Annotated in this window: 55 protein-coding genes (2 of these 55 running past the window's edge); 17 read left to right on the top strand and 38 right to left on the bottom strand. The window is 68.5% G+C overall.

Features of this window, described 5'->3' with window-relative positions; all coding sequences use genetic code 11:
- From pncB to V7778_RS07055, 17 genes are all read right to left on the bottom strand, one after another.
- Positions 1-1048, bottom strand: partial view of a nicotinate phosphoribosyltransferase gene (pncB, locus tag V7778_RS07135; RefSeq protein WP_335553208.1) — the 5' portion only. The gene continues 140 nt to the left of window position 1, outside the view; the window shows 1048 of its 1188 coding nt (coding positions 1-1048); it begins with the start codon at positions 1046-1048; the stop codon falls past the left edge of the window.
- Positions 1049-1061: 13 nt separating this feature from the next.
- Positions 1062-1577: an SET domain-containing protein gene (locus V7778_RS07130; protein WP_335553206.1), complete on the bottom strand. Its 516-nt coding sequence runs from the start codon at positions 1575-1577 to the stop codon at positions 1062-1064.
- 111 nt (positions 1578-1688) lie between these two features.
- On the bottom strand, positions 1689-3386 hold the full coding sequence (locus tag V7778_RS07125; protein WP_335553205.1) for an AMP-binding protein: 1698 nt from the start codon (positions 3384-3386) through the stop codon (positions 1689-1691).
- A 145-nt stretch (positions 3387-3531) separates the two neighbouring features.
- A complete protein-coding gene (locus V7778_RS07120) occupies positions 3532-5199 on the bottom strand; it encodes a 4Fe-4S binding protein (protein WP_335553203.1) in 1668 nt (555 codons plus the stop codon).
- Positions 5196-5723 (bottom strand): DUF3306 domain-containing protein, encoded by a 528-nt coding sequence (locus V7778_RS07115; protein WP_335553201.1) that lies wholly within the window; start codon positions 5721-5723, stop codon positions 5196-5198. The genes V7778_RS07120 and V7778_RS07115 overlap by 4 nt, the downstream gene beginning before the upstream one ends.
- 11 nt (positions 5724-5734) lie before the next feature.
- Complete coding sequence (locus V7778_RS07110; protein ID WP_335553199.1) at positions 5735-6175, bottom strand: DUF3305 domain-containing protein; 441 nt, start codon at positions 6173-6175, stop codon at positions 5735-5737.
- Between the two features lie 16 nt (positions 6176-6191).
- A complete protein-coding gene (locus V7778_RS07105; RefSeq protein WP_335553197.1) occupies positions 6192-6740 on the bottom strand; it encodes a hypothetical protein in 549 nt (182 codons plus the stop codon).
- Positions 6737-7177, bottom strand: a complete 441-nt coding sequence (locus V7778_RS07100; RefSeq protein ID WP_335553195.1) for a hypothetical protein — start codon at positions 7175-7177, stop codon at positions 6737-6739. The genes V7778_RS07105 and V7778_RS07100 overlap by 4 nt, the downstream gene beginning before the upstream one ends.
- 8 nt (positions 7178-7185) lie before the next feature.
- Positions 7186-8280, bottom strand: a complete 1095-nt coding sequence (locus tag V7778_RS07095) for a formate dehydrogenase subunit gamma (RefSeq protein ID WP_335553193.1) — start codon at positions 8278-8280, stop codon at positions 7186-7188.
- Positions 8281-8293: 13 nt separating this feature from the next.
- Positions 8294-8512 carry a hypothetical protein gene (locus tag V7778_RS07090; RefSeq protein WP_335553191.1) on the bottom strand — a complete coding sequence of 73 codons (219 nt, stop codon included), beginning with the start codon at positions 8510-8512 and terminating at the stop codon, positions 8294-8296.
- Entirely contained in the window at positions 8509-9192 is a 684-nt protein-coding gene (fdh3B, locus tag V7778_RS07085; RefSeq protein ID WP_335553190.1) for a formate dehydrogenase FDH3 subunit beta, read from the bottom strand. Before fdh3B ends, V7778_RS07090 begins: the two co-directional genes overlap by 4 nt.
- Before the next feature lie 31 nt (positions 9193-9223).
- On the bottom strand, positions 9224-12046 hold the full coding sequence (locus tag V7778_RS07080) for a formate dehydrogenase subunit alpha (RefSeq protein ID WP_335553188.1): 2823 nt from the start codon (positions 12044-12046) through the stop codon (positions 9224-9226).
- 34 nt (positions 12047-12080) lie between these two features.
- On the bottom strand, positions 12081-12347 hold the full coding sequence (locus tag V7778_RS07075) for a formate dehydrogenase (protein WP_335553186.1): 267 nt from the start codon (positions 12345-12347) through the stop codon (positions 12081-12083).
- Positions 12340-13008, bottom strand: coding sequence for a TorD/DmsD family molecular chaperone (locus V7778_RS07070; protein ID WP_335553183.1), 669 nt, complete (start codon positions 13006-13008; stop codon positions 12340-12342). Before V7778_RS07070 ends, V7778_RS07075 begins: the two co-directional genes overlap by 8 nt.
- Before the next feature lie 76 nt (positions 13009-13084).
- Positions 13085-13225, bottom strand: a complete 141-nt coding sequence (locus V7778_RS07065; RefSeq protein WP_335553181.1) for a DUF2474 domain-containing protein — start codon at positions 13223-13225, stop codon at positions 13085-13087.
- A complete protein-coding gene (gene cydB / locus V7778_RS07060) occupies positions 13225-14244 on the bottom strand; it encodes a cytochrome d ubiquinol oxidase subunit II (RefSeq protein WP_335553179.1) in 1020 nt (339 codons plus the stop codon). Before cydB ends, V7778_RS07065 begins: the two co-directional genes overlap by 1 nt.
- A gap of 4 nt (positions 14245-14248) precedes the next feature.
- Positions 14249-15697 (bottom strand): cytochrome ubiquinol oxidase subunit I, encoded by a 1449-nt coding sequence (locus V7778_RS07055; RefSeq protein ID WP_335553177.1) that lies wholly within the window; start codon positions 15695-15697, stop codon positions 14249-14251.
- Between the two features lie 204 nt (positions 15698-15901).
- On the opposite strand from V7778_RS07055, the gene fnr reads away from it, so the two are divergent.
- From fnr to V7778_RS07035, 4 genes are all read left to right on the top strand, one after another.
- Positions 15902-16675, top strand: coding sequence for a fumarate/nitrate reduction transcriptional regulator Fnr (fnr, locus tag V7778_RS07050; protein ID WP_335553175.1), 774 nt, complete (start codon positions 15902-15904; stop codon positions 16673-16675).
- Positions 16676-16678: 3 nt separating this feature from the next.
- Positions 16679-17443: a helix-turn-helix transcriptional regulator gene (locus V7778_RS07045; protein WP_335553173.1), complete on the top strand. Its 765-nt coding sequence runs from the start codon at positions 16679-16681 to the stop codon at positions 17441-17443.
- A 59-nt stretch (positions 17444-17502) separates the two neighbouring features.
- The gene (locus V7778_RS07040) at positions 17503-18429 is read left to right on the top strand and encodes a DMT family transporter (RefSeq protein ID WP_335553171.1); all 927 of its coding nucleotides are present in this window, start codon (positions 17503-17505) and stop codon (positions 18427-18429) included.
- A 268-nt stretch (positions 18430-18697) separates the two neighbouring features.
- The gene (locus V7778_RS07035; RefSeq protein WP_335553270.1) at positions 18698-19153 is read left to right on the top strand and encodes an MgtC/SapB family protein; all 456 of its coding nucleotides are present in this window, start codon (positions 18698-18700) and stop codon (positions 19151-19153) included.
- Here the strand turns inward: V7778_RS07035 and V7778_RS07030 are convergent.
- Positions 19150-20625 (bottom strand): alanine/glycine:cation symporter family protein, encoded by a 1476-nt coding sequence (locus V7778_RS07030; RefSeq protein WP_335553169.1) that lies wholly within the window; start codon positions 20623-20625, stop codon positions 19150-19152. The two genes, V7778_RS07035 and V7778_RS07030, sit on opposite strands and share 4 nt — an antisense overlap.
- 218 nt (positions 20626-20843) lie before the next feature.
- Here V7778_RS07030 and V7778_RS07025 point away from each other — a divergent pair, with 218 nt between their 5' ends.
- A complete protein-coding gene (locus V7778_RS07025) occupies positions 20844-21215 on the top strand; it encodes a hypothetical protein (protein ID WP_335553167.1) in 372 nt (123 codons plus the stop codon).
- Positions 21216-21270: 55 nt separating this feature from the next.
- Here the strand turns inward: V7778_RS07025 and V7778_RS07020 are convergent, their stop codons facing one another.
- A complete protein-coding gene (locus tag V7778_RS07020; RefSeq protein WP_335553165.1) occupies positions 21271-23097 on the bottom strand; it encodes a DUF885 domain-containing protein in 1827 nt (608 codons plus the stop codon).
- Positions 23098-23313: 216 nt separating this feature from the next.
- Between V7778_RS07020 and V7778_RS07015 the strand changes: the two genes are divergently transcribed.
- Positions 23314-24387 carry a S41 family peptidase gene (locus V7778_RS07015; RefSeq protein ID WP_335553163.1) on the top strand — a complete coding sequence of 358 codons (1074 nt, stop codon included), beginning with the start codon at positions 23314-23316 and terminating at the stop codon, positions 24385-24387.
- A 6-nt stretch (positions 24388-24393) separates the two neighbouring features.
- Here V7778_RS07015 and V7778_RS07010 read toward each other — a convergent pair whose 3' ends face one another.
- Genes V7778_RS07010 through ccoN form a run of 6 tightly spaced genes read right to left on the bottom strand, consistent with a single transcriptional unit; the run spans position 24394 to position 29516 of the window.
- Positions 24394-24918 (bottom strand): FixH family protein, encoded by a 525-nt coding sequence (locus V7778_RS07010; RefSeq protein ID WP_335553161.1) that lies wholly within the window; start codon positions 24916-24918, stop codon positions 24394-24396.
- A 13-nt stretch (positions 24919-24931) separates the two neighbouring features.
- Positions 24932-26305 carry a cytochrome c oxidase accessory protein CcoG gene (ccoG, locus tag V7778_RS07005; RefSeq protein ID WP_335553269.1) on the bottom strand — a complete coding sequence of 458 codons (1374 nt, stop codon included), beginning with the start codon at positions 26303-26305 and terminating at the stop codon, positions 24932-24934.
- Between the two features lie 14 nt (positions 26306-26319).
- Entirely contained in the window at positions 26320-27258 is a 939-nt protein-coding gene (ccoP, locus tag V7778_RS07000; RefSeq protein WP_335553159.1) for a cytochrome-c oxidase, cbb3-type subunit III, read from the bottom strand.
- Entirely contained in the window at positions 27251-27427 is a 177-nt protein-coding gene (locus V7778_RS06995; protein WP_335553157.1) for a cbb3-type cytochrome oxidase subunit 3, read from the bottom strand. Before V7778_RS06995 ends, ccoP begins: the two co-directional genes overlap by 8 nt.
- Before the next feature lies 1 nt (position 27428).
- Positions 27429-28043, bottom strand: a complete 615-nt coding sequence (ccoO, locus tag V7778_RS06990) for a cytochrome-c oxidase, cbb3-type subunit II (protein WP_335553154.1) — start codon at positions 28041-28043, stop codon at positions 27429-27431.
- A 15-nt stretch (positions 28044-28058) separates the two neighbouring features.
- Positions 28059-29516, bottom strand: coding sequence for a cytochrome-c oxidase, cbb3-type subunit I (ccoN, locus tag V7778_RS06985; RefSeq protein ID WP_335553152.1), 1458 nt, complete (start codon positions 29514-29516; stop codon positions 28059-28061).
- Between the two features lie 252 nt (positions 29517-29768).
- Here ccoN and V7778_RS06980 point away from each other — a divergent pair, with 252 nt between their 5' ends.
- Positions 29769-30167: a TraR/DksA family transcriptional regulator gene (locus V7778_RS06980; protein WP_335553150.1), complete on the top strand. Its 399-nt coding sequence runs from the start codon at positions 29769-29771 to the stop codon at positions 30165-30167.
- Positions 30168-30243: 76 nt separating this feature from the next.
- On the opposite strand, the gene ccoS is transcribed toward V7778_RS06980, so the two are convergent.
- The 5 genes from ccoS to V7778_RS06955 all read right to left on the bottom strand — a co-directional run bounded on the left by ccoS (position 30244) and on the right by V7778_RS06955 (position 36764).
- Positions 30244-30387: a cbb3-type cytochrome oxidase assembly protein CcoS gene (gene ccoS, locus V7778_RS06975; protein ID WP_335553148.1), complete on the bottom strand. Its 144-nt coding sequence runs from the start codon at positions 30385-30387 to the stop codon at positions 30244-30246.
- A 1-nt stretch (position 30388) separates the two neighbouring features.
- Positions 30389-32851: a heavy metal translocating P-type ATPase gene (locus V7778_RS06970; protein ID WP_335553146.1), complete on the bottom strand. Its 2463-nt coding sequence runs from the start codon at positions 32849-32851 to the stop codon at positions 30389-30391.
- Positions 32848-33612 carry a sulfite exporter TauE/SafE family protein gene (locus V7778_RS06965; protein ID WP_335553144.1) on the bottom strand — a complete coding sequence of 255 codons (765 nt, stop codon included), beginning with the start codon at positions 33610-33612 and terminating at the stop codon, positions 32848-32850. The genes V7778_RS06970 and V7778_RS06965 overlap by 4 nt, the downstream gene beginning before the upstream one ends.
- Before the next feature lie 8 nt (positions 33613-33620).
- Positions 33621-35069, bottom strand: a complete 1449-nt coding sequence (hemN, locus tag V7778_RS06960; RefSeq protein WP_335553142.1) for an oxygen-independent coproporphyrinogen III oxidase — start codon at positions 35067-35069, stop codon at positions 33621-33623.
- A gap of 63 nt (positions 35070-35132) precedes the next feature.
- The gene (locus V7778_RS06955; protein ID WP_335553139.1) at positions 35133-36764 is read right to left on the bottom strand and encodes a methyl-accepting chemotaxis protein; all 1632 of its coding nucleotides are present in this window, start codon (positions 36762-36764) and stop codon (positions 35133-35135) included.
- 165 nt (positions 36765-36929) lie between these two features.
- Between V7778_RS06955 and V7778_RS06950 the strand changes: the two genes are divergently transcribed.
- Together V7778_RS06950 and V7778_RS06945 are read left to right on the top strand one after the other, a co-directional pair.
- A complete protein-coding gene (locus tag V7778_RS06950) occupies positions 36930-38144 on the top strand; it encodes a metal-dependent hydrolase (protein WP_335553137.1) in 1215 nt (404 codons plus the stop codon).
- 91 nt (positions 38145-38235) lie between these two features.
- Positions 38236-38631 (top strand): MAPEG family protein, encoded by a 396-nt coding sequence (locus V7778_RS06945; RefSeq protein ID WP_335553135.1) that lies wholly within the window; start codon positions 38236-38238, stop codon positions 38629-38631.
- Here the strand turns inward: V7778_RS06945 and V7778_RS06940 are convergent.
- Positions 38621-39187, bottom strand: a complete 567-nt coding sequence (locus V7778_RS06940; RefSeq protein ID WP_335553133.1) for a YceI family protein — start codon at positions 39185-39187, stop codon at positions 38621-38623. The genes V7778_RS06945 and V7778_RS06940 overlap by 11 nt on opposite strands.
- Positions 39188-39312: 125 nt before the next feature.
- Positions 39313-40230: a LysR family transcriptional regulator gene (locus V7778_RS06935; protein ID WP_335553267.1), complete on the bottom strand. Its 918-nt coding sequence runs from the start codon at positions 40228-40230 to the stop codon at positions 39313-39315.
- 285 nt (positions 40231-40515) lie between these two features.
- Between V7778_RS06935 and V7778_RS06930 the strand changes: the two genes are divergently transcribed.
- Both V7778_RS06930 and V7778_RS06925 read left to right on the top strand, forming a co-directional pair.
- Positions 40516-43011, top strand: a complete 2496-nt coding sequence (locus V7778_RS06930) for a sensor domain-containing protein (RefSeq protein ID WP_335553132.1) — start codon at positions 40516-40518, stop codon at positions 43009-43011.
- 96 nt (positions 43012-43107) lie between these two features.
- The gene (locus tag V7778_RS06925) at positions 43108-43590 is read left to right on the top strand and encodes a MarR family winged helix-turn-helix transcriptional regulator (protein WP_335553130.1); all 483 of its coding nucleotides are present in this window, start codon (positions 43108-43110) and stop codon (positions 43588-43590) included.
- A 76-nt stretch (positions 43591-43666) separates the two neighbouring features.
- Here the strand turns inward: V7778_RS06925 and V7778_RS06920 are convergent, their stop codons facing one another.
- Positions 43667-45049 carry an aminotransferase-like domain-containing protein gene (locus tag V7778_RS06920; RefSeq protein ID WP_442920705.1) on the bottom strand — a complete coding sequence of 461 codons (1383 nt, stop codon included), beginning with the start codon at positions 45047-45049 and terminating at the stop codon, positions 43667-43669.
- Positions 45050-45203: 154 nt separating this feature from the next.
- On the opposite strand from V7778_RS06920, the gene V7778_RS06915 reads away from it, so the two are divergent.
- Positions 45204-45440 (top strand): hypothetical protein, encoded by a 237-nt coding sequence (locus tag V7778_RS06915; protein ID WP_335553126.1) that lies wholly within the window; start codon positions 45204-45206, stop codon positions 45438-45440.
- 73 nt (positions 45441-45513) lie between these two features.
- Here V7778_RS06915 and V7778_RS06910 read toward each other — a convergent pair whose 3' ends face one another.
- Positions 45514-46308, bottom strand: a complete 795-nt coding sequence (locus V7778_RS06910) for a ThuA domain-containing protein (RefSeq protein ID WP_335553124.1) — start codon at positions 46306-46308, stop codon at positions 45514-45516.
- A gap of 171 nt (positions 46309-46479) precedes the next feature.
- On the opposite strand from V7778_RS06910, the gene V7778_RS06905 reads away from it, so the two are divergent.
- The 4 genes from V7778_RS06905 to V7778_RS06890 all read left to right on the top strand — a co-directional run bounded on the left by V7778_RS06905 (position 46480) and on the right by V7778_RS06890 (position 50113).
- The gene (locus V7778_RS06905) at positions 46480-47316 is read left to right on the top strand and encodes a universal stress protein (RefSeq protein WP_335553122.1); all 837 of its coding nucleotides are present in this window, start codon (positions 46480-46482) and stop codon (positions 47314-47316) included.
- A 100-nt stretch (positions 47317-47416) separates the two neighbouring features.
- The gene (locus V7778_RS06900) at positions 47417-47893 is read left to right on the top strand and encodes a bacteriohemerythrin (RefSeq protein ID WP_335553120.1); all 477 of its coding nucleotides are present in this window, start codon (positions 47417-47419) and stop codon (positions 47891-47893) included.
- 78 nt (positions 47894-47971) lie between these two features.
- A complete protein-coding gene (locus tag V7778_RS06895) occupies positions 47972-48793 on the top strand; it encodes a metallophosphoesterase (RefSeq protein WP_335553118.1) in 822 nt (273 codons plus the stop codon).
- 141 nt (positions 48794-48934) lie between these two features.
- Positions 48935-50113 (top strand): GGDEF domain-containing protein, encoded by a 1179-nt coding sequence (locus tag V7778_RS06890; protein ID WP_335553116.1) that lies wholly within the window; start codon positions 48935-48937, stop codon positions 50111-50113.
- Positions 50114-50173: 60 nt separating this feature from the next.
- On the opposite strand, the gene phbB is transcribed toward V7778_RS06890, so the two are convergent.
- From phbB to V7778_RS06870, 4 genes are all read right to left on the bottom strand, one after another.
- Positions 50174-50896: an acetoacetyl-CoA reductase gene (gene phbB, locus V7778_RS06885; RefSeq protein ID WP_335553114.1), complete on the bottom strand. Its 723-nt coding sequence runs from the start codon at positions 50894-50896 to the stop codon at positions 50174-50176.
- 104 nt (positions 50897-51000) lie between these two features.
- Positions 51001-52104 (bottom strand): NAD(P)H-dependent flavin oxidoreductase, encoded by a 1104-nt coding sequence (locus V7778_RS06880; protein ID WP_335553112.1) that lies wholly within the window; start codon positions 52102-52104, stop codon positions 51001-51003.
- Positions 52105-52180: 76 nt separating this feature from the next.
- Complete coding sequence (locus tag V7778_RS06875; protein WP_335553110.1) at positions 52181-54394, bottom strand: hybrid sensor histidine kinase/response regulator; 2214 nt, start codon at positions 54392-54394, stop codon at positions 52181-52183.
- Between the two features lie 71 nt (positions 54395-54465).
- The gene (locus V7778_RS06870) at positions 54466-54951 is read right to left on the bottom strand and encodes a winged helix-turn-helix transcriptional regulator (protein ID WP_211518261.1); all 486 of its coding nucleotides are present in this window, start codon (positions 54949-54951) and stop codon (positions 54466-54468) included.
- A gap of 102 nt (positions 54952-55053) precedes the next feature.
- On the opposite strand from V7778_RS06870, the gene V7778_RS06865 reads away from it, so the two are divergent.
- On the top strand, positions 55054-55132 hold the beginning of the coding sequence (locus V7778_RS06865) for a D-amino acid dehydrogenase (protein ID WP_335553108.1). The gene runs 1214 nt beyond the window's last position; only the first 79 of its 1293 coding nucleotides appear in the window; its start codon is at positions 55054-55056; the stop codon falls past the right edge of the window.

Below are 55132 nucleotides of genomic sequence, written 5' to 3'. Positions count from 1 at the left end.
CCGGGTAAGGCGTGTCGTTGGTCAGCTTGGTGCCGATGCCGAAGCCCGTCATCACGCGGTCGGCGAAGTGCCGGTACAGGCTGAGGGCCTTGGGCACCGTCAGCGCGTCCGAAAACACCAGGCGCTTGGTGCGGGCGTCGATGCGCAGCCTGGCGTAGTGGGCCAGCGCCTTCTCGCCCCAGGCCACCGGGTCGCCCGAATCGTGGCGCAGGCCGTCGAACAGCTTGGCGAAATACAGGTCGAAGTCGCTCAGGAAAGCGTCCATCCCGACCACGTCGGTCAGGGCCGTGCCCAGGTCGCCCCGGTACTCCTGCACCCAGTCCTCCAGCGCCATCTTCTGGAAGTCGCGCAGGCGCACGCCGAAGGCCTGGTGGGCCTGCAGGTATTCGTGGGCCATGGTCCCGATCGGTACCAGGTTGTACTTGCGCGCCAGGTAGACGTTCGAGGTGCCCTTGAAGTACTGCGGCAACTCGCGCGCCAGGGTCGCCACCACTTCGTCGTGCCACTCGCCCGAAAAACGGCGGCGCACGCCGAAGTCGAAGAACTCGAAGGAGTTGGCGCGCGGGGCTTCCCGGCCGAAGGCGCGGAACTCATCGATCTTCTGCTGCAGCCGCACGCGCGCTTCGGCCAGTGCCACCGCGCGGTCGAAACGCCGGAAATACAGCTCGTTGACAATGTAGAGCACGAAGATCTCGAAGCCCATCACGTGTACGATCGGCCCGGCTGCGCGGATGCGCAGGTGCGGGCCGTCGGTCTCGACGGTGATGAACTTGCGCTGGAAACGGAACAGGGTCAGGAAATCGGCGAAGTCGCTCTTGATGAAGCGCAGCGAACGCAGGTACTCGACCTCTTCTTCCAGGAACATCATCGAGCACAGGTGATCGAGCTCGCGCTCCACTTCGTCCTTGAGTTCGGCCAGCGGATAGGCCGGCTCGTTGCGGCAGCGGAACTCGTACTCGCCATGCGCGCCGGGATGGCTGTGCAGCAGCGCCTGCCACATCGTGAACTTGTACAGGTCGGTCTCGAGCAGGCTGCGAACGACGGGCATGAAAGGACTCCGGTCAGGCGCTGGCGGTGTACTTGCTTCGGCCGCCGGTACGGCTGCGGCGCTTGGGCGCCAGCATGGTGCCGGTGCAGCCCGGCGTGCCGCAGCGGCAGGCGAACAGCTTCTTGAGCTTGGCCGTGTGCGGCTCGTCGTAGATCAGCGCGTAGTTGTAGTTCAGCTCCTCGCCCGCCTCGATGTCGCGCATGGCGTGGATGTAGACCCTGCCCTCGTCCTCGAAGGCTTCGCAGTTGGGCGTGCAGGCATGGTTGATCCAGCGCGCATCGTTGCCGCGCCGGCCGCCGTCGATCACGCGGCCGTCGGCCAGGCTGAAATAAAAGGTGTGGTTGACAGGCCCGCCCGCCTGCGCGGCGCGCTCGGTCGCGTCATCCCAGCTGATGCGCTGGCCACGGTATTCGATAATGCGTTCACCCGCGGCGATCGGCTTGAGGGCGAACACGCCGTTGCCGTGGACGGGGGACTTGCGGACTTCGTAGACCGGATCGGCCTTGGTGCTTCGCTTCGTGGTGGTCATCGATGGGCTGCCGGTGATGGTTGCGGCGCCCGCAGGCGCCGCTTTGGTATTGTCAAAACGATGACAGCATTATGATGCCAATCGTCCCGTGCGTGCCGCACGGCGCGTCAATCAGGCTCCGTTGCCGAAGTCTTCTTCGCGGTATTCGACGCCTTGCGCCTGCGCCTGTTCCTGCCCGGTGCCGCGGCCGGCTTCTTCCTTGCGCAGCTCGACGCGCCGGATCTTGCCCGAGATGGTCTTGGGCAGTTCGCGGAACTCGATGCGGCGGATGCGCTTGTACGGCGCCAGGCGCTCGCGCGTGAACGCGAACAGCGCGGCCGCCGCTTCCCGGCTCGGGGCCACGCCCTGGCGCAGGGTGACGAAGGCCTTGGGCACCGACAGGCGCAGCGGATCGGGACTGGGCACGATGGCCGCCTCCAGCACGCTGTCGTGCTCGATCAGCACGCTCTCCAGCTCGAAGGGACTGATGCGGTAGTCGGAGGACTTGAACACGTCGTCGTTGCGGCCCACGTAGAAATAGTAGCCGTCGGCGTCGACGCTCGCGGTGTCGCCCGTGTGGTAGTAGCCGGCGCGCATCACATCCGCGGTCTTGGCCTCGTCCCCCTCGTAGCACAGCATCAGGCCGATCGGGGCCGCGTCGAGGCGCACCGCGATCTCGCCCTCCTCGGCGGGCTGGTCGTCGATGTCGAGCAAGGCCACCTGGTAGCCCGGCAGCGGCCGCCCCATCGAACCCGGCTTGATCGGCTGCCCGGGCGAATTCCCGATCTGGCAGGTGGTCTCGGACTGGCCGAATCCGTCGCGGATGCGGATGCCCCAGGCGCGCTCGACCTGCTCGATGACTTCCGGGTTGAGCGGCTCGCCGGCGCCGACCAGTTCGCGCAGCGGCGGACGCCAGGCGCTCAGGTCTTCCTTGATCATCATGCGCCACACCGTCGGCGGTGCGCACAGCGAGGTCACGCCGCAGCGCACGATGGTGTCCAGCGCCGCCTTGGCCGAGAAACGCTCGTAGTTGTAGACGAAGACGGTGGCGCCCGCGTTCCAGGGCGCGAAGAAGCAGCTCCATGCATGCTTGGCCCAGCCGGGCGAGGAGATGTTCCAGTGGATGTCGCCCGGCTGCAGGCCGATCCAGTACATGGTGGACAGGTGGCCCACCGGATAGCTCTGGTGGCTGTGCAGCACCAGCTTGGGCTTGGCGGTGGTGCCGGAGGTGAAATACAGCAGCAGGGGGTCAAGGGCCCGCGTTTCGCCTTCGGGCGTGAACACGGAGAGCACGGCGCGGCTGTCGTCGAAGTCGCGCCAGCCTTCCAGGGCGCCGCCGACCGCGATGCGGGTGTAGTTGCCCTCCAGTCCTTCGAACTTGTGGGCTTCGGAAGCCTGGGCGATCACATGGCTGACCCGGCCGCGTTCCAGGCGGTCGGCCAGGTCGGCGCCGGAGACCAGCATGGTGGTCGGCACCAGCACCGCGCCGAGCTTGATTCCCGCCAGCATGATTTCCCACAGTTCGACCCGGTTCGGCAGCATCAGCAGCACGCGGTCGCCGCGCCGCACGCCGCACAGGCGCAGGTATTCGGCCACCTGGTTCGAGCGCGCGGCCATGTCGGCGAAGGAGACCTTCCGCTCGCTGCCGTCCTCCTCGACCACCCACAGGGCGGGCGTGTGATTGTCCTTCGCCTGATGATCGAAGAAGTCGAGCGCCCAGTTGAAGGTGTCGAGCTGGGGCCGCTGGTAGCCCTCATAGGCGGTCGCGTAGTCGCTACGGTGCTGCTGGAGGAAATCGCGCGCCTGCACAAAGCGCTGGGTTGGCGTCATGGTGTCTCCTGGTCGCTGTCACGGTGAACTGCAGGGCATGCCCGCGGGCTGCCCGGTCTTGACCATTTTGCCATTGTTTCGGTCCGCGTGCGAACCGGAGGGTCGGCTGCAGAGCCGGCTGCGCGCCCCGGCCAACCCTACGCTCTCAGTCGCGCTTGAGCACCGTCACCTTCATCTCGTCGCGTGGCTCCATCATGTCGATCACGCGGCAGTCGCCGCACATGCGCAAGCGGTCCAGCTTGCCGGCGAAGGCCGGGTGGGTGGCCAGGCGGCCGAGCATGTTCTCGACCATCTGCAGGGTGCCGAAGGGCTTGCTGCAGCGGATGCAGTGGAAAGGCTGGCTTTCGTTCAGCACGACGGCCTGCATGCGGGTCTCGCCGAAGCGCATCTGCGGCACCAGGGTGATGGCGTTTTCCGGGCAGGTGCTGGCGCACAGTCCGCACTGCACGCAGTTCTTCTCGATGAAGCGCAGCTGCGGCAAGCCTTGTCCGTCCTGCAGGGCCGCCGCCGGGCAGGCGCCGACACAGGACATGCACAGGCTGCAGGCCTGGCGGTCCACCGCCAGCGTGCCGAAGGGCGCACCTGGCGGGAGGGGCACCACTTCGGGCCGTTGCGGCGCGTGGCGCTGCAGGTGGTCGAGCGCATAGTCGAGGGTATTGCGCTTGTCGGCGGCCAGGTGGAACACGGCGGGCTCGCGCGGGACCTCGCCGCGCGGCGCGTGGCGCAGGGCCAGCGCCAGCTCGTCGGGGGCATCGACCCGCAGCAGCTGGAAGTGCGGGCCGGCATAACCCAGGCCGTCGATCACCGCCTGGGCCACCGCCATCTGCTGGCCGAGCGCGGCCACGTACTGGGGCGCGTGCTCGTCCGTCATCAGGACGGCCACGCCCGCCGCCCCATAGGCCAGCGCGGCCAGCCAGACGTCGATCCCGGCCGTCGCCGCATGGTGCAGGTTGAGCCCGAGTATGCGTCCCGGCGCTTCCGGGCCGAGCTCGGCGAGCATGGCTGCGCCGCGCCCGCCGTCGTGCAGCAGCAGCACCGGTTCCTCGCCGCCCGCCTCGCGGAAGGCGCGCAGGGCCGCCTGGATGCGCCTGCCGGTCAGCTGGGCCGGCGGATAGGCATAGGTGATCGCGCCGGTCGGACAGACCGTGGTGCAGGCGCCGCAGCCGGCGCACAGATAGGGGTTGACCTTGATGCCGTCGCCGTCGCCCGCGATCGCCTCGGCCGAGCAGATGTCGACGCAGGCATTGCAGCCCTGGCGGCCGTTTCGGCTGTGCGCGCACAGCCGCTCCTTGTAGTTGAAGTATCTGGGCTTCTCGAAGTCGCCCACCATGTCCAGCAGCGCTTCCGCCGCCGCGGCGCGCGCGGCCTCGTCCTCGCCCGGCGCGAAGTAGCCGTGCGGACGCTGGTGGGTGGGGATCAGGCGCGCCCGGCACAGGTCCAGCACCAGGTCGAACTTGTCCCGTCCCAGCGGCTGCCCCTCCGCCTGCCAGCGTGCTTCGAAGGCGCCGAGCCAGCCGGCCACGGCAACGGCGCGCGCCACATGCACCGGATAGGCCCGCGCGGCGCCCGGCACAGGCGCGTCGAGCAGGATGGCGGTCACGGGCAGAGCGGTGGCCAGGCGGTCGGCCCAGGGCAGCGCTTGGGCGGCCGGCCCGGCCACCAGCACCCTTCCGGCGGAGCGGTAGTCGACGGTGACCGCCGCCTCGAAGGCGGGAATGGCTTCCAGTGCCGCGCGCGCGGCCTGGCGCGCCAGGGCGTCGCGCCCATTGCGGACGGGGTCGGCGGGCGCCCCGTCGTTGAGTCGAATATTCATGCGTTCCCTTGTGGGTTCTCTTGTGGATTCCCTTGCGGCCGGTCTTCTTCTTGCTGCGTCACCACGTCCTGCGCCTCAGCCTCAGCCGCCGCCGCCGCGCCGGCGCCTTCCTCCGGCGCCTCGACGTCGAGCACGCGCTGCAATGCGCTGTCGGCGTGACGCAGTTCGGCCAGCATGTCCGCGGCCAGCGGCGAGGCGACGTTGTAATCGTCCATGTAGATGTCGAGGCCGTCCATCACCTTGAAATGCGGATCGGCGAACAGCTTCTTGAGCGCCAGGCGCTGCACGGCCTTGTCCACGCCCTGCGCCACGAAGCCGGAATAGTCGGAATCGAAGCTCAGCCCGGCAATGTCGTCCACGGTCGGCAAGGGCCGCAGCGCCTGGTCGCCCTCGTCGCTTGCTCCGTCGGCAGTGCGCGCAAGCGCCGGCGGCGCCGGAGCCGGCGCCGGTACCTCCTGCCGCGGCGCGTCGCCTCCGCTGGATTTGAGCCGCGCCCAGCGGCGCAGGAAACCTTCTTCCGCCATCGAATCGCCGCTCACCCGTGCTGGCGGCCCTTGCGCGGCCGCGGCGTGTAGTGCTTGCGCAGGTAGTCGGCCAGCCAGGCGTAGACCTCGGCCGGCATCGCAACGCCATCGGCGGATTCGCCGGAATCGAACATGCGCGTGCCTTCCATATAGCTGACCGAGGCGCGCACGGGGATGGCCTTGCCCTCTTCCATGCGCCACAGCACGAACACCTTGGATTCCGGCGCCATGCAGTTCTCGTAGTAGCCGTCGTTCTCGTCCGTGAACAGCTCGAGTTCCAGGCCGGAGACCAGGTAATAGTCGCGGTCCGGGCTTTCGCTCAGCACCTGCAGGCGCGGCAGGTTGCCGCGGTCCGGCACCACGCCCACCGCCGCCCAGGCGTCGTCGGCCCACTGGTGCCGCACCGCGCGCCGCTGCATGATGATGGCGACTGGCAAACTTCCCATTTTCATGACGAACCGGTCTCCATCATTTCTTGTTGGCCGTTTCCGGCGTGTTCTTCTTCTCGACAGCGGGCGCGGCGCCGGCCGGCACCGGCTTCGAGGGCGCCTTCTTGACGTCGGTGCTGGGCGCGGCGGTGCCCAGCTTTTCGCTCTTGACGGGAACGTTGGCGGCCTGCAGCGCCTGCGGGCTGCGCGGCGCGGCGCCAGTGGCAGGCGCGGCGCCGGGCGTACCGGGCGTGGCGGCCGAAGGCGCTCCCGCCGGCACGCCGGCCGCGGGCGGTGTCACGCCGGGGGTGGTCACACCGGGCGCGGCGGCCGGGGCGGCGATGGCGACGGGCGCATTCACCTTCCAGCCCTGCCCGGCCGCGCGCGAGCGCCAGCGTGCGCTCAGCGCGTCCATCGATGCAGTCAGCGCCGCCTTGTCCTTGGCCGCCTGGGCCTCCGCCTCGGCCTTCTTGGCCGCCGCGGCCTGCGCCTGAGCCGGGTTCGGCGGCGGCAAGGCCGCCCATGCGCCCTGGGGCAGCGCAAGGGCCGCCAGCAGCGCCATCCTGCTCACTGTCGTTGCTTTCATCATTTGCCCTCCAGCTTGCCCGGCGCCGCCGGACCCTGCGGCGCCACATTGCTGGCCGGCGCCGTCGGCTGATTCGCCGGCGCGGCCGGCTTGCCCATGTCGCCCGGCGGCAGCGTGGCGCCCGCCTGCCCGGCGCCGGTCGGCATGGTGGTGCCGTGCGAGGGTCCCTGTCCGCTTTCCTGCACCGTGCCGGCCGTGGCCGCGCCGCCCGTGGTGCCGCCGGAGCCGCCGGCGATGCCCGGCGTACCGCCCGCATAGGTGGCGTCGACCGTCGGCGGCTTGTTCTTTTCCAGGATCTCGCCGCTGGTGCCGCCGCCGGCCGTGACCTGGCCCGGGAATTTGGTCTGCTCGATACCCGCGGCCGCGCCGCGCGGTCGGTCGCAGCCCGCCGCCAGCAGCAGGGCCAGTGTTGCTCCGACCAGCGTCAATATGGTCTTCATGGGCGGCCTCAATGCGCTGGGCCGGGCCGCACGGGGCCAGGACGGGTCGGTGGTTCGTCGCCGGGCGAATAAGGGCCTGGCGCGTTGCCCGGCGCGGCGCCGGACTTGAGCTGCTCGTGCCAGATTCCATGGTGCATCCGGGCCCATTCCTCGTCCACGGTGCCATGGCGCATGGCTTCATAGGCGCCCGGCGTGCCCAGGGTGCCGATGTAGATGTGGCCCATGGCCGCGGCCATGTAGAGCGCGGCGCCGCCGATATGCAGGTAGTTGGCCACCTGCAGCACCCAGCGGGTCTGGCCGAAGGTGACGAAATCGAGCACCAGGCCGGTGACCGACATGAGCAGGCCCAGCAGGGTCACACCCAGCCAGAACCAGGCCTTCTCGCCGGCGTTGAAGAAGCCCGCCGGCACATGCTTGTGCGACACCATGCCGCCGCCCTCCTTGACCCATTGCCAATCTTCGCGCCGGAAGAAATTGCGGTGCACGAAGGCGAAGAACATCAGGATGGTGCACAGGATGAACAGCGGGCCGACGAAGTTGTGCAGGTACTTGGACACGATGGCCACCCAGGAAAACAGGGTGTGGCCCATCCAGGGCAGCATGATCTTCTTGCCGAACATGATGATGATGCCGGTGATCGCCAGGGCGATGAAGCTGAAGGCCGTAGCCCAGTGCACCTGGCGCTCCCAGCGTGTGAAGCGCTGGATGGTGCGCCCCGAGCGCGGGGCCTCGGGCATCGGCCCGACGGTCTTGTAGAACACGAAGATCAGGAGCGGCACCACCAGCAGGATGATGCCGGTGATGGTGGCCAGCGGGCCGTTGCGCAGGTGGCGCCAGGTGTTGCCGCCGCGCTGGACGATGACGTTGGCCTCGGTGGCGCCGTACTGGCCCAGGAAGTGGCGGTCCATGTGCACCCGCCCCGAGGACGCCTGGTTCAGGCCGGGCTCGGGCACGCGCGAATCGCCTTCGATCTGGAGCATGGTCTGTTCCTCGGCGTACGCGGGCTCGGCCCGCTCATTGGGCACCCCGGCCCAGCCGGCCGGCAGCGTCAAGGCGGCCACCAGGAGCAGCATGGCGCGCAGCAGCATCAGGTTCGCTCGCATGGATCGCTCCTCGTCAGGGGTTGGCGCGGTTGTACTCGTTCTGCTTGCTGTTGCGGTTTTCCATCGCCGCCCACCAGGCCAGGCGGTCGTTGTGGAAGCGCGTCTGGTAGGGCCGCGGGTCTTCCTTGCCGGCGTACTCGCCCTTGAGCCAGGCGGGATGCTGGTCGACCTCGAGGCAGCCGGCCAGCAGCAGCGGCAGCGCCGCGATGCACACGATGTTGAATCGCTTCATGTCGGGAACCTCCCTCCGCCATTCTGGAAATCGCCGGCTTTCTGGTTCTCGCGCGGCAGGTCGCCCTTGGCCTTGACCTCGCCGCCCCGCTTGGGCCGGCCGTAGGCGATCTTCCAGCCCCACAGCTCGGGGCCGTAGCCGCGGGTCTCGACGCGCTGGCGGTAGATGTCGGCGATGATGTTGGCCTCGCCGGCCAGCAGCGCCTTGGTGCCGCACATCTCGGCGCAGGCCGGCAGCTTGCCTTCGGCGATGCGGTTGCGGCCATATTTCTTGAACTCCGCTTCCGAGGTATCCGGTTCCGGGCCGCCGGCGCAGAAGGTGCACTTGTCCATCTTGCCGCGATGGTTGAACATCCCGGTCTCGGGAAACTGCGGCGCGCCGAAGGGGCAGGCGTAGTAGCAGTAGCCGCAGCCGATGCACTGGTCCTTGCTGTGCAGGACGATGCCGTCCTCGGTGTGGTAGATGCAGTTGGTCGGACACACCGCCAGGCAGGGGGCGTCGGTGCAGTGCATGCAGGCGACCGAGACCGAGCGCTCGCCCGGCACGCCGTCGTTGATGGTCACCACGCGCCGGCGGTTGATGCCCCAGGGCGTCTCGTGCTCGTTCTTGCAGGCGGTCACGCAGCCGTTGCAATCGATGCAGCGCTCCGTATCGCAAATGAACTTCATCCTCGCAGCCATGCCTGTCTCCTCCGCCAGTCGTTCGCTCGCTCTATGCCCGCACCACGCGGCATAGCGACACTTTGGTTTCCTGCATCATCGTCACGGCGTCGTAGCCATAGGTCCAGCCCGTGTTGCAGGCTTCGCCGCGCACGGTCGGGGCCCCGCCCTCGGGGTAGTGCCGTTCGAGATCGTCGCCCATCCACCAGCCGCCGAAGTGGAAGGGCATCCACACCAGGCCCACCGGCACCCGCTCGGTCACCATCGCCATCATCTTCAGGCGCGCACCGGTCGGGGTCTCGACCCAGACGTAGTCGCCGACCCGGGCCCCGATCTGGTCGGCGTCGCGCGGGTTGACCTCGACGAACATGTTCTGCTGGAGCTCGGCCAGCCAGGGGTTGGAACGGGTTTCGTCGCCCCCGCCCTCGTATTCGACCAGGCGGCCCGAGGTCATGATCAGGGGGAAATCCTTGGAGAAATCGACAGCCTGCACCGATTTATACAGGGTCGGCAGGCGCCAGAAGGCCGCCTTGTCGTCGTAGGTCGGGTACTTGGCCACCAGGTCGCGGCGCGGCGAGGCGAGCGGTTCGCGATGGACCGGCACCGGATCGGGGAAGTTCCACACGTTGGCGCGGGCGCGCGCATTGCCCCAGGGCGCGCAGCCGTGGGCGATGACGACGCGGATGATGCCGCCCGAATTGTCGGTCTTCCAGTTCTTGCCCTCGGCCATGGCCTGCTCGGCGGGGGTGAGCTCGTTCCACCAGCCCAGCTTTTTCAGGAACACGTGATCGAATTCCGGGTAGCCGGTGTCGAGCTGGCTGTCCTTGTTGGTCGAGCCATCCGCCGCCAGCAGGGTTTCGCCGTTGTGCTCCACGCCCCAGTTGGCGCGGAAGGGCATGCCGCCCTCGGCGACCGGCTTGCTGATGTCGTACAGGATGGGCGTACCCGGGTGCTTCATTTCCGGCGTGCCCCAGCACGGCCACGGCAGGCCGTAGTAGTCGCCCTTGCAGGGACCGGAGTCGGCGCGCATCGTGGTCGGGTTGAAGGTGTGCTTGTTCTCCATGTGGAGCTTGAGCCGCTCCGGCGAGCAGCCGGTGTAGCCGATGGTCCAGCAGGAGCGGTTGATCTCGCGCAGGATGTCCTCGATCACCGGCTCGTTATGCACCACCTTGATGTTCTTGCACAGCTGTTCGGCGAAGCCCAGCTTGCGCGCGAACAGGTACATGATCTCGTGGTCGGTCTTGCACTCGAACAGGGGCATGATGACCCGCTCGCGCCACTGGATCGAACGGTTCGAGGCGGTGCATGAACCCTGGGTTTCGAACTGGGTGGCGGCCGGCAGCAGGTAGACGCCATCGGTGCGGCCGTGCATGGCCGCCGTCATGCTCGGGTAGGGGTCGATCACGACCAGCATGTCGAGTTTTTGCATCGCCGCCTTCATGTCCGGCAGGCGGGTCTGGCTGTTGGGTGCGTGGCCCCAGTAAAACACGGCGCGCAGATTGCTCGGCTGGTCGATGAAGCGGTTCTGCTCGTTGACCGCGTCGAACCAGCGCGACACCGTGATGCCGGGCTTCTCCATCAGCTCCTTGGACGCGAAGCGCGACAGGATCCAGTTGTAGTCGACGCCCCAGACATTTGCGAAGTGCTTCCAGGAACCTTCGGCCAGGCCATAGTAGCCCGGCAGCGACTCGCCATTGGGGCCGACGTCGGTGGCGCCCTGCACGTTGTCGTGGCCGCGGTAGATGTTGGCGCCGCCGCCCGGCACGCCGATATTGCCCAGCGCCAGCTGCAGGATGCACAGCGCGCGCACATTGGCGGTGCCGACGTGGTGCTGGGTGATGCCCATGCACCAGACCACCGAGGACGGCCGGTTGGTCGCCAGCATCTCGGCCGCCATGCGCACCGCCGATTCCGGCACGCCCGTCACGTCCGACACTTTATCGGGCGTCCACTTGGCGACTTCCTTGCGCACGTCCTCCATGCCGTAGGTGCGCTCGCTGATGTATTTCTTGTCTTCCCAGCCGTTCTGGAAGATATGCCACAGCATGCCCCAGACCAGCGGAATGTCGGTGCCGGGACGCACCCGCACGTAGTGGTGGGCAAAGCGCGCCGTGCGGGTGAAGCGCGGGTCGATCACGATCATCTTCGCGCCCAGTTCCTTGGCGTGCAGGAAGTGCAGCATCGAGATCGGGTGGGCCTCGGCCGGGTTGGAGCCGATGAAGAGCACCGCCTTGCTGTGGTGCAAATCATTGAAGGAATTGGTCATCGCCCCGTAGCCGAAGGTCTGGGCCACGCCCGCGACCGTCGTCGAGTGGCAGATGCGCGCCTGGTGGTCGCAGTTGTTCGACCCCCACATCGAGACCCACTTGCGCAGCAGATAGGCCTGTTCGTTATTGTGCTTGGAGCTGCCGATCACCATCAGGGCGTCGGGGCCGGCGTGCTGGCGCAGTTGCAGCAGCTTGTCGCCGATCTCGTTGATCGCCTGGTCCCAGGAAATGCGCTGGTATTTCCCGCCCACCAGCTTCATCGGGTAGCGCAGGCGGTGCTCGCCGAAGGCGTGCTCGCGCACCGAGGCGCCCTTGGCGCAGTGGGCGCCCATGTTGATGGGCGAATCGAAGGCCGCTTCCTGGCGCACCCAGACGCCGTTGGCGACCACCGCGTCGACCGAGCAGCCCACCGAGCAGTGGCTGCAGACCGTGCGCTTGATCTCGGTCGGCACCGGGGCGTTGGGCACCGGATCGGCCGCCTCGGCCGCTTCGATCACGTTCAGCGGCAGGTGGCGGGCGAAGGCGCCGGCGCCGGCCGCGACACCCGCTCCCACCAGGAAACGCCTGCGCTTCAGGGCGCTGTCGCGCGTCGTCTTTACGAGGGACATGTGCTGGCTCCTCCTGTATCGCTCACGATATCGCTCACCAATAGGCGGCGGTCTGGTAGTAACGGCGGATGTGCTCGGTTTCGTGGTAGCCGCGCGCGGTCCGGGGCGCGGCGCCGGCGGCCGGGGCCTTGGCCGCGTCCGCCTGCGCGGAACCGGTCACGACCGCCAGGGCGCCCAGCGGCGCCGCCTTCAGGAAGCTGCGGCGGGTGGGGTCGGGCCCAGGCCCGCGAGGGTCCGGCGCCTGGCCGGAAGACGGGGGCGCGGGCAACGCCGCGCCGGTCGCTTCGAGTGCGTCAGTCATGGGTCTCCTCCCCTACCACGAAGGCCTCGGCTTCGATCGCGAGGAAGACTCCCGCCAGCCTTGCGATCAGCCGGTAGTAGTTGGCCCCCTCGGCGGCCGAGATGTCGGCCACGGCGCGCGCATACCAGGGCGCGAGGTGGGCCTCGAAAAAGCTTTTCTGCTCCGCCAGCGTGCGGCGTGGAATGCCCGGTGCGCCCGCCACCAGCAGGCGCATGGTCTCGCACAGGGCGCCCAGGTGGTCCTCGAACTCGCCCACGCCGCGCACCCGCGCCAGTCCCAGGCGCGCCAGGTCGGCGCGCAGGACGGCCAGCGGAGCGTCGTTGATGTAGCCGGACAGGTAGCGTGAACCGTAGGGATTGACCGGCGGCGTGCCGATGCTGATGAAGAGCTGGGCGAATTCGTCGGCGACCGCCTGCGGGTCCATCACGCCCGATGCCAAGGTCAATTGCTCCCAGGCTTGCTCCAAGGCCAGTTCGCCGCCCTGGGCCAGGATCGGGTCGGCATTGGCGAGCGCCTCCAGCAGCTCGGCGTCGGGCGGAGCCAAAAGCAGCCGCGACAGCAAGGCGTACAGGTCGGCGCGCGCCTGGTCTTCACCACTCAGGGGAGGCGCCAGCGTGACGCCGGCTGGTCGGTCGAGCGTGGGCGCGCTGGGCGTGGACACTGTGCAGCTCTCCTGTTAGCAAAGGTTCATGAGAAGTGTATTCCTCCCCAGCTGGAGAGCGCGCACGCTTGGCTCGTCAACGCATGCCGGCTGCCCGCATGACCAGGCGCAGCGCGAAGGCAACCAGCGCCAGGGTGGCCACGCCGCCCAGCCAGAGCGCCGCCGTCCAGGCCAGGCGGCGCATCCATTGGCGTTTGCCGGGCTTGAGGTGTTCCATCAGTGATAGCCCGCGTCGGCCTTGACCTTGCCCCGGAATACCCAGTACGACCAGGCCGTGTACATCAGGATGATGGGCAGGATGAACAGCGTGCCCACCAGCGCGAAGCCCTGGCTGCTCGGCGGCGAGGCCGCTTCCCAGATCGAGATGCTTGGCGGAACGATGTGGGGCCAGATGCTGATCGCCATGCCGCTGTAGCCCAGGAAGATCAGGGCCAGGGCCATCACGAAGGGCAGCCTGAACGGCTCCTTGCCGCGCCCGCGCCCCAGCGAACGCAGCAGCAGGAGCATGCAGGCCGCCACCAGGATCGGCACCGGCGCCAGGAACACGGTGTTCGGGAAGGTGAACCAGCGGTCGGCCACGGCCGGGTCGCGCAGCGGGGTCCAGATGCTGACCACCACGATGGCGCCCAGCAGCATCAGGGCGAAGGGACGCGCCACCTGCACCATGCGCGCATGCAGTTCGCCTTCGGTCTTCATGATCAGCCAGGTAGCCCCCAGCAGGGTATAGGCGATCATCACGCCCAGGCCGGCGACCAGGGGGAAAGGCGCGATCCAGTCGAGCGCCCCGCCGGCATAGCTGCGGCCAGAGACCGCGATGCCGTCCAGGAAGGCCCCGAGCGAGACGCCCTGGAAGAAGCTGGCGACGACCGAGCCGCCGATGAAGGCCTTGTCCCACAGGTGGCGCTCGTGCTCCTTGGCCTTGAAGCGGAACTCGAAGGCCACGCCGCGGAACACCAGGCCGATCAGCATGAAGACCAGAGGCAGGTAGAGGCCCGAGAGGATGATCGAATAGGCCACCGGGAAGGCCGCCAGCAGTCCTTCCCCGCCCAGCACCAGCCAGGTCTCGTTGCCGTCCCAGACCGGGGCCACCGTGTTCATCATGGTGTCGCGGTCGCGCTTCTTGGGAGTGAAGGGAAACAGCAGGCCGATGCCCAGGTCGAAGCCGTCCAGCAGCACGTACATGAAGACCGCGAAGAAGATGATGACGGCCCAGATGATGGAAGTATCGATGCCCATGGCTTCAGCTCCGCTCCGGACCAGCGTCCGCGCCGTCGTTGGTATTGTCGTCGTTCTGGACGTCGGCCGCCGACATCGGCCGCATCGGGGTGCGCTCCTCGCCCGGCCCGCCCTCGGGCGGCCGCGCCAGCTCGAAGTGCTGCGGCCCCTTGCGGATCATGCGCAGCACGTAGCCGGTGCCGGCCCCGAACACGAACAGGTAAGCCGCCACGAACAGCGCCAGGGTCAGGCCCAGGGCCACGGCGCCATGGGGCGAGACGGCGTCCGCCGTGCGCAGCACGCCATACACCACCCAGGGCTGGCGCCCCACCTCGGTGGTCACCCAGCCGGCCAGGATCGCCACCAGGCCCGCCGGCCCCATCCACAGGGCGAAGCGCAGGAACAGCCGGTTGGCGAACAGGCGCCCGCCGCGCCGCAGGAACAGGCTCCAGGCCCCGAGCGCGATCATCAGGAGGCCCAGCCCCACCATCAGGCGGAAGCTCCAGAACACGATCAGGGAGTTCGGCCGCTGGTCGCGCGGAAAATCCTTCAGGGCCGGGACCTGGCCGTCCAGGGTGTGGGTCAGGATGATGCTGCCCAGGTAAGGGATGCCGAGCGCGTACCGGGTGCGCTCCTCTTCCATGTCGGGAATCCCGAACAGCAGCAGCGGCACCGCCTCGCCCGGATGGTTCTGCCAGTGGCCTTCCATCGCCGCCAGCTTGGCCGGCTGGTGCTTGAGCGTGTTCAGGCCGTGGAAGTCGCCGACCACGGCCTGGACCGGCGCCACCAGCAGCAGCATCCACATCGCCATCGACATCATCTTGCGCACCGCCGGGTTGTCGCGCCCGCGCAGCAGGTGCCAGGCGGCGGAGGCGCCCACCAGCAGGGCCGTGGTGAGATAGGCGGCGATCACCATGTGCACCAGGCGGTAGGGAAAGGAGGGATTGAAAACGATCGCCAGCCAGTCGGCCGGCACCATTCGTCCGTTCTCGATGGCATAGCCTTGCGGCGTCTGCATCCAGCTGTTGGCGGCCAGGATCCAGGTGGACGAGATCAGGGTGCCGATCGCCACCATGCAGGTAGCGACGACATGCAGGGCCGGGCCGACCCGGTTCCAGCCGAACAGCATCACGCCCAGGAAACCGGCCTCCAGGAAGAAGGCGGTCAGCACTTCATAGGACAGGATCGGTCCCAGGATGCTGCCCGCGAATTCCGACAGGTAGCTCCAGTTGGTGCCGATCTGGTAGGCCATGACGATGCCCGAGACCACGCCCATGCCGAAGGTGACGGCGAAGATCTTGAGCCAGAAGTGATACAGGTCGACGAAGACCTGGCGCCCGCTGCGCAGCCAGCACAGTTCGAGCACGGCCAGGTAGCTGGCCATGCCAATTGTGATAGCCGGAAACAAAATATGGAAGGACATCGTGAAGGCGAACTGGATCCGTGCGAGATCCAGGGCGGACAGACCAAGCATGGCGTGTTCCTTCGTGGTGTCGGCGTGTTGCGAATCTAGCATGCGCGGTGGGGGCGCACGCTTGGGTAATGGCTTTTTTGCTACGGCTGTCACTGAATCTGGCGCGGTTTGCCGGCAAATCTGGGTCCCTGGGACGATTTGTCGCGTCGCATCCCCGGCCCGCCCGTCTATAATCTGAGCATCGCGCGATCCACCGGAACCCCCATGACCCAGCCCGTGTCGTTCATCACCGACCCCAGCAAGCAGCCCGTGAGCATCCAGGCCCTGAAAGCCAGCTGCTCCGCCTGCAGCATGCACCAGTTGTGCCTGCCCATGGGCCTGGAAGACGCCGACATCAACCGCCTCGACCAGATCATCGGCCGCCGCCGGCGCCTGGAAAAAGATGAACGGCTCTACCAGATGGGAGAGCCGTTCCGCAACCTGTACGCGGTGCGCTTCGGCCACTTCAAGACCTACCAGGTGAACGCGGCCGGCGAAGCCCAGATCACCGGCTTCCAGATGGCCGGCGAGCTGCTGGGCATGGACGCGATCAGCGGCAACCACCACTGCGACGCCGTGGCGCTGGAAGACAGCGAGGTCTGCGAAATTCCCTTCACGCGCCTCGAAGAGCTGTTCGGCGAAGTGCCGGCCCTGCTGCGCCACTTCCACCGCATCATGAGCCAGGAAATCACGCGCGAGCAGAACGTCATGCTACTGCTAGGCAATATGCGCGCCGAGCAGCGCTTCGCCGTCTTCCTGGTCAACCTGTCGGCCCGCTATGCGGCGCGCGGCTATTCGCCCACCAGCTTCCAGCTGCGCATGTCGCGCGAGGACATCGGCAACTACCTGGGCCTGACCATCGAGAGCGTCAGCCGGCTGCTGTCGCGCTTCAAGAAGCAGGGCTGGCTGCAGGTCGACAAGCGCGACGTCACCCTGCTCGACCCGGCCAAGCTGAAGGCGCTCGCGGCCGGCACCGACATCTGCAGCCCCATGGCCTGAACCATGGCGGCGCCGCTTCCGGTCGACCTGCACCTGCGCAGCTACGGCATGGTGCGCGAGGCGGACCGCCACGACTATGCCCAGATCGTGCTGCCGGTGGCCGGCGAGGTCGAACTCGACATCGAAGGCCGCGGCCGCAAGCTCGATCTGCTGCACGCCGCCGTGGTCGCACCCGGCGCCTGGCATTCGCAGGCTGGCGCGGCCGGCAACCAGTCCTTCATCCTCGACCTCGATCCCGGGCTGCTGCGGCAAGGTCCCTGGGAGCGCCTGCTGGAGCGCCCCTTCACCCCGATCGGCGCGGCCGCGCGCAAGCTGGTCGAGTTCATGAGCCTGGCGGCGGCCGGCGCCAAGGCGGCGCCCCAGCTGGTGCAGGGCTGGACCCCGCTGCTGCTCGATTCCCTGGCCCAGGCCCAGGCCGCCTTCCAGCCCGCCTCCAGGCTTGCCGCGCTGATGGCGCGCATCGAGCTTCAACCCGGCCTGCCCTGGACCCTGGACAGCATGGCGCACGCCGCCTCCCTCAGCGCCAGCCGCCTGCACACCCTGTTCCGCCTGGAGACTGGGCTGAGCCCCCACGAATGGCTGCTGCGCCGCCGGCTGGAAGCGGTCTGCACCCTGTTGGCCTCGACCGGGCGGCCCATCGCCGACCTCGCCCTGGAGACCGGCTTCTCCGACCAGAGCGTGCTGACCCGCGCCATGCGCAAGGCCATGGACACCACGCCCGCCGCCTACCGCAAGGCCGCACGCGAGGATACGCACAAGACGCAGTAGGCGGCGCCAAGACGCGGTCCCGGCCGCGCGGCCAGAATCTCCGCTCTCAGGAGACATTCATGGTCAAGCCAAGCACTTCGCACACCTCGCTCGGCATCGGTTCGGGCATCCTCGCCGGCGCCCTCTGGGGCCTGGTCTTTCTCGCTCCCGAACTCACCGCCGGCTTCCTGCCTTTGCAGTTGTCGGCCGGGCGCTACCTGGCCTACGGCCTGGTGGCGGCGGTCCTGATTGCGCCTTCCTGGCGGCGCCTGCTGCGCACGCTCACCTGGAAGGAATGGCGCGCCCTGCTCTGGCTCTCCTTCAGCGGGAACATCGTTTATTACGTGTTCCTGGCGACCGCCGTGCAGCAAGGCGGCGTGGCCATGCCCTCGCTGGTGATCGGCCTGCTGCCGATCGCCGTCACCCTGGTGGGCAGCCGCGACCGCCACGCGCCGCCGCTGCGCCGCCTGCTGCCTTCGCTGGCCCTAAGCGCGGCCGGGCTGGCCTGCATCAGCTGGCAGTCGCTGTCCAGCGCCGGCATCGATTCGCTGCCCGGCCTGGGCTGCGCGGTGGGCGCGCTGGTGTCCTGGACCATCTACGCGGTGAACAACAGCCGCTGGCTTGGCCGCTTGCAGGGCGTCTCGGGCCACGACTGGAACCTGGCGATGGGGGTCGTGACCGGACTGGAGGCCCTGTTGCTGGCGGTTCCCGCGTTTGCCGGGACCGACACGGGCCACAGCAGCGCGCAATGGCTGCATTTCGCGGGCGTGGTGACCAGCGTGGCGATCCTGTGCTCGATCCTGGGCAACGCCTTGTGGAACGTGGCGAGCCGCGCCCTGCCCTTGACCCTGATGGGGCAGATGATCGTGTTCGAGACGCTGTTCGCGTCGCTATACGGCTTCCTGTGGGAGGAAAGGTGGCCGACGGGGCTGGAATGGGCGGCCATGGTACTGCTGGTGGGCGGGGTGGTGGCGTGTGCGCGGGCGCATGCGCGTAGAGACGATTAAGCCAGCCGTCCACGGGCACCTCGTTATACCCGCTCGCTCAACCCGTCGTCCCTGCGAAGGCGGGGATCCAAGCTCGTTGAATCGAGCTTGAATGGAACCATGAGGCTACTCACGCAAACTTGGGTCCCCGCCTTCGCGGGGATGACGGATTAAGGGCGCGGGCCGAAACAGTGGATCAGCTATCCATGCGCCGCCTGAGCCACCAAACTGGCATCATGCCAGAGTAATCTCAACAGGAGCGAACACGGTGTGGTGGACACGAAGCTGGATGACGGTGCAGCAGGAATTCTCGGACTTGGGGAACGTGGAGGACATCACCCGCATCGTGGTGCGCCTGCTGGTGGCGCTGGTGCTGGGCGGGCTGCTCGGCTACGAGCGTGAATCGGTGGGCGCCTCCGCCGGCCTGCGTACCCACATGCTGGTCTCGCTCGGCGCCGCCCTCTTCGTGCTGATCCCGCTGCAGGCGGGGATGGGCATCCAGGACCTGTCGCGGGTCCTGCAGGGCATCGTGGCCGGCATCGGCTTCCTGGGCGCGGGCGCCATCCTCAAGCAGACCGACAAGGACGACATCAAGGGCCTGACCACCGCGGCCAGCGTCTGGCTGACCGCCGCGATCGGCATCGCGGCCGGCATGGGGCGCGAGGCGACGGCGGTGCTCAGCACCCTGTTCGCCCTCGTCGTGCTGGCGATCCTGCGCAGCACGACGAAGCCGAAGGAAGATTAGGCGACGGCCTTGCCGGGGGCTTGCGTCTTGCCGGCCTGCACGCGCTGCTCCCAGTAGTGGGCGCCTTCGATGCCCAGCGCCTTCGGATCGAACTGCGGATCCTTGCCGGCCTTCTTCTGGGCTTCGTAGTCGCGCAGGCACTTGAAGGCCGTCTTCTGCAGCATCAGGATGGCGATGATGTTCAGCCAGGCCATCAGGCCCACGCCCATGTCGCCCAGGCCCCAGGCAGCTTCCGCCGTCTTCACGGAACCGTAGTAGGTCGCGCCGATGATGAACAGCTTGAGCAGCAGCGTCATCCACGGACGGTTGACGGTCCGGTTGATGTAGGCGATGTTAGTCTCGGCGATGTAGTAATAAGCGACGATCGTGGTGAACGCGAAGAACAGCAGCGCGATGGCGACGAACAGGGCGCCGAAGCCCGGCATCACGTTCTCCAGCGCGGTCTGGACGTAGCCGGGGCCGGAGGCGACCCCCTGCACGCCGGTGAACATCGGGGTGCCGTCCGGCGCCTCGACATTGTACTGGCCGGTAATCAGGAGCATGAAGGCGGTCGCCGAGCACACGAACAGGGTGTCGATGTAGACCGAGAAGCCCTGCACCAGGCCCTGCTTGGCCGGGTGGCTCACTTCGGCGGCCGACGAGGCGTGCGGGCCGGTGCCCTGCCCCGCCTCGTTCGAGTACACCCCGCGCTTGACGCCCCACTGGATCGCCAGGCCCAGGATCGCGCCGAAGGCGGCGTCCGCGCCGAAGGCATTCACGAAGATCAGCTTCAGAACACCAGGCAGCGCGCCGATGTTCATCGCCACGATGGCCACCGCCACCAGGATGTAGCCCAGGGCCATGAAGGGCACCACGACTTCGGCGAAGTGGGCAATGCGCTTGACGCCGCCGAAGATGATGAAGGCCAGCACCACGCACAGGCCGACGCCGGTGATGGCGGGGTCGATGCCGGTAGCGGTCTTCAGGCTCTCGGCGATCGAGTTGGCCTGCACGCCAGGCAGCAGCAGGCCGGTGGCGATGATGGTGGCGAAGGCGAAGGTCAGCGCATACCATTTCATGCCCAGGCCCTTCTCGATATAGAAGGCGGGCCCGCCGCGGTATTCCTTACCCAGTTGTTCCTTGTATACCTGGCCCAGGGTCGATTCCACGAAGGCCGAGCTGGCGCCGAGGAAGGCGACCGCCCACATCCAGAACACGGCGCCGGGGCCGCCGAAAGTGATCGCGGTAGCCACGCCCGCGATATTGCCGGTGCCGACGCGCCCGGCCAGGGTCATGGACAAGGCCTGGAAGGAGGACACCCCTTGCTCCGAACTCTTGCCTTCAAACATCAATCGAACCATTTCGCCCGCATGGCGCACCTGCAGGAAACGCGAGCGGATGGAGAAATACAGACCGGTGCCCAGGCACAACGCGATCAGCGCCGGACTCCAGATGACGCCATTGATGGCGGTGACTAACTCGTTCAGAGACATGTTTTTCCTAGCAGACTAGGGCACGGGTGTGCCGGTGTGGACAATGCAGGCGGCGCGGTAACCACCTTACTCAGCGATAAATCCGTGGACAGCATAGCAACATCGGCAGCCGATTGCTACAGGCGTGCGCCAGCGCACGGAACGCGGCCGTACCACGGCGTAATATATTGTCAAAACACCACATATTAATGAATTGCCCATTCTTTAAGGAGAGCACCATGAACAAAATGACCTTGGCAGGCATCATGATGGCAGTGACCGTTCTGGCAACCGGTTGCAAAAAGGACGTGGACGGCGACGGCAAGGGTCCGGCGCAGGAAGCTGGCGCGGCGATCGACAACGCCGGCCAGACCGTGGCCAACGAAACCAAGGAAGCCACCGCTGAGACCGCCGCCGCCGCCGAGCGCGCCGGCGACCGCGTGGAAGCCGCCACCGAGCGTGCCGGCGAGCGCATCGAAGCCGCAGGCGCCGAAGTGAAGCAGGAAACCAAGGAAGCCGCGGCCGAAGTCGATGCCGCTGCGGACCGCGCCCAGAACGCCACCGGCCGCGCCGTGGAGCGTGCTGGCGAGAAGATGCAAGACGGCAAGTAACACCGCCTGAACGCAGTCTCGAGAATGGCGGACCATCCGGTCCGCCATTCCTCGTTTACGCCCTCTTCTGCTTGGCGATCCAGCCGTCCACCAGCTCGCCCAGCACGTCCAGCGGCACCGAGCCCGCGCCCAGCACCAGGTCGTGGAAGGCCGGCAGCGAGAACTTGTCGCCCAGCTCCTTGCGCGCCTTTTCGCGCAGCTCGATGATGCGCAGCATGCCGATCATGTAGGCATTGGCCTGGCCCGGCCAGGCGACGTAGCGTTCCACCTCTTGCGCGCCGATGCCGTAGTCGATGCCCTGCTGGCGGGTCCATCCCTTCGCGTGCAGGCCGGTGTCGACCACCAGGCGGCGAGCGCGGAACAGTTCCGAGCCGAGCGCGCCGAGCAGGCCGGGCACGTCGCCTTCGTACCAGTTCTGCTCCACCGCCAGGCGTTCGGTGTACAGAGCCCAGCCTTCGGCGTGGGCGCTGCCGCCGCTGAAGATGCGCTGGCTGCGGAATTTCGGGATCCCGGTCAGTTCCTGCTGGATCGCCAGCTGGAAGTGGTGGCCCGGCACCGCCTCGTGGTAGGCCAGGCTGCGCATGCGGATCATGTCGAAGCTCGGACCGCGCAGCGGCACCCAGAAGATGCCCGGGCGGCTGCCGTCCGGCGCCGGCAGACTGTAGTGGGCCGCGGCCGAGGGCTCGGTCAGCGGCGGCTCGCGGCGCACTTCGACCGGCGCGCGCGGCTTCAGCTTGAACAGCGAGGCGCTGCGCTTCTCGGCATCGCGCACCATCTCGGCATAGCTGGCCAGGATCGCCGGGCGCGGATCGCCCTCGCCTTTCGGCTGGAAGCGCTGGTCGAGCTGCTTCATGCGGGTCTCGATATTCCCTTCGGCGAGACCGAGCGAACGCAGGTGCTTGTCCATTTCGCCCTCGATGCGCGCCACTTCGCGCAGGCCGATCTCGTGGATCTGCTCGGGGGTCAGCTTGGTGCTGGTGAAGTTCTCGACCGCGCGGGCATAGGCCGCGGCGCCGTTGGGCAGGCGCGAGATGCCGGCCACGTCGCCGGTGCGCGGGTGGATCTCGGCCATGAAGTCCTTCACGCGCCCATAGGCCGGGCGGATCTTCTCTTCGACGATGCGGGTGGCGCGGGCGATCGCGGCGGCGCGCGCCTCAGGGCTCAGGTCCTTCAGCTCGGCGCTGCGCTGTTCGAAGGTGGTGACCAGCACGTTCTGGGCGGCGGCGGGCTTGAGGAAGTGGTCGACCTGGAACTGGGCGCGCTCCAGGATGAAGCGCGGCGGGATCAGCCCCTTGGCGGCGGCCGCGCGGCCGCGCGCCAGCGCCTCGTCCATGCGGGTCCCGGCCTGCTCCAGGCGCGCCAGGTAGCTGTCGACGTCCATCTTGTTGCGCAGCGGATGGGTGGTGGTCAGGAAGTTCACCAGGCTCACCTGCACGCCGCTGAACTGCGAGAAGATGAAGGAGTGGTCCTCGAAAGGCTCGTTGGCGACGGTGTTCTGCAGCGACCAGCGCATCACGGCGGCCGAAACCTTCTGGTTCTCGTCCAGCGGCGCGGTCTTGAACTGGTCCAGGCGCGCCAGGCCCGCCTTGGCCAGCGCGACCGCCTTCTGGCGGTGGGCGGTGGTGAGCGGCGTCAGCTCGCGGTCCAGCTTCGCCTGCTCGGCGCCGCTGAAGTACTGGGTCATGGTCGCCAGCTGCGGGCTCAGGCGCACCCAATCCTCGGCGAACTTGTCGGCCCACTGGTCGAAGGCCTTGTGCGGCTTGACGGCGCTGGCGGACGCGGACGACGGCGCCGCCAGGGCGACCGCCGGCACGGTCGCGCCGGCGAGGATGACGGGGATGAACAGGGCGGCGAGCTGGGCGCGCAGGCGGGACGATGGCATCGTGGGGTCTCTCTTCCTTGTCGTTGATCTGATCTGTATGCGGCGCGCATGCGCCGCAATTGCCGCCGAGGAATCTAACACGGAAGGGAGCAAAGCAACAACGCGGGCTGTTGCCAAGCTGCGTACGTACGCCCCGCGGGTCGACGGTCTCATTTACCCGCTTTGCGTAGCCGCTCCTTGCTACCATGGCCGCACCTGCTCATCGATGGAGACAACATGGCACACAAGCGCGCGAGGAAGCGGCTGGCGGTACTGGTTCTCGCATCCGTTCTACGACTGCCGGCCCAGGCGGCGCAAGCTCCTGCAGCGGACCTGATACCGACATCGCTGGCGAAGGAAGTCGTGGGGCGCACGATCGAGCTGGTGGAGACGAACGCCCTGCCGCCGCGCGATCCCGCCGAGTATGCGCAGGCCAAGACCGCGCTGCTGGCCGTCCTCTCCGCGGCCGGCGAGCACAGCGACCGCCGCGCGCTGTTCCAGCATGTCGACACGCTGCTGGGCACACTCGACGCGGACCGGCATTCCTTCATCCGTTCTCCCGTCGCCATGCAAGGGCAACAGGCGGCACGGGTCACCGCCCTGGCGGCGGCGGCGCCGGTGTCCTCGTTCGCCCTGCTCGACACCGGCGGCGGCAAGGTGCTGCACTGGACCCCGCCCCAGAGCGTGGGAAACATGGAGGTCGAGGCGCCCGCCTTCCTGAAACGCTTCATGGCGGATGCCTCCGCGCTGCCGGGGCTGTCGAGCGCTTGCGCCCTGGTGGTCGACCTGAGCGCGCAGCGCGGCGGCAACGCGTGGCCGCCCTTCGCGGCCATGCATCCCCTGCTCAGCGCCGCAAACACCGCGTCGATGGTGGATCGCAACGGGGTGCGCCAGCGCTACGTCCATCCGCAGACACTCGCGCAGATCGAGCAGCGCCACGGCGGTGAAGGGAAAAATCCGCTGCTGCGCTTCGCCGGCACGCCGCTGGGCGTCGTGGTCGGCGGACAGACCTCGAGCGCAGGAGAAATGCTGCTGGTGGCCCTGATGGGAGAAGGCGAACGGGTCCGCACATTCGGGACGGTCTCGCACGGCATGACGACGGCGAACATGAGCTATCCGATGGCGGACGGCTCGACCCTGATCCTGTCCGAACGGCGCTATGCGGTCGGCGACGCGCCGGTGATCCGCGGCGGCATTCCCGCGCAGGTCTCCGCCGCGGCCGGCGCCGCCGCGGTACGGCAGGCGGCCGAGTGGGCGGCGTCCCGGTCGCCGCTGTGCCGGGCCCCGCGCCAGGCCTCCGCGGCCCCTTGAGGCCGTTCAGCGCGGATCGGCCTGGATTGTCAGCGTGTCCTGCCGCGCCGGACTCCAGCTGCGCGCCAGGCGCCAGTCGCGCGCCGCGCCTTCGACCACCACCTGCCAGTGGGTCTGTTCCAGCACCGGCAAGGCGGCGGCGAAGCGTCCCTTGGCATCCGGCAGCGCTTCCAGCACCAGGTCTTTTTCCGGCTGGGTCGGGTGCGCCAGGCGGATGTGGAAAGGCGCCGGCACCGGCTTGCCGTGGCTTTCCAGCCGGCCCTCCAGGCGGCCCGCGCGCGCGTCGTGGCGCGCGGCAAAACGCAGTCCCAGGCTGCTGGCCACGCGTTCGCGGCGCAGGTCCTGGTTGATGGCCTTGCCCTGCTTGTAGTAGTCGCCCACCACCAGCGCGTCCGGCCGGCTGACGGCCAGCCAGGCCGTGACGGCGCCGGCGACCAGCACCAGCACCGGGCCGATCATCAGGAACCAGGGCCAGCGGTGCCTGTACCAGGGGATGGCGTCACGCCACAAGGGATGGATCGCGGATTGCATGTAGGGCTCCTTCTCACTTCGGCACGATGAACACCGCGTCCTCGGACACCTGCAAGTCCGGATCGCCGACGGCGCTCAAGTTGAAATCGATCCTGTTCGAGCCAGGCGCGGCCGCGCCGCCGTCGATGCGCACCCGCACCGGCACCGCGCGCGTGCTGGCCGCCGCCATCTCGACGATCTCTTCGCCGGCCACCTTCGCCGACGCGATGCCGCTGACGGCGATCTTGAGGCGCCGCGGCGTCTCGCTCGTGTTCATCACCTGCAGGCGGTAGACGTTCTCGATCATGCCGTCCTCCACCTCGCGCCCCATCGAACCGCGGTCGCGGATCACGTCCAGCTTGAGCGGATTGCGGACGGCGATCGACACCGCCATCCCGGCCACCAGGGCCGCCAGCACGGCAGCATAGACCAGCACGCGCGGGCGCAGCATGCGCTTGCGGATGGCGGCGGGCCCCAGCTTGTACGCCAGGCCGTTCTCGGTCGCGTACCGGATCAGGCCGCGCGGCTTGCCCACCTTGTCCATGACCCCGTTGCAGGCGTCGATGCAGGCGGCGCAGCCGATACACTCGTACTGCAAGCCCTTGCGGATGTCGATCCCGGTCGGGCAGACCTGCACGCACAGGCTGCAGTCGATGCAGTCGCCCGCCGCTTGCGCCTTTGGCCGCGCATTGCGCGGCTCGCCGCGGGCGGCGTCGTAGGTGACGATCAGCGTGTCCTTGTCGAACATCGCGCTCTGGAAGCGCGCGTAGGGGCACATGTACTTGCACACCTGCTCGCGCAGCCAGCCCGCGTTGCCGTAGGTGGCCAGACCGTAGAACAGCACCCAGAAGGCTTCCCAGGGGCCCAGGGTCATGCCCAGCACCGCGAAACTCAATTCGCGCACCGGCGTGAAATAGCCGACGAAGGAAAAACCGGTCCACAGCGCCACCGCGCCCCAGGCCAGGTGCTTGGTCCCTTTCCTCGCGATCTTTTCCGGGGTCCAGGGCTGGCGGTCGAGACGGATGCGGGCGCTGCGCGCCCCTTCGATCTTGCGCTCGATCCAGAGGAAGATCTCGGTGTACACCGTCTGCGGGCAGGCGAATCCGCACCATACGCGGCCCGCCACGGCCGTCACCAGGAACAGGCCGTAGGCGCACACGATCAGCAGCGCGGCCAGGTAGATGAAGTCCTGGGGCCAGAACACGAGGCCGAACAGGTAGAACTTGCGGCTGGCCAGGTCGAACAGCACCGCCTGGCGGTCGTTCATGTTCAGCCATGGCAGGCCGTAGAACAGCAGCTGGGTGAGCCAGACGCAAGACCAGCGCAGCGAGGCGTAGCGGCCCTTGATCTCGCGCGGGTAGATCTCTTCCCGCGCGGCGTACATCCGGATCACGGCCTCGTTGGGCATCTGCGTGGGCGCGTTCACCTTGCCTCCGCTGTCCTGATCGAGGTGTCGTTGGACAGGCTCCACACGTAGGCGGCCAGCACGTGCACCTTCTCTTCGCCGAGGAATTCGCCGAAGGCCGGCATGGTATTGGTGCGGCCCTTGCGGATGGTTTCCATCACGGTCTCGGCGCTGCCGCCGTAGAGCCAGGTCTTGTCGGCCAGGTTGGGCGCGCCCATCATCGGATTGCCCTTGCCTTCCGCGCCATGACAGGCCACGCAGGCGGCGAACTTCGGCTTGCCGAATGCCACCTTCACCGGGTCGGCGGTCAGGCCGGACAGGTTGCGCACGTAATGGGCCACCGCCTCGACGTCCTTGTCCGAACCCAGGGCGGCGCCCATGGCCGGCATCATGCCGATGCGGCCGTTCATGATGCTGGCCTTGATGAGCGCCGGTTCGCCGCCGTGCAGCCAGTCGCCGTCGGTCAGATTGGGAAAGCCCTTGTTGCCGCGCGCGTCAGATCCGTGGCACTGGGCGCAGTAGTTCAGGAACAGGCGCTCGCCGATCGCCTGGGCTTGCGGGTCGGCCGCCACCGCCTTCAGGTCCTGCCTGGCGTACTGCGCGAACAGCGGGCCGTAGCCGGCCTTGGCCTGCGCGAGTTCCTCCCGGTATTCGCCGGCCGAGTTCCAGCCCAGTTTGCCCGCGTAGCTCCCCAGGCCGGGGTACAGCACCAGGTAGGCCAGGCCGAACACGATGGTCAGGTAGAACAGCCACATCCACCAGCGCGGCATCGGCGTGTTCAGCTCCGTCAGGTCCTCGTCCCAGACGTGCCCCGTGGTCTCGTACGGCTCGCCCCTGGCGTCGAGCTTGACCTTGTGCACCGACTGCGACCACAGGAGGATGCCGCAGCCCACGATGGACAGCACCGTGATGACGGCGATGTACCAGTGCCAGAAGCCGTTGAAGAAATCAGCCATGGTCGCATTCCTCCTCGCATGCCTCGTCCGCGAAGGGCAGCGCGGCCGCCGCGTCGAAATCCTTGTTCTTGTGGAGCACGTAGGTCCAGCCCAGGATGCCCAGGAAGGTCGTGAAGCTGACCACGGTCATCAGGCTGCTCGCGCTGTCGAAAATCTGTTGCAGTGCCATCTCAGTTCCTCGTCTTGATCTGGGTGCCCATGCCTTGCAGGTAGGCGACCAGGGCATCCTGTTCGGTCTTGCCGGCCAGTTCGGCCGGCGCGGCCGCCACCTCGGCGTCGGTGTACGGCACGCCGATCCGCTGCATCGCGCGCATCTTCGGCAGGATCTCGGCCGGCACCAGTTTGTTCCGCGCCAGCCAGGGGTAGCCGGGCATGTTCGATTCCGGCACCACGTCGCGCGGGTTGTCGAGATGGGTGCGGTGCCATTCGTCGCTGTAGCGCCCGCCCACGCGCGCCAGGTCGGGGCCGGTGCGCTTCGAGCCCCACTGGAAGGGGTGGTCGTAGACGAATTCGCCGGCCACCGAATAGTGGCCGTAGCGCTCGGTCTCGGCGCGGAAGGGCCGGATCATCTGCGAGTGGCAGTTGTAGCAGCCTTCGCGGATATAGATGTCGCGTCCCGCCAGGCGCAGCGGCGAATAAGGCTTCAAGCCGGCCACCGGCTCGGTCGTGGATTTCTGGAAGAACAGCGGCACGATCTCGACCAGGCCGCCGAAGGAGATGACCAGCAGGACCAGTCCGATCAGGAGCCAGGGATTCTTCTCGATCCACTCGTGGGTGAATTTCATGGTGGGTTCCTTTGCTTAAGCGTGGACCGGCTCGCCGGCGATCGCCAGCCGCGGTGTGTGGGGGCCGGTGGGGATGCGCGCATCCACGCTGGCGGTGCCGCGCATGGTGAGCCAGGTGTTATAGGCCATCAGCACCATGCCCGACAGGTAGAGGAAGCCGCCCGTGAAGCGGATCACGTAGTAGGGATAGGTGGCCTTGACGCTTTCGGCGAAGGTATAGGTCAGGGTGCCGTCCGGGTTCACCGCGCGCCACATCAGGCCCTGCATCACGCCGGCGATCCACATCGAGGCGATGTACAGCACGATGCCGATGGTGGCGACCCAGAAGTGGGTCTCGACCAGGGCCATGCTGGCCATCTGCTTCTTGCCCGCCAGGCGCGGGATCAGGTAGTAGATCGAGCCCATGGTGATGAAGCCGACCCAGCCCAGGGCGCCCGCATGCACGTGGGCCACGGTCCAGTCCGTGTAGTGCGACAGCGAGTTGATGGTCTTGATCGACATCATCGGGCCCTCGAAGGTGGCCATGCCGTAGAAGGACAGCGAGACGATCATGAACTTGAGCAGCGGGTCCGAGCGCAGCTTGTGCCAGGCGCCCGACAGGGTCATCATCCCGTTGATCATGCCGCCCCAGGAGGGCGCCAGCAGGATCAGCGAGAACACCATGCCGATCGACTGGGTCCAGTCGGGCAGCGCGGTGTAGTGCAGGTGGTGCGGGCCGGCCCACATGTAGGTGAAGATCAGGGCCCAGAAGTGCACGATCGACAGGCGGTAGCTGTACACAGGGCGCTCGGCCTGCTTGGGGATGAAGTAGTAGACCATGCCCAGGTAGCCGGCGGTCAGGATGAAGCCCACCGCGTTATGGCCGTACCACCACTGGATCATGGCGTCCTGCACGCCCGCGTAGACGGAGTAGGACTTCATGGCGGAAACGGGAATCGCCATGCCGTTCACCACGTGCAGGACGGCGACCGCCAGGATGTAGGCGCCGAAGAACCAGTTGGCGACGTAGATGTGCTTGACCTTGCGCTTGACGATGGTGCCGAAGAAGACCACGGCGTAGGCGACCCAGACGACCGTGATCAGGATCGCGATCGGCCATTCGAGCTCGGCGTATTCCTTGCCGCGCGTGAAACCCATCGGCAGCGAGACCGCGGCCGAGACCAGCACCGCCTGCCAGCCCCAGAAGGTGAAGGCGGCCAGCCGGTCCGAGAACAGGCGCACCTGGCAGGTGCGCTGGACCACGTAGTAGGAGGTGGCGAACAGCCCGCAGATGCCGAAGGCGAAGATCACGGCATTGGTGTGCAGCGGACGCAGGCGTCCGTAGCTCAGCCAGGGGATGTCGAAGTTCAGTGCCGGCCAGGCCAGCTGCGCGGCGATGAAGACGCCGGCGGCCATGCCGATCACGCCCCAGACCACGGTCGCGATGGCAAACTGGCGCACGATCTTGTAGTTATAATTGAGACTGCTGTCCAAGATGTTCTCCTGAAAAATCTTATGGATGACAGTCAGGAGTGTGCTTTTCGGAACCTCAAAAATCCTTGATGTGAATCAAATTGTTCAGCATCGGATGAGGTAAGGAGCGAAGTGTTGTTACCGAGTGAGCAGCGCGTCGTTCCGCAACATCAGTGGCGCCGTTTTGAGATGAATCAAACTTCTTTGCAGGCGAAGCACCCCCGCTCGGTTTGGGTTTTTCCTCGTATTTCCACGTTAGCAAGGAAAAGCGCTATGCCGCCGCTTTCGCAATCCGTCCATGACGAAATGACCCGGCGCCTGCGGCAGGCGCGCGCATCCACCCTGCGCGCGGTGCGTGCCCGCACCGATGCGGCCGAGGGCGAGGCGCCCGCGATCGGACCGCTGTCCCACGCGCTGCAAGGGGACGATCAGGTAGCCGCCGAAATGATCAGCCACGACGAGGAACACTTCGCCGGACACGAGGCGGCGCTGCTGCACGCGATCGATGTCGCGCTCGGCAAGCTGGAAGCGGGCGGCGCGGGGATCTGCGAATCCTGCGGCTGCGAGATTCCGGAAGCGCGGCTGCTGGCCACGCCGACGGTGCGCATGTGCATCGGGTGCCAGGAGCAGACCGAGAAAGCGCTGCGCACGGGGCGCGGGCCGTCGATGTGATGCCCTTCGCGACCGATCTCCGGGCGCGGCAATTCACGCACCAACCATCACCGCGTCGGCGGGAAATCCGCCGGGCTTACGGGTCGTCATCGCGCAATATGCGCAGCGCCGGCCCTTCGAGATCGTCGAATTGCCCGCTCTCGGCCGCGCCGAAGAACACCCACACCGCCAGCGCCACCAGGCAGATACTCAGGGGTATCAGCAAATACAGGGCTTCCATCTCAGTCCTTCCTCAGCCGCAGGGCGTTGAGCACCACCAGCGCCGAGCTGGCGGCCATGCCGATGCCCGACATCCAGGGGTTCAGCAGCCCGGACGCCGCGGCCGGAATCGCCACCAGGTTGTACACCGAGGCCCAGATCAGGTTCTGGCGGATCACGGCCAGGGTGCGCCGCGCGGTGTCGGCCGCGTCGGCGAGCGGCACCAGGCCGTCGCCGAGCAGCACGCCGTCCGCATGCAATTGGGCCAGTTCGGCCCCGCGTCCCATGGCGAAGGAGACGTCGGCGCCGCGCAGCACCGCCGCATCGTTGATGCCGTCGCCCACCATCGCCACCACCGCGCCCTGGGCCTGCAAGGTGCGCACATAGGCCAGTTTCTCGTCCGGCAGGCGGCCGCCCAGCGCGGTGGCGATGCCCAGCTGGGCGGCCACGGCCTGGGCCGCCCGCTGCTCGTCGCCGCTGAGCAGGACCACGGTCTTGCCGCCGTCCTTGAAGCGCTGCACCACCGCCGCCGCTTCCGGCCGCAATCCATCCGACAGGTCGAAGCGCGCCAGCCAGCCGCCTTCGGTGCCCAGCCACACCGAGGTGGTGCCGGTCGGCGCCGCCGAGCGGGCCACGCCGCTCGCGATGCCCTCCACGAAGGCGGCGCTGCCCAGCCGGTACAGGCGCCCGTTGATGCTGCCCTCGACGCCCTGCCCCACCACGTAGCGGATCCGCTCGGCCACTCCGATGGCGCGCCCGCCGGCTTCGCGGATCGCCTGGGCGATCGGGTGCGGGTTGTCCGCTTCCAGGGCGCTGGCGATGCGCAGGCAGGCCTCCACCGACTGCGAGCTCACCGGCACCGCCTGGCGCAGCACCGGCCGGCCCAGGGTCAGGGTGCCGGTCTTGTCGAACACGATGTGGGTGGCGCGTTCGAAGGTTTCCAGGGTGTGCGGCTTGACCGCCAGTACGCCATGGCGCAGCAGGCGGTCGGTGGCCGCGGCCAGCGCGGTCGGCGTGGCCAGCGACAGCGCGCAGGGGCAGGTCACGACCAGCACCGCCACCGCCGCCTGCCAGGCGCGCGCCGGCTCGACCGCCTGCCAGGCGACGAACACGGCCACCGTCAGCAGCAGCAGCGCCACCACCGACCAGGCGGCTACCCGGTCGGCCCACAGCGCCAGCGCCGGCTTGCCCTGCCCCGCCTTCTCCACCAGGCGTACCAGCATGGCGAGGGTGCTGTCGGTGGCGGTCGAGGTCACGCGCAGCACGATGGTCTGGGCGACGTTGACGGCGCCGCCGGGCAGGCTTTCTCCCTTCGACCTGCGCTGGGTGCGGCTTTCGCCGGTCAGCAGGGCCAGGTCGACCTCGGTGTCGCCGTCGACGATCACCCCATCGGCCGGAATCGCCTGGCCGGCCCTGACCAGCACCAGGTCGCCGACCTGCAGCGCGCCAGCGGCCACCAGTTCGGTTTCGCGCGCGGCCGGGTCGCCGCGCAGGCGCAGCGCCGACGCCGGCACACCCTGCTGCAGGCGCTCCAGGGCGCTGGCCGCCTTGCGGCGCGCACCCAGCTCCAGGTAGCGGCTGCCCAGCAGCAGGAACACGAACATCGTCACCGAATCGAAATAGACCTCGCCGCGCCCGCCGACCAGGGCCGCGCAGCTGCCGGCGAAGGCGGCGCCGATGCCCAGCGCCACCGGCACGTCCATGCCCGGCAGTCCGCGCCGCAAGTCTTGCCAGGCGCCGGCAAAGAAGGGCTGGGCCGAGTACAGCACCGCGGGCAGGGTCAGCAGCAGCGAAGCCCAGTGCATCAGGCGCGTCATGTCGCCGTCCATCGTCCCGTCGCTGGCCAGGTAGACCGGCACCGCGTACATCATCACCTGCATCATGGACAGTCCGGCCACGAACAGCTGGCGGAACAGCTTCTTGCGCGCCCGCTCGAGCTGCTCGCCATGCTGCTTCGCATCGTAGGGATAGGCGCCATAGCCGATCGCGCGCAGGGTGCGCAGGATGATGCTGGGCCGGCATAGCGCCGGATCCCAGCGCATGTGCAGGCGTTCGGTGGCCACGTTCAGGGTGGCTTCCTGCACGCCGGGCAACTGGCCCAGGCGGCGCTCGATCAGCCACACGCAGGCGGCGCAGCGCATGCCTTCGACCGCGAAGGTCGCCTCTCCCTCGCAGCCGGGAACGTCGTACAGCAGCAGCTCGGGGGCATCCACCGCGTGGGTGGCAAGGTCCACCTGGGCCGCATACTCGGTGCGGGTGGCGTAGTAATCGGCAAAGCCGCCGTCGACGATGGCCTGGGCCGCCGCCGCGCAGCCGGGACAGCACATGGGGCGCGCGTTGCCGTCGACCACGGCCTGCCAGCGGCTGTCGCGCGGCACCGGCAGGCCGCAGTGGAAGCAGCCGTCCATGACGGCTGGACCGGCAGGCGCCGCCGCGGGTTGTGGCTCGCGCTCCCGGGCCAGGATGTCGGCCAGCACCGCGCTCATGCCGCGCTCCCGGCGCCGATGCACACCAGCTGCACCCAGCTGTCGGGCAAGCCGCCGGCGGCCCGCGCCAGGCCGGCCAGGCCGAAGGCGGCGATCACCAGGCCGCAAGCCAGGCGCACGCGGGGCGCCTGCAGCCGTGCGCGCAGGCGCTGGCCGGCCAGGCCGAGCGCCGCCAGCATCGGCAGGGTGCCCAGGCCGAAGGCCAGCATCACCGCCGCCCCATTCAGCGCGGAGCCGGACAACATGGCCGTCGCCAGCACGCTGTAGACCATTCCGCAGGGCAGCCAGCCCCACAGGGCGCCTGCCGCCAGCATCCGGGCAGACGTGGACGGCTGACCGACGCGGCGCAGCAGCGGGCGCACGTGGCGCCACAGCGCCTGGCCGCCCTGCTCCAGCCGCGCCAGGCCGCGCCAGGCATCCATCAGGAACAGGCCGAGCGCCACCAGCATCAGGTTCGCGGCCCAGTAGGCCGCTTCCTGCAGCGCGGGCAGCGACGCGAACTTGGCCGCGCCCGCCGCCGCGCCGCCGGCCAGCGCGCCGGCCGCCATGTAGCTCGCAATGCGCCCCGTGTTGTAGGCGGCCACGCCCGCGGCCGGGGCCAGGGTCACGGTCCGCACCGGCACCGGGAAGGCCGGGCGCGCCGGTGGCGGGCTGGCGCCGCCGACCGACAGCGCGCCGACGATCCCGCCGCACATGCCGGCGCAGTGGACGCTGCCGAACAGGCCGACCAGGAACACGGGGAACAGGGCGAGTCCGTGCATGGGTGTCCTCAGATGGTTTGCGAATGGCGCGGGCCGGTGCGCTCCGCCAGGTAGCGGTCGAACACCATGCACACGTTGCGGATCAGGAGGCGGCCCTTCATGCTGACGCTGATCCATTCCGGCCCGAGGGTGAGCAGGCCGTCGCGCTCGAACTGGCGCAACTGGGCCAGCTCGTTGGCGAAGTACTGCCCGAACACGATGGGAAAGGCCTGCTCGATGGCCGCCACCGACAGCTCGAACTGGCACATCAGCTTCTGGATGATGGCGCGGCGCAGCAGGTCGTCCATCGACAGGCGCGCGCCGCGCGCCACCGGCAGTTCGTTGGCGTCGATCGCGTCGTAGTAGTCGTCGAGCGTCTTGACGTTCTGGCTATAGGTGGCGCCCACCGCGCTGATGCTCGACACCCCGCAGGACACCAGGTCGGCGTCGGCGTGGGTCGAGTAGCCCTGGAAATTGCGGTGCAGGCGGCCCTGGCGCTGGGCCACGGCCAGGTCGTCGTCCGGCTTGGCGAAATGGTCCATGCCGATGTAGACATAGCCGGCCGCGCCCAGGCGCTCGATGCACAGCTGGAGCATGCGCAGCTTGGTGTCGCTGTCCGGCATGTCGGCAGCCTGGATGCGGCGCTGCGGCTTGAACAGGTGGGGCATGTGGGCATAGTGGTAGACCGAGATGCGGTCCGGGTCGGCGGCCACCACCTTGTCCAGGGTCTGGCGCATGCTGTCCAGGGTCTGCTTCGGCAGGCCGTAGATCAGGTCGATGCTCACCGAGCGGAAACCGGCGGCGCGCGCGGCGTCGATCACGGCGCGGGTCTCGTGCTCGGGCTGGACGCGGTTGACGGCCTTCTGCACCTCGGGATCGAAGTCCTGCACGCCCAGGCTGATGCGGTTGAATCCCTGGCGGCGCAGGCTGTGCACGCGCTCGGCCGTCACGGTGCGCGGATCGACCTCGATCGAGTACTCGCCCGCGGCGTCGGGCGCGAAGCGGAAGCTGCGGCGCAGGTGGGCCATCAGGTCGCCCATCTGCTCGTCGGACAGGTAGGTCGGCGTGCCGCCGCCGAAGTGCAGCTGCTCGACCTCGTTCATGCCGGCGAACAGCAGGCCCTGCATCTCGACCTCGCGCTTCAGGTAGGACAAGTAGAGCGCCGCCTTGTCGCGGCGCCTGGTGACGATCTTGTTGCAGGCGCAGTAATAGCACACGGTGTCGCAGAACGGGATGTGCAGGTAGAGCGAGAGCGGGCGCTTGCCGCCACGGGTGCGCACGCCGGCGACGGCGTGCAGGTAGTCGCGGTAGCCGAAGTCGTCGCCGAAGCGGTCCGCGGTCGGGTAGGAGGTGTAGCGCGGGCCGGACTTGCCGAGCCGGCCGAGCAGGCCGGCGTCGAATTCGACACTGGGGGTGAACACGAGGGGCGCCGGGGCGGCGGGAAGAGAGGCGTTTGACGCAAGCGCTTCAACGAGCATGACAATAAACTCCAGCTGCTGGCCGCTTTGCGGAAATGCAAAGCGACACGAGGAGCTTTCAGTTTATTGATCTGCCTCGGCCAAATCCTTGACTTGCATCAAATATGGCCGAGTCTGCCTTGCGGACCCGGCCGCCGGGCCATTCCGGCCCCCGCCGAACTGGAAAACGGACAGGGCTTGCACCAGCTGGGCCGCCTCCTCGGCCACGTTGCCGGAGGCGGCGGCCGACTCTTCCACCAGCGCGGCGTTCCGGCGCGTGATGATATCGAGTTGGGCCATGGCGGCGTTCACCTGGGCGATGCCCTCGCCCTGCTCGCGGCTGGCCGCGGTGATCGCGTGCATGATGCCGGCCGCTTCGCGCACCGAGGCCACCACTTCGCGCATGGTCTGGCCGGCGTCGCCCACCAGGGCGTCGCCCTGCTCCACCTGCCGGGTCGACGCCTCGATCAGGGCCTTGATTTCCTTGGCGGCGGCGGCGGAGCGCTGCGCCAGGCTGCGCACCTCGCCCGCGACCACGGCGAAGCCGCGCCCCTGCTCGCCGGCACGGGCCGCTTCCACCGCCGCGTTCAAGGCCAGGATATTGGTCTGGAAGGCGATGCCGTCGATCAGGCCGATGATGTCGGCGATGCGGGCCGATGACTGGCTGATCAGGCCCATGGTGTCGCCCACACGGCCCACGGCGTCGCCGCCGCGTCCGGCCACGGCGGAAGCGCCCACCACCAGGGCGTCGGCGCGCGCCGCGTTGTCGGTGTTGTGGCCGGCGGCCGCGGCGATCTGTCCCAGGCTGCCCGCGGTCTGCTCCAGGCTGGCCGCCTGGGCCTCGGTACGGCCGGCCAGGTCGCTGTTGCCGGCGGCGATGGCGCGGGTGGCGTGCTCGATCGAGCCCACATTGCGGCGCACGTCGCCGACGATGGCCTTCAGGTTGATGTTCAGCTGGCGCAGGGCCAGCTGCAGGCGCCCGATCTCGCCGCTGCCGCCCGCTTCGACCACGGTCGCGAGATCGCCGCCCGCCAGCGCGTAGACGGCGCTCGTCGCCTCGCCCAGCGGACGCGCGATGCTGCGGTGCAGGTCGGCCCAGGCCGCCAGGGTGGCCGCGGTGCCCAAGGCCGCCAGCACTTGCCAGGGCGTGCTGCCGGAGGTCGCGCCCAGCCCGGCCATCAGCGCGGCCTGGGCCGACATCATCAGCCCCAGGCGGCGGGTCAGGGGCAGCTCGCGCAGGGCCGCCAGGCGCAGGCGCCAGCCGCCGCGCACGGCCCGGCCGCGCACGATCACCAGATCCGGCGCTTCGCCCGCGCGCATCTTGCGGTAGAGCTCTTCGGCGGCGCGCACCTGCTCGCGTGTGGGGGCGGTGCGCACCGACATGTAGCCGGTGAGCTTGCCGTCTTCCTTGACGGGCACCACGTTCGCGACCACCCAGTAGAAGTCGCCATTCTTGCGGCGGTTCTTGACCATGCCGGTCCAGGGCTCGCCCGCCTGCAGGGTTTGCCACAGGTCGGCGAACGCCTGCGGCGGCATGTCCGGGTGGCGCACCACGTTGTGGGCCTTGCCGAGCAGTTCGGACTCGGCGAAGCCGCTGACCTCGATGAAGCTCGGGTTCACGTAGGTGATGCGGCCCTTGGTATCGGTCTTCGACACGATGGACTGGCCTTCTTTCATCACATATTCGATGCCGGTGACCGGCTGGTTGTTGCGCACGATGCTCTCCCTGTATTGCCTTGCGGCAAAATTCAAGGCTTGCATTCTACTGAGCGGGATTCACAAATTTTTTGACCTACATCAAAAAGCACCGACAAGTCAGGAGCTAGACGAAGAAAACTCAGCCGGAGCTGGAAAGTCTTGCTTTCAGTGTAAGCTTTCAGGATGGATAACCTGACCCACTCCCTGGTCGGGCTCGCGCTCGGCGAACTGGTCGAGCGCGCGCTGCCGGCCGAACCGGACCCCGCGCGCGGCCGTACGCGCCGCCGCGCCCTGCTCGTCACCGGCCTCCTTGCCAGCAATTTCCCCGACCTGGACCTGGTGCTCACCCCCCTGCTGGCGCCGCCGCTGGGCTACCTGATGCACCACCGCGGCCATACCCATACCCTGCTCTACGGGCTGCCCCAGGTGGCGCTGCTGCTGGCCCTGCTATGGCTGCTGTGGCCGGGCGTGCGGCGCCTGGCACGGGAGAGCGGCACGGCGCGCCGCGGCCTGCTTGCCGCCGGCGTGCTGGGTGTGCTGCTGCACCTGGGCTTCGACGGCCTGAACGTCTACGGCATCCATCCCTTCTACCCCTTCGATCCGCGCTGGGTGTATGGCGACCTGGTCTTCATCATCGAGCCCGTGTTCTGGACCGCCTTCGGCGTGGGGATGGCGATGGTGGCGGCGCGCGGACGGCGCTGGCCGGTGCTGTTCTTGCTGGGCGCGGCGCCCCTCGCCTTCGCCTGGCTGGGCTTCCTGCAGTGGGGCTCGCTGGTCCTGCTGGCCGGCGTCGCGGCCGCGGTCATGCTGGCGGCGCGGCGCGGCGGAACCGCCGCCCTGCTGGCGGGAGCGCTGGCCTGCGCCGCCTTCGTCGGCGTGCAGGCCCTGGGCGCGCACCTGGCGCGCGAACAGGTCAGGGCCGCGCTGGCCGAACGCGAACCGGGCGGCCGCGTGCTCGACCTGCCGCTGTCGGCCTTTCCTTCGAATCCGCTGTGCTGGGCCTTTGCCGCCGTCACCGAGGACGCGCGCGCCGGCAGCTATGCCTTGCGCGTCGGCGTGCTGAGCCTGGCGCCGGCGCTCAATCCCGTCGCGCGGTGCCCGCTGCGTTTCGGCGGCCAGCCGGGTGCGCGCGAGGCGGCGCTGGCCTGGAAGCGGGAGGAAACCGGCAGCCTGGCCGCCGTGCGCGCGCTCCGCCGAACCAACTGCCATTTCGACGCCTGGACCCGTTTCGCGCGCGCGCCCTCGCTGGCTGGCGGCAGCGCCACCGACCTGCGGTTCGGTGCGCCGGACCAGCCGAATTTTTCCACGCTGCCGTATGCACGGCTGGCCGGCCAGCCCTGTCCGGATCCGGTGCCGGAATGGGGGCGGCCGCGTGCCGACCTGCTGGGCCTCGAGTGAAGACTCTCCCTCGAAAGCGTGGGTCTGCCATGCGCGCGGAAGAGTATGATCGCGCTACGGTTTGATGTCGACGCGCGAGGGAGGAAAGCAAATGAATACCGAACTGACGATCCTGGGCTGGACCCTGGTGCTGGCCGTGGTCCAGATCCTGTTGCCCGCCCTGCTGCGCACGCAGGAGACGGGGCCGGCCTACAACGTGGGCGCGCGCGACGGCGAGGCGCCGCCGCCGCGGCCCGTGACGGCGCGCCTGCAGCGCGCCCAGAGCAACCTGTTCGAGACCCTGCCGCTGTTCGCGGCCGCGGTGCTGGTCGCCCACGTGGCCGGACGCCTGGGCGAGCTCACCTGGTGGGGCTGCTGGCTCTACCTGCTCGGCCGGATCGTCTACGTGCCGCTGTACGCGGCCGGGGTGCCGGTGCTGCGCACCCTGGTGTGGAGCGTGTCCGTGGCGGGACTCGGAATGGTGCTGGCGGCGATCCTTATTCCTTGACCGCTTCCACCGCGATGGTCAGGGTCACGTCGTCGCTGACGTAGGGCGCGTACTTGCCGTTGTTGAACTCGCTGCGCTTGATCTTCGTGACCGCATTGGCGCCGCAGGCGTCCTTCTTGAGCATCGGGTGCGGCATGCAGTGGAAGGAAGTCACGTCTAGGCGCACCGGCTTGCTCACGCCCTTGATGGTCAGCTTGCCGTCGACCGAGGCCAGCTTGTCGCCCTCGAAATGCAGCTTGTTCGAGGTGAAGGTGATGGTCGGGTATTTCTTGGTGTCGAAAAAGTCCTCGCCCTGCAGGTGGCCGTTGAACACCGGGAAGCCGCTGTCGACGCTGGTGGCGTCGATCACCACGTCGACCGAGCCGCTCTTCGCGGCGCGGTCCAGCACGATCTTGCCGCTGGTCTTGTCGAAGCGGCTCACCTGGTTCGAATAGCCGAAGTGGCTGTACTCGAAACGCGGGTAGGTGTGGCTGCCGTCGATCACATAGGTTTCCGGGGCGGCGGCGGCGCTCAGCGAGACGCCGGCGGCAAGCACGAGGGCAAACAGTTTCTTCATTCAGGACTCCCTTCCTTGGTATGGTCGCGTCGGCTGGCAACAACATGTCCGCCGGCGCTGGAAACCCTGATTATGCGCCGCGAAGGATTGCCGATCGCGCAAGGAATGCGGACGCAGCATTCAAACTATTTGAACGGCCGTTTGCGCCATGGCGCCGGGCGCTCTCCCAGCAGCGCGGCGCGGGTCACGGGGCTGCGCACCTGGTCCAGCCACCATTGCAGCGCCTTGCCGGGCGCCGACCTGTCGCTGCGCCAGACGCTGGAAAAGCCGAGCCGGTGCTCGGGCCGGTCCAGGCGCCTGGCGACCAGCGCCCCGCTCTCGAGGTGGGGCCGCGCGGCCGGCAGCGGCAGGTAGCCTACGCCCAGCCCGCGCAGCTGGGCGTCGATCTTGGCGCGCAACTCGGTTACCGTGAACACTTCCTGGCCGGCCAGCAGGCCCACGCTCAAGCCTCCCCCGCGGCCGCTGGAGTCGGCCAGCACCACGGCGCGGTGGGCGCGCACGGCATCCTCGCCCAGGGGTTCCGGCAGCGCGGCCAACGGATGCGCCGGGCTGACCGCGAACACGAATTCCATCGTGCCCATGGTCTCGCGCCGCAGGCCGACGCGGTTGCGGGTGTCGAGCGCCACGCCCAGGGCCAGGTCGGCCTGCCCGCTCAGCACCGCGTCCAGGGTGCCGGACAAGGTCTCGTCGCGCAGCTTGAGGCGGGTCGGCGCGCCCAGTTCGAAGAAGGCGGCGCACAAGTCCATTACGGTGGCGCGGTCGATCACGCTGTCGACCGCGATGGTGAAGTGCGACTCCCAGCCGGTGGCCACGCGCTTGACCCGGTTGGCGATGGCGTCCACCTCGTCCAGCAGGCGCGCGCCCTCGCGCAGCAGCTCCTGCCCCGCCGCGGTCAGGCGCGCGCGGCGCGAACTGCGGTCGAACAGCAGCACATCCAGCGCCTCCTCGATCACCCGTACGCGGTAGGTCAGCGCCGACGGCACCATGCCGAGCGCGCGCGCGGCGGCGGCGAAGCTGCCATGCTCGGCGATGGCGTCGAGCATGGCGAGGGAGGCGGGTGTCAGGGCGTCGCGGGCGCTGGTCGTCACGTTGTTCGGCTCAATAATTCAAACGGTTTGAATCATGCCAGTCCCAGGGACACCGGACAAGAAGGAAAGAAGGAAAGCCCGGCGCGCCGCCGGCCATGCATTCGTGCGCCGTGCATACACGATTTATGGCTCGCCGATGCCGAATTTACGCAAAAGGACTGGACGCGGAGACGCGGAGGGATCATATTGTTCTTATCAGTTCAACAATTCCCCACCCGTCCCGCATATCGGAGGTCCGCCATGGAAGCCGGATTCCACGCCATCGACAGCGACTGGTGCCGCATCGCCTTCCAGCGCGCGCCCGCGCCGCTGGTGGTATGCGACAGCGCCAGCCTGCGCGTCCTGGGAGCGAATGCCTGCGCCAGCGCGACCTACAGCTACGATCCGGATGAATGGGCCGATACCGATTTGCTGCGCCTGTTCGAGCCTGCCGACCACGAACGCGTGCGCGCCGCTGTCGCCATTGCCGCGCGCGAAGGCGAAGCCCAGCTGCCGGCGCTGCCCCACCTCGGCAAACACGGCGCCTGCCAGCGCTGCCGCCTGCTGTGCTACCGGCTCAACTGCGACGAGCCACCGCTGGTGATGCTCGCCATGCAAGACCTTTCCGAGGCTGAGGAAGCCCAGGCCCGGCTGACCCATCTGGAGGATGTGCTCGGCGTATCCCAGGAAGTCACGGGACTCGGCTGCTGCTGCCTGAACCTGACGACTGCCCGCCTCACCTGGTCGGCGCAGCTGTACAAGAACCTGGGCCTGGCCCCGGACAGCGTGATGCCCTCGATGGAGCACCTGCTGGCCCGGGTGCACCCGGACCAGCGCCCGCGCTTCGCGCAGGCGATCGAACGCTGCATCGTGGACGGCGAAACCTTCGACACCGACCTGCACGTGACCTGGCCCGACGGCAGCGAGCACGTCCTGCGCGCCACCGGCCACCGCATCGCCGGCGACCCGCAGTCGCCGCACTGGTTCGCCTGCGCCACGGTCGACATCACCGAACAGCGCCGCCTGCGCGACCAGTTGCTGATGGCCGAGGCCGATCTACGGCACGCCCAGGAGATCGCCCACATCGGCACCTGGGCCGCCGACCTGCGCACCGGCCTGATCGAGACCACCTCGGCCGAGACCTACCGCATCTTCCGCATCGATCTGCAAGCCGAGGACGGCACAGGCGGACCGTTCACGCTCGACCAGCTGTTCCGGCGCATCCATCCAGAAGACGTGCCGGGCGTGGCGGCCGCGCGCGAGCACACCCTGAACACGCCGGGCGCACGCTACGACCACCGCTACCGCATCGTGCAGGGCGACCATGAGGTACGCTACGTGCACTCGCAAGCCGACGTGGTGCGCGACGAGGACGGCAAGCCGCTGCGCATCGTCGGCATCATCCGCGATGTCACCGACCTGACCCGCGCCGAGCAGGAAATCGAGCGCCTGGCCTTCCAGGACGAGGTCACCGGCCTGCCCAACCGGGTGGCGATGCGGCGCCACCTGGACGAAGCATTCGGCGCCAGCCAGGGGCTGGACGAGCCGGTCGCGGTGCTGACCGTGGAACTGGCGCGCTTTCGCGACATCAACCTGACCCTGGGCCACCTGAACGGCGACGACCTGCTGCGCGACGTGGCGCGCCGCCTGCGCACCGAACTGGGCGACCAGGTCCACCTGGCGCGCACCGGCAACGCCCAGTTCATCGCCGTGCTGCGCGGAGTGCGCGCCTACCATGCGGGCGCGGTGGCCGAGACCATCGCGCACGTGTTCGAATCGACTTTCCTGATCGCCGGCGTGCGCTACGAGATCGCCGCCCACGTCGGCATCGCGCTGGCGCCCGGCCATGCGCGCAACCCGACCGACCTGCTGCGCAAGGCCGACGTGGCCGTGCACCAGGCCCGGCAGGGCGCGCGCAAGACCATGATGTACGACCCGGCCCAGGACCCCTACGACCCGCAGCGCCTGGCCCTGCTCGGGCAGTTCCGCAACGCGATCGCCGAAGGCCAGATCGAACTGTTCTGCCAGCCCAAGGTGACGATGGCGACCGGCGCGGTGATCGGGGTCGAGGCGCTGGCGCGCTGGCGCCATCCTCAGCTGGGCATGGTGCCGCCGGCCGAGTTCGTGCCGCTGATCGAATCGACCGAACTGATTCACACGCTGACCACCGCCATGCTCCAGTCCTCGGTACGCCAGTCGCACGCCTGGCGCCAGGACGGCCTGGCGCTGCCGATCGCGGTCAACCTCTCGACCCGCAACCTGACCAGCGGCACGCTGCCCGGCGACCTGCGCAGCTTGCTGGCCAAGTGGAACGCCACCCCCGACTGGCTGGGGCTGGAGATCACCGAGAGCAGCCTGATCGTCGACCCGGACGCCTCGATCGCCCAGCTCAACGCGCTGAGCGGCATGGGCTTCCGCCTGTTCATCGACGACTTCGGCACCGGCTATTCCTCGCTCAACTACCTGACCATGCTGCCCGTCGACGTGATCAAGATCGACCATGGCTTCACCACCAACATGCTGCGCGACCGCCGCGCCGGCGCCATCGTCAAGGCCACCATCGACCTGGCCCACGACCTGGGGCTGTCGGTCGTGGCCGAGGGCGCGGCCACCCGGGAGATCTGGGACGCGCTGCTGGCCTGCGGCTGCGACGAGGCCCAGGGCTACTACGTCGCGCCGCCCCTGCCGGCCGCCGAACTGCCGGGCTGGATGCGCCAGCACGCGCTGCGCCACCGGGGTGCGGGAACTACCCACTGAGGGTCCGTCCAAGGAGGCATACGAAGCACGGCCGTGCGAACGTCCGAAGCGGGCAACACGGGGCTATACTGCGCTTTTGCCCTTGTCTTGCCGCCCATGAATATTGAACAGCTTGCCCACACGCCCTGCTACTGCTCCTCGCTGCGGCAGGCGTCGCGCTACCTGACCTCGTTCTATGACCAGATGCTCAGCGGGACCGGACTGCGCGTGACCCAGTTCTCGATCCTCGCCAAGCTGCTGCGCGGCAGCGCCAATGTCAACCAGCTGGCCAAGGCCATGGTCATGGACCGCACGACCCTGGCGCGCAACCTGCAGCCGCTGGTGCGCGAGGAGCTGATCGTGATCCGGGCGAGCGAACAGGACAGGCGCGAAAGGGTCATCGAACTGAGCGGACGCGGACGCGAAGTCATCACGGCCGCGCGTCCGGCATGGGAACGTGCGCAGCAGCTGTTCGCCGAGCGCTTCGGCCAGGTGCAGGCGGACGACATGCGCGCCATGATGGCCGCGGTGGTCGGCAGCGGTGTGCACGAGGCGCTCGGGAAGCCGGTCCAGGAAGCGGCCGCGGACGACGCGCCCTGATCCTGGCAGGCCAGGCTTCGCAAGCGGTTTTCTCCGCGGGACTGTCGACGCCATCCGGCGCAGATGCGCGCATCGGCTAGACCACGGCAGCACTGAAGGCCTCGGGCCGTCGCGCAAGCAGGTGAGACAGCCGTTGAAGGCCCGCTTGCAAGCGCCCGCGGTCCCTGATGCTGCCCAAGGAGATCCGGATCGCATTCACGGAGCGGCCGTCCGTGGCGAATGCCTCGGCCGGCGTGACCGCGATGCCCGCGCTGCCGGCCGCGCGCGCAAGCTGGGAGGCGTTCCAATACGCCGGCAGCGCGAGCCATACATGCAGCCCGTCTCCGGCGCCCCTGTAGCGCCCTGCAAGGATATCGCGCGCCATCCGATGGCGCAGGCGCGCCTCCTTGCGCACCCCCTCCATCAATCTGCCGGCCGAACCGTCGAGGATCCACTGGGTGGCCAGCGCTGCCGCCAGCGGGTCGGCCATCAGCGCAAACGCTCTGAGCGCGGCCAGGAAACCTTCCCGTACCTGCGGATCGCGCACCAGCACGAAAGCGACACGCAAGCCGGGCGTCAGGCATTTCGAGAGGGTCGAGATGTAATAGACCTGTTCCGGGGCAAACGTGGCAATGGGCGGCGGCGGCGCGTTGGCAAGGAGCCAGTAGGGATCGTCTTCGACGATGCGCACCTCGCAGCGTTCTGCGATGGCGGCAAGTTCCTGTCGCCGGCGCTCCGGCATGGTGACCGCGGTCGGGTTCTGCAAGGTCGGATTGAGGTAGATCAGCCCAGGCTTGTGTGCGCGGCACGCTTCCTCGAGCAGCCCGGGCACCATCCCGTGCCGGTCCGCGCCCACCGCGATGAGGTGGCGGCCGAACTGGGTTGCCGCGGCACGCAAGCCGGGATAACTCGCAGGCTCGGCCAGGATGACGTCGCCGGGCTGCGTCAGCGCGAGCATCAATGCGGCGATCGCCGCTTGCGCACCCGGACAGACAAGGACTTGCCCGGCATCCAGATGCCCGAACATCGGTGCTAGCCACCTGGCTCCAGCCTCGCGGCCGGAATCGCTGCCCCCGCCCAAGTGGTAGGTCATCAGCAAGGCATGATCTGCCCCCATCAGCACCTGGGACAGTCCTTGCTTCAACATGTCGCCGAGGTCCACACCGTCCGGCGGCGGCGGGTTGTTCATGCTCAGGTCGAGGACCGAGGTCAACTCGACCTTTGGCGCCGCCACATAAGTGCCCCGCGCGCCGCGGCCCTCCAGCAAGTTGCGGCGCCTGGCTTCGTCGTAGGCGCGGGTGACCGTCGTCAGGTCGACATCCAGTTGCGCCGCCAGCCGGCGCTGCGGAGGAAGACGGTCGCCCGGTTTCAGCGATCCATTCGCCACCGCCACCTGCAGGGCATCCGCGATCTGCAGGAAGCGCGGCCCGCCGTGCACGGCCAATCGCGGCACCCAGATTAACGAATCGTCATCTTGCATGGAGTTCAACTGGGACATTTTGTCTCAATGTATGGAAATTGCTTCTGCGTAGAATGCCCTAGAACGGGCGGCAAGACCATACTTGTATGGCAGCCCGCTGGAGCGTCCGATGGTGCCGGTGGTCCCTTAAGTAAGCCTGGAAATATACAAAGTGATGGATTGGTTCCCCATAGTCTTCTTTACCTTCAAGATGCTCGTCCTGGGCACGGGCATGTTCTTCGCCGTCAAGTGGCATTACGATCAAGGGAAGAAGAAGAAAGAGAAGGAGCAGCGCGAGGTGCTGCGCGCGGCCGGCAAGGCGGCGGCCGTCTTCGTGCTATCGCTCCTGGTCCTGGGGCTCATCACCTTCGTCTTGCTCAGGAGCCTCAGTTTGGACTTGAGCTTGCCATGACGGCGAAGCATGGCCGGTCGACAGCTTCGGCCAACAGCATCGGCATCGCTGCGGAAGGATTCGCTGCACGCCATCAGGCAGGGGGCTTCTCCAGGCGTCTTTCATCGGCGCGGAAGCCCTTGCCTGTCGCCGCCCAATAGATGCCGCCATACAGGTGGTGCAGGAATAGCGGATCGCGGTAAGTGGCGGCCATATGGCCCAGTCCCGTGTAGAAGGCGCGGCCGCCCTCGTAGTCCTGGTACCAGGCCACCGGATGGAAGGCGCCCATGCCCTTGCCCTTCTTGTCGCCCCAATCCGTCTGCGGCGCATAAGTCGACTCGTCCACACTCAACAGATAGTTGAGCTTCGCGCGCGCCGGACCGTATTCGTACCACTCGTCGGTGAACAGCGAGCGCGGGGCGAAGCGTTCCATGCCGGGGAAGTCGCGTTGCTCCACCTTCAGCACCGCCGTCTGCACCGCCGGATGGATGTGGAACATGTGCCCGACCATCTTCGTATACCACGGCCAGCCGTATTCGGTGTCGGCCGCGCTATGCACCCCCACGTAGCCGCCGCCGCGCCGGATGTAGCGCTCGAAGGCGGCCTGCTGCGTGTCGTCCAGCACGTCGCCGGTGGTCAGCAGGAAGACCACGGCCTGGTACTTGGCCAGCTCGGCGTCGTTCATCACGCGCCCCGCGTCCGCGGTCCAGAACACCTCGAAATCATGCAGCTTGCCCAGCTCCTGCACCGCCGTCACGCCCGCATGCACGGCGTCGTGGTGCCAGCCGGCGGTCTTGGTAAACAGCAGGACCTTGAATTGTTCGGCCTGGGCGGGGCCCATGGCAAGCAGGCCGCACAGGGCGGCGGCGGTACGAAGGAGCTTGGTCATCTTTCGGCATGGAGAAACAGGAGCGTCCACGCTAATGGACACGTTTCCATTTGTCAATCGATCGGGGGACGCACCGGGCGCGAAGCGGTACTGACAGCGGCATGGGCAAGGCGTAGAGTAGACGGTGCAAGCGACGATGCTAGCGGCTTCACCATCATGGAGGGAGTCATCATGTACAAGACCATCATCGTTCACGTCGACGGCAGTGTGCGCCAGGACAGCCGGCTGCGCGCCGCCGTGCTGCTGGCAAACCGGCACGGCGCCCACCTCGTCGGCAGCGCCGCCACCGGCATGTCGATGGCGAATTACGCGATCCTCAACGGCTCGATGGCCATGCCGATCGCGGAGAATGATTACCAGGACCTGCGCGACGCCGTGGCGGCCCAGCTCCTTCCCTTCGAGGAACAGGCCGCGCAGCTGGGCGCGGCCTCGGTCGAGTCGCGCGTGCTCGAGGACAACACCCGCTACGCCCTGCTGCTGCAGTCGCGCTACGCCGACCTGGTGGTGCTGAGCCAGGACGATCCGCCCGAAGCGCACACCGCGGGCGTGCGCCACCTGCCCGAATTCCTGGCCCTGCATGGTCCGCGTCCGGTCCTGGTGGTGCCGACCAGCTACCGCAACGAAGCGATTCCCGGCACCGCCGTGGTCGGCTGGGACGGCAGCGTGCCGGCCATCCGCGCCATCCAGGCCGCCTTGCCGCTGCTGCGCGAGGCGCCGCTGGTGCGCCTGGTGCTGGTCAATCCCGACGAGCAGGCCGAGTTGCACGGCGAAGAGCCGGGCGCGGAGATGGGGCGCTACCTGGCGCGCCATGGGGTGCAGGTCGAGGTGGTGGTCGAGCGCACCCGCGACACGGCGGGCGACGCCCTGATCGCCCTGGCCCACGACAGCCACGCCGGGCTGATGGTGGCGGGGGTCTATGGCCACAGCCGCTACCGCGAGTGGGCGCTGGGCGGCGCGACCCGCGCCCTGCTGCACCGGGCGCCGGCGCCGCTGCTCTGCGCGCATTGAGGCCCTGCTTCCAAAAAGTTTGATCTATCTCAAACCCACGAGCCCAGCGGACGGCGAGACTCATCCATTCCAATCATCGCAATACGAACAGCAGCGCGCCATGACCCTCTCCCGCATTCCACCTCGCCGCATTCCATTCAACAGCACGCGCGCCATCTGCGCCGCCATCCGCCATGCGCGCAAGCACCTCTGCAGCCGCCTCCTGCATGCCGCGAGCGCGCCGGACGAAGGCTTCGTGCGCGCGTTCCCCTCCCTGGTGGCGGCGGTCGAAGCCGGCTTTCGCCACGAGGAGATGGCGATGGAAGCCCTGGGCTACGCCAGCCTGCACGAGCACCGCGCCGAAAACGCCACCCTGCTGTCCGCCCTGCACCGCGCGGCGTCGCTGGTCGAGGCCGGCGACGTGGCTCTCGGGCGCCAGGTGCTGGCCGCCCTGCGCGACCTGCTGTCGCTGCACCGGCTCACCACCGACCTGGCGCTGGCGATGGCGGCCCGCCCCACGGCCGCGCGCCTGCGCATGCGCGTGCGCGGCCGCCCCTTGCGGGCGGCGCAGCTCCACCACCCGCGCCACGCGCGCTGAGCTGCCAAGGCGCCCGCGGCTTCAGGTAGCCGCTGCAACGGGGCAAGGTCCGGGCGTTCCCGCTATACTGCGCGAACCATGCGCATCCAGCTTTTTTCCGACCTGCATCTCGAACGCTACCCGGCCTTCCAGCCCGTCATCGGCGCCGATACGGACGTCGTCATCCTGGCTGGCGACATCGGCTCCTACCAGGCCGGCTCGCGCCTTGACGGCAGCGACTTCGGGCTGGAGCGCTTCGCGCCGCCGGACGGCCGCACCGTGCTCTACGTGCCGGGCAACCATGAATTCGACGGCCTCGAGTTCGACGAGACCTATGCCCGCCTGCGCGCCACCTGCGCGCGCCTGGGCATCGTCTGGCTCGACCGCGAAACCGTGACGCTCGGCCACGTGCGCTTCATCGGCACCACCCTGTGGGCCGACTTCGACGCCCTCGCGGTGCGCGAACGCGAGCTGACCAAGCAGCTGCAGCAGCGCTCCAAGGCCTTCCGCGCCGCCAACTACTACCTGAGCAAGAACACCACGCTCAAGGCCGGTGTGCCGGTGCTGGCCGAGGAAATGCGCGGGATGTCGCTCGACTGCCAGGCCTGGCTGCGCGCCGCGCTCGGCACGCCCTTCGACGGCGTCACGGTGGCGGTGACCCACTTCGCGCCGAGCCTGCAGAGCGCCGACCCGCGCTACGGCATCACGCCGGGCACCGCCGGATTCTGCAATGCCATGGACCACATGCTGCCCCTGGCCGACGTCTGGGTGCACGGCCACCTGCACTGCCACAACGATTATGTGGTAAGCGGCAACGAAAACGGCCGGGACTGGCGCTGTCGCGTGGTCGCCAACCCGCTCGGCTACCTCAGCAAGGGTGAACAGGAAGCTTTCCGCCCAGACCTCGTCATCGAGCTGTAGAAGGTGTAGCCTGTCGCTATGCGAATCGGTTGACCGCGCGACAGGCCGTTTTGATCCACATCAAGCATCTTGCGCACTGGATTCGCGATCCATCACGGGTAAGCAGCCGATTCATATGCTCATGTGAGCAAAGGCAATGCGATGTCCGTGTTTTTTCCCCGCACAGAGGCGACGCCACCAACAGAGGCGCCAGGCCGTGGCCTGTTCCCGCACCGGCGGCCGCGCGCGCCGCCGCTGACACCCGAGCAGGCACGCCAGTTCGACGAGTGCGCCGACCTTGCGGTACGGCGCCTCCTGCCCGCGCTCGGGCCGGCGCTGGGCGCCTGCGTCCTGATGCTGGGCGCCTGGGATGTCCTGTTGGGCCTGCCCAATGCGCCCGGCCTGCTCTTGCTGCGCCTGGCCGTGGTCGCGGCCGGTGCACTCACCTGGTTCACCAGCCGCCTGCCCTGGTCGCCGACCTGGCGCTGCGCCGTCCTGTTCGCCACCCATACCGCGGCGCTCTTCCTGTGCGCCGATTCCATCGAGCACGGTTTGATGCATGGCGCACCGGCCCTGGTCGCCTCCATGCTCACCATCGGCCTGGTCGATCCGCGTCCGCTGCGCTGCCTGCTGGTGCTGGCGGCGCCGGTGCTGGCCTTCGCGGTGCTGGGCGCGCTCGCCCTGCCTTCCGCGCTGTGGCTGGCAGGGCTGGCGGCCTGCGGCGCGGCCCTGCTGCTGGCCCTGGGACTGTCGCGCATCAACGGCTGCCTGCGGCGCGAGGTCTGGCTGCGCGAGCAGCAATTACTCGACGCTTGCCGCCACGACAGTCTGAGCGGGGCGCTGTCGCGCGCCTACGTGACCGAACTGGCCGAGCGCGACCTGACCCTTGCCCTGCGCCACGGCCGCCCGCTGGCGGTGGCAATGATCGACATCGACCACTTCAAGGGCGTCAACGACCGCCACGGCCACGCGGCGGGCGACGCCGTGATCCGGGCCCTGGTGGCGACCTGCCTGCGCAGCCTGCGCGGCAGCGACTACATCGGCCGCCTGGGCGGCGAGGAATTCGTGTGCGTGATGCCGGAAACCCGCGCCGGCGAGGCGCTCGCCTGCGCCGAGCGCATCCGCACCGGCTTCGCCGCCCTGCGCGTGGCCTCGACGGCCGGACCGATGCGCTGCACGATCAGCATCGGCGTCAGCGTGCTGGAGCAGCACGGAGCCTGGAGCGAGCTGCTGCGCGATGCCGACGCCGCCCTGTACCGGGCCAAGGAGGGCGGTCGCAACCGCACCCTGCTGGCGCCGTCCGCCCTGCGCGCCCAGCGCGCCGCCGGCAGCCCCTGGTAAGCGAAGGGCCGGCGGGACCTGCACGTCCGGCATGGCGCAAGGGCAGGACCAGCCCGGGCCTCAAGCCAGGTATTGCCCGCCATTGACGTCGAAGGTGGCGCCGGTAATGAAGCCGGCGGCCTCATCGGCTAGGAAGACCACCGTGCGCGCAATGTCCGCCGACGCGCCCATGCGCCCGGCGGGGATGCCGGCCGTGATCGCCGCCAGCACGTCCGGGCGCATGGCCGCCACCATGGGCGTGTCGCAATAGCCGGGCGCCACGGCGTTGACGGTCACGTTGCGCGCCGCGTTTTCGAGCGCCAGCGACTTGGTGAAGCCGATGATGCCCGCCTTCGCCGCGGCGTAGTTGCACTGGCCGGCCTGCCCCTTGCGCGCATTGATCGAGCTGATGTTGACGATGCGCCCGAAGCCGCGCGCCCGCATGCCTTCGATGACGGGCCGGGTCATGGCGAACATCGACCCGAGGTTGGTCTGGATGACGCTCCACCATTGCTCCTCGCTCATCTTGTGGAACATGGCGTCGGCCGTGATGCCGGCATTGTTGACCAGGACGCCGACCGGGCCGAGTTCGGCCTCGACCCGCGCCACGCCCTCGCAACAGGCCGCGAAATCCGACACGTCCCAGCGGTAGACGGCGATGCCGTGCTCGCGCTGGAATGCGTGCGCTTCCTCTTCGTCGTAGAGATAATTGGCCGCCACCTGGTGCCCCGCCTCGCGCAGGGCCAGGGCAATCGCCTTGCCGAGTCCGCGCGTTCCGCCCGTCACGATCGCCGTCCTGCCCATACGCCCTCCCCGTGTCTCTCGACCTGTCCATTCCCGCGCCGCCCTGCCACTATCGCCGGGCGGGCGGCTCCGGACCTGATCTGCCTCAATCCTGTTCCGGCCCGCTAGCCCTGCGCCATCTCGGCCGCCAGGCGTTCGACCAGCTCGGCGGCCGGCAGTTCGCGCGCCAGCTGGAATCCCTGGCCGGCCCAGTTGACCGTGTAGTCCTGCACGCCCTGCGCGCCTGCGGCGGCGACCAGGGCCTTGGCCGCGTCGTAGGCGATCGGATAGTCCGGCAGCGGCGGATGGCCGGACGCGCCGACCTCGTCGAAGAAGCGGTTGACCAGGCCACGGGCCGGGCGCCCGGAGATGGCGGCCGTGATCGCGGTGCGCAGCCTGCCGCCGCCCTCGCCGGGCTCCATGCCTGCGTCTTTTCCTGCTCCCGCGCGCATCAGCTGGCGGTGGTGGGCCGTGGCCGAGGATTCCGGGCACAGGATGAAGGCCGTGCCCAGTTGCGCGCCCGCCGCCCCCAGCCGCTGCACGGCGGCGATGCCCTGCCCGTCCATGATGCCGCCGGCCGCCACCACCGGCAGGCGCAGGCGCGCCGCCAGCAGGCGCACCAGGGCGAGGGTGCCGATCGCCGGATCGGGCTGTTCGTGGTCGAACACGCCGCGGTGGCCGCCGGCCTCGTAGCCCTGGGCCACCACCGCGTCGACACCGGCCGCCTCGGCCGCGAGCGCTTCCTCGAGCGAGGTGGCGCTGGCCAGCAGCACGCAGCCGGCCGCGCGCAGGGCCGCGATCTGGTCCGCCGAGGGCAAGCCGAAGTGGAAGCTGACCACCGCCGGACGCTCGCTCACCAGCACCTCGAGCATGGCGGGATCGGCCAGGAAGCTGGTGTAGATCTCGCGCAGCGCGCCGGGTGGCTGTGCGCCGAGGGCGGCGAAATGAGGACGCAGGTAATCCAGCCATTGCGCCTCGCGCGCCGGATCGGCCTGGGCGGGCCGGTGGGTGAACACATTGACGTTGAAAGGCTTCGCGGTGAGCTTGCGGACTTCCTGGATTGCGGCGCGGGCCTGGGCGGCGTTGCCGGCGCCGACCGCGATCGAGCCGAGCGCGCCCGCTTCCGAGACGGCGGCCGCCAGGCGCGGGGTGGAGACGCCCGCCATCGGGGCCTGGATGATGGGGTGGCGGATGCCGAGCAGCGTGCTCAGGCTCGTGGTGGCGTTCATGCTGCACTCTCCTGGTGGAATCGACACCGGACGAGTATACGCTTGCCGCGCCCGTCTTGCCGGACGCGGGCCGGTTTCAGTCCGGCGCCGGCGCGCTCGCGGGCGTGGCCACCAGCGCATTGACCAGCGCCTCGACGCCGGCCGGCTTGGTGAGGTGGACGTCGAAGCCCGCCTGCATCGCCCGTTCCACATCCTCCTTCTGGCCGTAGCCGGTCAGCGCCACCAGGTGCACCCGCTCGCCGCCCGGCAGGCGGCGCAAGGCGCGCGCCAGCGCGTAGCCATCCATGTCGGGCAGGCCGATATCGAGGATGGCGGCGGCCGGCAGGCGCCCCTGCACCACGCGCAGGCCCTCGGTCGCCGTGTGCGCGACCTCGACCTCGTGGCCCAGGTCCTCGAACAGGGCGGCGGTCAGCGCCGCGGCGTCCTCATTGTCGTCCACCACCAGGATGCGGCGGCGCGCGTCGCGGCGCCGTTCCGGCAGCGGCAGCGGCGCCTCGGCCGGCTGGCCCAGGGGCAGCACCACCTCGAAGCGGCTGCCCTGGTCCGGACCTGCGCTATGGGCCGACACGCCGCCGCCGTGCAGCTCGACGATCTTGCGCACGATCGCCAGGCCCAGCCCCAGGCCGCCGGTGCGCCGCGCCAGCGGCTGCGGCGCCTGGAAGAAGGGTTCGAACACCTGCGACAGCAGGCCAGGCGTCATGCCGACGCCGTTGTCGCTCACGGCCAGCAGCGCCTTGCCGTCGTGCGCGCGCAGGCTGACCCGCGTGTCGCTGCTGCCGAAGCGCGCGGCGTTCGACAGCAGGTTGTTCAGCACCTGGGCCAGGCGGGTCTCGTCGCCGTCGACCCAGAGCGATTCCGGCGCGTCGACGCTCACCGCCTCGCCGGCATGGGCCGCGGCGGCATGCCGCACCAGCTCCGCCAGGTTCAAGGGACGGGGGTCGATGCGCAGCTTGCCCGAAGTGATGCGCGACACGTCCAGCAGGTCGTCGACCAGGCGCCGCAGGTGGTCCACCTGGCGCCGCATGATGGCGCGCTCGCGCTGGCCGGCGCTCTCGCGCCGCAGGTCCATCATGTCGAGCGCAGCCTGGATCGGGCTCAGGGGATTGCGCAGTTCGTGGCCCAGCATGGCGAGGAAGGCGTCCTTGGCCTGTCCCGCCTGGCGCGCCTGGTCCAGCGCTTCCTCCTGCCGCGCCAGTGCCTGCTCCAGGGTGGCCAGCAGGCGCGATCGCTCTTCCTCGTGGGCGGCGCGCTGGCGCGCGGCGGCCGCCAGGGCCTGGCCCATCAGCCTGAACTCCTTCACCCGCGACGGCGGCACCGTCACCGCCTTGCCCTCGCCCAGCGCGCTGGCGGCGGCCTGCATTCCGCCGATGGTGCGGACGATGCGGCTGGAGAGCCAGGAGGCGATGCCGATGCAGGCGCCGAAGGTGGCCAGGATGCCGGCCAGGTAGAGGGCGAAGCGCTCGATGAAGGTGTAGCCGTGGGCCGCGTTCGGCGCGCCCAGCGCTACCGACCAGCCGTAGCGCGCCGATGTCGTGAAGGCTGTCACGACATCGGCGCCCTCGAGCGTGACGGTGCGTCCGACGTGCTCGCGGCCGCCGCTGCGCATCATGGCTTGCAGGGTGGCGCTGGCCGGCTTGCCGACGGTGGCTTCCTGGTTGCGCGAGCGCGCCACGATCAGTCCCGAGGCGTCCATGACCGAGATCACCGAGTCGGCCGGCAGCTTCTGGCGCGCGATCACGTCCAGGAAGCGGTCCGGCCGGATCACGGCGGTGAGCGCGTACTCCCTGTGACCGCGTCCTTCGGCCACGATGCGCACCGGGACCGCCGCGCGCCCGCCTTTGCCGCGCGTCACGCGTCCGGCCACCGGCCGGCGCAAGGCGAACAGTTGGTCGAGGCTGCCCGGATCGGCCGTGGGGGCGGCCGGCGCCCCGTAGGGCGCCATGGTGCGCAGCAAGGGTTTGCCCGTATCGTCCGACAGGATCACGCCCAGCCAGTTCGGCTGGGCCTGGGCGCTCGCCAGCGCGTGGAAGCCGCGCAGGTCGCCGCTGGTGAATTCGGGGCTGCGCGCCATCGAGGCCAGCACGTTGACGGTGGCGTCCAGTTCCGTGTCCACCGCGCTGGACAGGGCGCGCGCGTGGTTGAGCATCAGCCTTTCCTGCTCCTGCTCGTGGTAGCGCGCGGCGCCGTGGATGGTCCAGACCCCGAGCAGCGCCAGGGGCAGCAGGCCGATCGCCGTCAGCAGGATCAGCATGTGACGGAGAGACAGGGCCAGCCCCTCATGAGCGCGCATACGTGTGCCGGAATATGAACCGGGTAGGGAAAATACGATTATAGACCCTCGGCCGGTCGCGGCCCGGGTATCTAGCGCTCGATCGACAGCGCCAGCGTTTCCTTCAGCTCTTCCATCACCACGTAGCTCTTCGACTGGCCGGCGTCGGCCACGTGCAGGATCTCGCCCAGCAGGCGGCGGTACTCGGACATTTCGGGAATGCGCGCCTTGATCAGGTAGTCGAAGTCGCCCGAGACCAGGTGGCATTCCAGTACTTCCGGAATGGCGAACATGGCGCGCTTGAAGCGGTCGAAGGCCTTCTCGGATTTCTGGTGCAGGGTGATCTCGACGAACACCAGGATCTGCAAGCCCAGCGCCTGCGGATTGACGCGCGCATGGTAGCCGCTGATCACGCCGTCGCGCTCCATGCGCTTGACGCGCTCGATGCAGGGCGTGAGCGACAAGCCCACCTGCTCGGCCAGGTCCTTCATGACGATGCGCCCGTCCTGCTGGAGGATGGCCAGGATGTGCAGGTCGATCCGGTCCAGGATGCGGGTCGAGGCTTTTTGCACGCGCATGAAGTTTTCCCAAAAACGAGTGTATTAACAGAAACAATTATGGCAGCACCCACGCTACCATGGCAACCTTTCCTAAAAATCTTTTCTCTTGTCGAGGAAGCCATGCAAGTCATCGTGCTGGGCAGCGGAGTGGTCGGCGTCACCACCGCATACTATCTGGCGAAAGCCGGCCATGCCGTCA

This window comes from Massilia sp. DD77 (genome assembly GCF_036961685.1).
In the GTDB taxonomy this organism is placed as follows: domain Bacteria; phylum Pseudomonadota; class Gammaproteobacteria; order Burkholderiales; family Burkholderiaceae_D; genus Telluria.
This window is presented reverse-complemented; position numbering and strand designations above follow the sequence as displayed.

Bases quoted from the DNA above. Each gene is read 5' to 3' on its own strand.
- V7778_RS07130 (WP_335553206.1), bottom strand. From the start codon at position 1,577: ATGACCACCACGAAGCGAAGCACCAAGGCCGATCCGGTCTACGAAGTC.
- V7778_RS07125 (WP_335553205.1), bottom strand. From the start codon at position 3,386: ATGACGCCAACCCAGCGCTTTGTGCAGGCGCGCGATTTCCTCCAGCAG.
- V7778_RS07120 (WP_335553203.1), bottom strand. From the start codon at position 5,199: ATGAATATTCGACTCAACGACGGGGCGCCCGCCGACCCCGTCCGCAAT.
- V7778_RS07115 (WP_335553201.1), bottom strand. From the start codon at position 5,723: ATGGCGGAAGAAGGTTTCCTGCGCCGCTGGGCGCGGCTCAAATCCAGC.
- V7778_RS07110 (WP_335553199.1), bottom strand. From the start codon at position 6,175: ATGAAAATGGGAAGTTTGCCAGTCGCCATCATCATGCAGCGGCGCGCG.
- V7778_RS07105 (WP_335553197.1), bottom strand. From the start codon at position 6,740: ATGATGAAAGCAACGACAGTGAGCAGGATGGCGCTGCTGGCGGCCCTT.
- V7778_RS07100 (WP_335553195.1), bottom strand. From the start codon at position 7,177: ATGAAGACCATATTGACGCTGGTCGGAGCAACACTGGCCCTGCTGCTG.
- V7778_RS07095 (WP_335553193.1), bottom strand. From the start codon at position 8,280: ATGCGAGCGAACCTGATGCTGCTGCGCGCCATGCTGCTCCTGGTGGCC.
- V7778_RS07090 (WP_335553191.1), bottom strand. From the start codon at position 8,512: ATGAAGCGATTCAACATCGTGTGCATCGCGGCGCTGCCGCTGCTGCTG.
- fdh3B (WP_335553190.1), bottom strand. From the start codon at position 9,192: ATGGCTGCGAGGATGAAGTTCATTTGCGATACGGAGCGCTGCATCGAT.
- V7778_RS07080 (WP_335553188.1), bottom strand. From the start codon at position 12,046: ATGTCCCTCGTAAAGACGACGCGCGACAGCGCCCTGAAGCGCAGGCGT.
- V7778_RS07075 (WP_335553186.1), bottom strand. From the start codon at position 12,347: ATGACTGACGCACTCGAAGCGACCGGCGCGGCGTTGCCCGCGCCCCCG.
- V7778_RS07065 (WP_335553181.1), bottom strand. From the start codon at position 13,225: ATGGAACACCTCAAGCCCGGCAAACGCCAATGGATGCGCCGCCTGGCC.
- cydB (WP_335553179.1), bottom strand. From the start codon at position 14,244: ATGGGCATCGATACTTCCATCATCTGGGCCGTCATCATCTTCTTCGCG.
- V7778_RS07055 (WP_335553177.1), bottom strand. From the start codon at position 15,697: ATGCTTGGTCTGTCCGCCCTGGATCTCGCACGGATCCAGTTCGCCTTC.
- fnr (WP_335553175.1), top strand. From the start codon at position 15,902: ATGACCCAGCCCGTGTCGTTCATCACCGACCCCAGCAAGCAGCCCGTG.
- V7778_RS07045 (WP_335553173.1), top strand. From the start codon at position 16,679: ATGGCGGCGCCGCTTCCGGTCGACCTGCACCTGCGCAGCTACGGCATG.
- V7778_RS07040 (WP_335553171.1), top strand. From the start codon at position 17,503: ATGGTCAAGCCAAGCACTTCGCACACCTCGCTCGGCATCGGTTCGGGC.
- V7778_RS07035 (WP_335553270.1), top strand. From the start codon at position 18,698: ATGACGGTGCAGCAGGAATTCTCGGACTTGGGGAACGTGGAGGACATC.
- V7778_RS07030 (WP_335553169.1), bottom strand. From the start codon at position 20,625: ATGTCTCTGAACGAGTTAGTCACCGCCATCAATGGCGTCATCTGGAGT.
- V7778_RS07025 (WP_335553167.1), top strand. From the start codon at position 20,844: ATGAACAAAATGACCTTGGCAGGCATCATGATGGCAGTGACCGTTCTG.
- V7778_RS07020 (WP_335553165.1), bottom strand. From the start codon at position 23,097: ATGCCATCGTCCCGCCTGCGCGCCCAGCTCGCCGCCCTGTTCATCCCC.
- V7778_RS07015 (WP_335553163.1), top strand. From the start codon at position 23,314: ATGGCACACAAGCGCGCGAGGAAGCGGCTGGCGGTACTGGTTCTCGCA.
- V7778_RS07010 (WP_335553161.1), bottom strand. From the start codon at position 24,918: ATGCAATCCGCGATCCATCCCTTGTGGCGTGACGCCATCCCCTGGTAC.
- ccoG (WP_335553269.1), bottom strand. From the start codon at position 26,305: ATGCCCAACGAGGCCGTGATCCGGATGTACGCCGCGCGGGAAGAGATC.
- ccoP (WP_335553159.1), bottom strand. From the start codon at position 27,258: ATGGCTGATTTCTTCAACGGCTTCTGGCACTGGTACATCGCCGTCATC.
- V7778_RS06995 (WP_335553157.1), bottom strand. From the start codon at position 27,427: ATGGCACTGCAACAGATTTTCGACAGCGCGAGCAGCCTGATGACCGTG.
- ccoO (WP_335553154.1), bottom strand. From the start codon at position 28,043: ATGAAATTCACCCACGAGTGGATCGAGAAGAATCCCTGGCTCCTGATC.
- V7778_RS06980 (WP_335553150.1), top strand. From the start codon at position 29,769: ATGCCGCCGCTTTCGCAATCCGTCCATGACGAAATGACCCGGCGCCTG.
- ccoS (WP_335553148.1), bottom strand. From the start codon at position 30,387: ATGGAAGCCCTGTATTTGCTGATACCCCTGAGTATCTGCCTGGTGGCG.
- V7778_RS06970 (WP_335553146.1), bottom strand. From the start codon at position 32,851: ATGAGCGCGGTGCTGGCCGACATCCTGGCCCGGGAGCGCGAGCCACAA.
- V7778_RS06965 (WP_335553144.1), bottom strand. From the start codon at position 33,612: ATGCACGGACTCGCCCTGTTCCCCGTGTTCCTGGTCGGCCTGTTCGGC.
- hemN (WP_335553142.1), bottom strand. From the start codon at position 35,069: ATGCTCGTTGAAGCGCTTGCGTCAAACGCCTCTCTTCCCGCCGCCCCG.
- V7778_RS06950 (WP_335553137.1), top strand. From the start codon at position 36,930: ATGGATAACCTGACCCACTCCCTGGTCGGGCTCGCGCTCGGCGAACTG.
- V7778_RS06945 (WP_335553135.1), top strand. From the start codon at position 38,236: ATGAATACCGAACTGACGATCCTGGGCTGGACCCTGGTGCTGGCCGTG.
- V7778_RS06940 (WP_335553133.1), bottom strand. From the start codon at position 39,187: ATGAAGAAACTGTTTGCCCTCGTGCTTGCCGCCGGCGTCTCGCTGAGC.
- V7778_RS06935 (WP_335553267.1), bottom strand. From the start codon at position 40,230: ATGCTCGACGCCATCGCCGAGCATGGCAGCTTCGCCGCCGCCGCGCGC.
- V7778_RS06930 (WP_335553132.1), top strand. From the start codon at position 40,516: ATGGAAGCCGGATTCCACGCCATCGACAGCGACTGGTGCCGCATCGCC.
- V7778_RS06925 (WP_335553130.1), top strand. From the start codon at position 43,108: ATGAATATTGAACAGCTTGCCCACACGCCCTGCTACTGCTCCTCGCTG.
- V7778_RS06920 (WP_442920705.1), bottom strand. From the start codon at position 45,049: ATGCAAGATGACGATTCGTTAATCTGGGTGCCGCGATTGGCCGTGCAC.
- V7778_RS06915 (WP_335553126.1), top strand. From the start codon at position 45,204: ATGGATTGGTTCCCCATAGTCTTCTTTACCTTCAAGATGCTCGTCCTG.
- V7778_RS06910 (WP_335553124.1), bottom strand. From the start codon at position 46,308: ATGACCAAGCTCCTTCGTACCGCCGCCGCCCTGTGCGGCCTGCTTGCC.
- V7778_RS06905 (WP_335553122.1), top strand. From the start codon at position 46,480: ATGTACAAGACCATCATCGTTCACGTCGACGGCAGTGTGCGCCAGGAC.
- V7778_RS06900 (WP_335553120.1), top strand. From the start codon at position 47,417: ATGACCCTCTCCCGCATTCCACCTCGCCGCATTCCATTCAACAGCACG.
- V7778_RS06895 (WP_335553118.1), top strand. From the start codon at position 47,972: ATGCGCATCCAGCTTTTTTCCGACCTGCATCTCGAACGCTACCCGGCC.
- V7778_RS06890 (WP_335553116.1), top strand. From the start codon at position 48,935: ATGTCCGTGTTTTTTCCCCGCACAGAGGCGACGCCACCAACAGAGGCG.
- phbB (WP_335553114.1), bottom strand. From the start codon at position 50,896: ATGGGCAGGACGGCGATCGTGACGGGCGGAACGCGCGGACTCGGCAAG.
- V7778_RS06880 (WP_335553112.1), bottom strand. From the start codon at position 52,104: ATGAACGCCACCACGAGCCTGAGCACGCTGCTCGGCATCCGCCACCCC.
- V7778_RS06875 (WP_335553110.1), bottom strand. From the start codon at position 54,394: ATGCGCGCTCATGAGGGGCTGGCCCTGTCTCTCCGTCACATGCTGATC.
- V7778_RS06870 (WP_211518261.1), bottom strand. From the start codon at position 54,951: ATGCGCGTGCAAAAAGCCTCGACCCGCATCCTGGACCGGATCGACCTG.